Source organism: Candidatus Poribacteria bacterium (assembly GCA_026702755.1).
Lineage (GTDB): Bacteria > Poribacteria > WGA-4E > WGA-4E > WGA-3G > WGA-3G.
Genome location: JAPPBX010000124.1, coordinates 1 through 53,160 on the forward strand (window position 1 = coordinate 1; position 53,160 = coordinate 53,160).

Sequence of the window (53,160 nt, forward strand, 5' to 3'; positions counted from 1 at the left end):
GGAAAGCGTCCTCGTAGTTCACGCCGTAGAAAGGGATGCCGAGTTGTGTGGCGACGCGGCGCGCATCCTCAATGCCCTCAAGTGAGCAGCAGTTGGGACGCTCCGGGTCGACTTCAATCGTATCAGGCGCACCGAGGCGCATGGTGATGCCGGTGACATCATAGCCTGCGTCAACCATCATGGCAGCGGTGACCGAGCTGTCTACGCCACCGCTCATTGCGACGAGAATTTTCTTCATAGGACTACCCTGTTGAAAAGCATGGCACGTTTAAGTAGCGAGGTTGGAAATCTCGCCAGTGGTGTGTTTGCTAATCTTATTTAATTATAACGCAAGTTGCCACCTATTTATAGAAATAGCACTCCTACGGAGTGCGGTCGCTTAAATACACCGTTTCTATAGACATAGCACCCCTACGGGGTGGGGAAAGAGACGAAAACCCTTTCTGAAATGGGCAAAACCTGTTAGTAGCAACTTGGGTTAATTATACTACATAATAGGGGATTTGTCAGGCAAAATTTGGGGCACTTCAAATTCTTGTGTCGTTGTGGCATATTTTTCGGTGCATCGTTGAATAGGCAAGCGTTGGAGAATATTATAGAGCACGCACTTATCAAATGTCAGGGTGGAAGTACTGTAACCAAAGCTCGTTGACGAATAACAACACACCATAGGTGTCAATTTAGGGATATTTCGTTGTATTTTATAGGAACGTCCCTACAAATGCCGCCCCTACGGGGCTTGAGTTTTTTGGCCACACGCTGCTATAAATATGCCGTCCCTACGGGACTGAGGAGGGTTTCTGACGTGTCCAAAGTTTATGGCTAAAACCCAGCGCAGTTGGAATGCAGGTCGCATTTGGGGTTTTTGCTGGGGTGTTTCTTCGCGTACGCCGCAAAACAGCACTTACCGGTCCCTTAATTGGGGAAAAAATAAAAAATCAAGAGATCTGCCAATCTTCTTTTCCGGCGTATCGGTCATCGTAGACATCTTCATTGAGTTCCAGTCCGAGTCCAGGAGTATCCGGTACTGTGAACGTGCCACCGGTGAAGGTGTAGCCAGAGGTATCAATGACATCGCTGGTGAGGGTTGCGACTTCGCCGTAGAGGAAATGCGGAATCGTCTTTGCGAATTGGAGGCTGAGAAAGAAGCCGAGCAGGGAGCCCCAGTTATGAGGTGCGCATTGGACATCGTGTGCGGCAGCCATATCAGCAAGTCGTCGCCAGCCGGTAACGCCGAGTCCCTTCATATCGTGTTGGATGACATCAATGACACCCGCCTCAAAGAAGGGATCGTAGAATTCAAGTGGTTCGCGCGTTCGAGTTTCGCCATCGGCAATGAAGGTTTTTAAGCCCTTATCTTTGATGTAAGCCTTTAGGTTGCGATATAATTCAACATCTTCTTCAAACATCTCCTCTATCCAAAAGACATTGCAGTCACTCGTCTCGTTTAGGAAGGTGATGACCTCATCGTAGGTGTATGCGTTGTTTGCATCGACGAGAATATTGAACCCTTCTCCGGCAGTGCTGCGGGCAAGTTGGACAAGCTCTATGTCCCGTTGCAATCCCGCTTTCCGTTCCATGAGATGATTCCCGCGCCCGATCTTCATTTTGCATGCGGTAAACCCATTAGCGAGACTGCTTTTGACATCCTCTTCGATGCGTTTGAGCCCTTCGCCTTTCGTTTCATATAGGAGATCGTTGAAATAGATGGTGCTGTCGTAAGCAGGTAACCCGTTTGAAAAAACATCGCTACCGATGAACTGATAGGCGGGCTTACCGAGGATTTTGCCTATTGTGTCCCAAAGTGCGCTTTCAAGCCCCCGGAATTCTTCAACAACGCCATCCTCAGGATTTAAGAGGTCAAACGGGTTTTGATTGAGGACGCCCTCTGCGTTTTCAGCGGTTGCTGTTCCCCAACTGCCAGCCCCCCAACCGAGTGTGCCATTGCTTGTATAGATGCGGATAATGCGTTCGTTCCATTTACCGTTCGGATCAGGTTGTTTTATTTCCTTCGCGCCGGAGTTACAACCGATGGCAGGTTGGTCAATCTCAACTGTAACCTGCTCAACTTTAGTAATCTTGATACCGGTCGGATAGTTCTGCATACTCGTCAATCTCCTTCCACTCTCCGGTAGCGAAGTTTCAGCATTTCATTTAACTAACAACCTGCCGAAAGGTATAGGGTAACAAACGCAAACACCTACGGAAATCATCAACACTGTCCCACAATCTCCCTACTCAAGGACAAGGAGCAGTTCGTTGAGCGCGTCTTTCACCATATCGTTAGTTTCCTGCTCCCTGAAGAAAACGTCAAGCTTATGGGGCAGATTATCGTACTGGTCAGCCTCCTGAATCTGCTTTACTAAAGCAGGTTTCTTGAGAAGTTGAACGATACGGAGTCTATCTTCATGGTCAACGACTTCAGGGTTTGCTAACAAAACGATCAAACGTGCGGCTAATCCATCAGCGAGTCCGTTTTCGGCGTAATGGTTCAGCGTATCAATAGCGGCTTGTTTGGTATTGAGACTGGAGCCGTTTGTGAGGATTGCCACGAGCCCGTCCACAGCACCTGCGTCAGGATATTTCATCAAAGCTTTAGCAATGTCCAGACGCACGGTGTCATCGGAATCGTCAAGCGCATCAATCAACATATCTGTGGGGTGTTCTTTGAGGAACATCATAGATTTCGCGGCGGCTCGTCGGACAACGGCGTTACCATCGGTCAAACCTTCGACGATTTTTGCTTCGGAGGCTTCGTTTCCAAGTAGATAGAGTGCGGTGTTAATTTCCATTTTCAACCCTGCATCAGTGGTTGCATTTTGGAGTGCCTCTAACCCTTGGATGGCGGATGCGTCGCCTATATTTCCTACGATACGGACCAGCTGAATTTTAACATCAGGTGGAGTTTTGCTGTCGCCAGCTGCCTGTAGAATGTCGTTAATCGCTGGGGTGCCGATATCCTGCAAGATTTGAACAAAGTCGCCATGGACATTGCGGTACCGGTTTTTAACGAGGTCCTCCAACAGGAAAGGCACGGCTGGTGCGCCTTTGTCAACGAGGATCTGCATGCCATCCTTCTGTACCCTATGGCGTTCCCCGAGGATTTGCAGGATTTTCTTCATCTCATATTCGCCCAATTCACCAACGCGGCGGTCACGTTCGGTTTTGTATCTGGCTTCCACATCATGCGTCCTTGCCGCGCCTGTTGAAATGGCGTTACTATAAGCAAGGATCAGGAGTGCGCGGGGCTCAACTTTATTTTGTTCTTCCTGTTCAGCGCGCTCAAGATGCTGGACTGCCTCCAGTGAAAGCCCAGCGAACAACTTACCCCTCCCGACTTCAAGCTGGGTAATGACCTGTTCCTGCTGGCACCCGAAGCTCACCACTCCTATAAGTAGTAATATCGTCAAAACTTTTTTCATGTTCCGTTTACCTTTTCCTCCTGGAATCTCGATTAGACCTGCCCGTCTGTGTCGCTCATCGCGTGCATACTCCATGAAGATAGCGTACCATTTAACAGTGCGCAACTTGCACGCAGATAAAAAAGAACCAATTTAACATCTTCCCAGTATGATTTGGTAACGTCAATATAGAGCAAAACTGGTAGGTTTCTTATTATAACGAAAGACAGCTGAGGTCTTCGACATTTGCACACCTACCGAACAGGGGCTACCAATCCGGGCAAGTACTGATGTAATAAATATTATAAAATAAATACATTTTTCTGTCAACAATTTTAAGGTACAGTTTACAAACTTCCGCTCTTGGCAATAGAGAATTTTCAGGACTCAGACAAAAACCGCTTTTAAAACACGCGCCCGAAAATCACACCAGCGAAGAAACGTCGTCCACACAAGACCCTATTGGAGTGCATCAAGGAGTTGTTTAAGCGACGTTTTGACAAGCTCGCTCGACTCTTTTTCTTTGTGATATTCATAGAGCTTGAACTCAAGATTGTCGTATAACTCGGTTGCTCGAATTTGTTTCAGGAACGGTTCCCTCTTCAGAAGTTGAACAAGATGGAGCCGACTGTCCGCGTCGCTAACGGTTCCGCCAATCAGTAGCGTTGTGATCCGTTTTGCCAAGCCTCTGGTAAGTTTGTTTTGTCCGTAAATGTCAAGCGTATCAATAGCTGCCTGCTTCGGATCTTTGCTCAATTCACCCGTGAGAATGTTTACGAGTGGGTTAACAGCGGCGACATCCTTGTGTATTGCCAGTGCTTCTACAAGTGAGGCGACGACTTCAGAGTCGGTATCCTTTAACCCTGCAATGAGTGTTTGTGATGGGACATCACTGAGATTGACCATGGCTTTCGCAGCGGCACGGCGGACAGCAACATCGCTATGACTTAGCCCGGCGATGATGTCTCTTTGATACGATTTTTCACCGAGTTGATAGAGCGTTGTATTAATCTCCATCATCAATCCCGGTTCCATTGTTCCAGTTTGAAGGGATTTCAACGCGTCTACGGCTTTTTCATCGCCGATTTCAGCCAAGACTTGCACAAGCCTACTCTTGACAGCAGATGGTGTCGTTTCATCGGTGAGCTTGGCGAGAACGAGGTCAAGTCCCTGAGGACCCATCTGCACAAGCATCTGTGTAAAATTGGCGTGAAGGGTTGGATATCTACCTCTGGTGAGACTGTCAAGAATCAAGACAGCAGCCTCGGGTCCCTTATCCACAAGCACCTGTAAGCCGTCTTTCTGTATACGGGAAGGTTTACTGAGAATTTGCAAGATTTGCTTCATCTCAGCCTCATTGAGTTCTTTTATGCGCTGCTCTCGCTGATTTTTGAATTTGGCTTCCACACCGAGACTACTCGCACTTCCGGTAGAAAGCCCGTGTGAATAAGCGATAACGAGTAGGGCACGCGGTTCAAGTTTATTAACCTCTTCCTCTTCTGCTTTCTCGAGATGATCAACAGCCTCCAGCGCGTTGCCGCTGTCAATCAATTTACTTCTGCCCACGGATAGATTACTCGGGCCCTTCTGCTTTGTCTCACAACCGAAACTCGTGAGCAATAGGACAACCAGTGGAATAACGATGATTTTTTTCATTACCTTCTGTTTTCCTCCCTGAAAATTATTTCTTTGGGAATGACTGCCTGATGCAACCACACGCTACAATACGTTGCGATTTTGAAATACTCCGATTGTAACAATATCACAAAATTAGTAAAAAGTCAAGTGCAGATTTTGCCGAGCACTTTGGTTCTTGGTTATATCGTGATTATCGCTAAATTCAGAGATACCTTTTACAAGAAAACTAATGGCTTGACACGCGTACAGGTTTTGACTATACTTGTTGATATGTACCAAAGACAGAATTCACCAAGACTGGTGGGTCTATAATAGAAGCAGGACGAAAATTAAGCCATACGCGTCTATAGAAAAGGAATCTCCTATGAAAATTTTTGCCTCTTTTTACGCCACTTGTGCGTCCCCATTTTATCAACAAAAAACAGACTCACAGCAAAACAAGGCAACAATACTGCGATGCACATTCAGTGTGTTGTTAGTGTGCGCGATGTTAGTGCAAGGATCCGCAGACGCGCAGCTTATGTCCCCAGAAGAGGTTCTCGGATTTCAAGTGGGAGCAGATTATCAGGTAGCAGCATGGCAGACGGTCTCTGAGTATATGCGGCACGTAGCAGCGAACTCGGATCGGGTTCTGTTGGACGTACTTGGAAAAACAACAGAGGGCAACGATTTTGTAATGCTGCTAATTTCTGCCCCAGAAAACTTGGAAAATTTGGGACGCTATCAGCAAATCCAAAGACAACTTGCGCTGCCCAATAAGCCTACAACAGAGGACAGCAGCGCAGAATTGGACGCGCTTGCAGAAGAGGGGAAAGCGGTCGTACTGATTAACTGCAATCTACATTCCACGGAGATCGCCTCTTCACAGATGTCGATGGAGTTCGCATATCAATTCGCAACAGCCGAAACACCGGAAATTAAAGAGATTCTTGAAAATGTGATAATTCTGCTCGTCCCTTCTGCGAACCCCGACGGCTTAGACATCGTGGTGGACTGGTATAACCGAACTGTCGGCACCCCTTATGAAGGGTCTGAAATCCCGTGGTTGTATCATAAATACACAGGACACGATAACAATCGCGATTGGTTTATGTTGACGCAAATAGAGACGCAGCTTCTGACGCGAGTGCTTTACGAGGAATGGTTTCCTGAAGTCGTCTACGATGTACATGAGATGAGTTATCGCGGTCCTCGGTTTGTGATACCACCCTATTTCGAGCCGGTCAATCCGAATATTCCACCGCTCTTACAGCGGACGCTTTCGCTAATCGGGGCACAACTCGCTTTCGATTTGACGAGCGAAGGGTTTACAGGTGTGCTTTCAAGTGCTGTTTACGACACATGGTGGCACGGCGGATTTCGGACGGTGCCGTATCGTCACAACATGGTAGGCATTTTGACAGAAGCGGCACGCGTGGAAATCGCAACGCCAATTTTCCAACCGCATCACACTTTAAAAGGTTATCGGCGCGGGCTTGATAAATATACACTCCGCACGAACTTCCCGGAACCGTGGCCCGGCGGCTGGTGGCGATTGCGGGACATCGTAGACTATGAGAAGGCGGCTGCACTCTCAATCCTCGCCTTCGCCGCGGAGCATCGGGTAACACTGAAAACAAACTTTTACAAGATGGGACTCAACGCGATCGCAAAAGGGGAGGGTGAACCGCCTCGTGCGTTCCTGATTCCGACGCAACAGCGCGACATCCATACAACGCTCAAAATGCTGGATATTTTGAAACGCGGCGGCGTACAGATTCATCAGGCAAACGCGCCGTTTACTGCCGATGGTGTAGAATATCCGGCGGACACCTACGTCGTTTCGATGTCCCAACCCTTTCGGGCACATGCCAAGGACCTGCTTGAGGTTCAACACTATCCGGAACGCCGTCCGTCGCCTGAATCACCGCCTGAACGCCCTTACGATATTGCGGGCTGGACACTGCCGTTACAGATGGGTGTCAGAACAATCGCGGTTGTGCAGCCGTTTGCGGCAGATTTAAGGCAGCTACCCGTGCTACCACAGGTGCAAGGCGCGCTGGAGAGTATCCCTGAACCGACCAGCTACCTGTTTGAGAATCGGACGAACATGGAAGCGATTGTCCTGAATCGTCTGTTTAATGAGAAACTGCCGGATAACAGTCCGAAATATAATCTTTACTGGGCACGACGGGACGTAGAACTCGCCGGTAAAACATTATCACGCGGGACTATCCTCATAAAGACAGTGGAACCACCACTTCAACAGATTGAGGAGATGCGGACACTCGCCTCCGAATACGGTATTCACATCCACGCCGATGCATCTATTGATGAAAAAACGCTGAGTCGCACATTCTCAAAAGTGACTGACCCGCGCCTCGGTCTCTATAAACCTTGGACAGCGAACATGGACGAAGGATGGACACGCTGGGTTTTGGACACACACGAATTCAATTATAATAGCCTCACGAACGCGGAAATTCGCGCGGGGGATTTGGCAGCGCGTTACGACGCGATAATCTTGCCGGACTTTGGTGCTTCGGGTATTCTCAATGGACACGCCACAGGAAAATTGCCACCCGAATACGTCGGCGGGATCGGTACAGAGGGGTTGGCGAATTTACGAGCGTTTGTGGAGGATGGCGGCACACTTATCTGCTTAAATCGTGCTACAGAGCTTCCCTTGAAATATTTCGGACTTGGTGAAAAGGGGATTGTCAATGTGGTTGAGAAAGCAAATCAATCGGGGAAAGACGAGTTCTTCTGTCCCGGCTCATTATTACGGGTTCGGATAGATACAAGGCACCCCATCGGACGTGGACTCGATAAAGAGATGGCAATCCTTTTTAAATCGGGTCCTGTTTTTGAAGCCGGACGTGGTGGTGCCAAAGTTGTCGCGACATATCCGGAGTTTAATGCATTGATGAGCGGTTGGCTTGAAGGTGAAAAACGGATTCGACAAAAGGCGGCACTTTTGGAAACAAACTTAGGCGATGGACGCGTGATTCTGTTCGGTTTTAAACCCCAGCATCGAGGGCAATCCCATGGAACTTTTAAGTTGCTCTTCAATGCCATTCTTTACAGCACTGTCCCTTAGAAATAATCTAAGCCACCGGTTTGTGCACATAGCACTCCGCTGGAGTGCAAGAAGTTGTGCCCCCCGGTTTCTATAGATATATCACCCCGCTGGGGTGGGGAAAATACCTAAACCCCTCCTTGGAGCGTTCAGAATTTGTTAGTAGCAACTTGGGTTAGAAATAATATGAGTTATGGAAAGGTAGGTCCATTATGTTCACGACGACGGACAAGACGCTCGTCAGCTGGTTCTGCTTTGATGAGGAAGCCCCAAAGCACTGCAGCGTGATTACCGTGCAGGCGGCTGATAAGTATGACGCACTCGCTTTTGGACAGGATACGCCAGGTAAGTGGTCTACCGCCAGCGATGATAACACCCGCACACAAACTCCCGAACAACTCGCCCAAAATCCAGCGCAGGAAATTGTCCTCGGACAGTTCATGATGATGGCCGCTGTTTACAAGGACAACTCGGTCACGATTTACCGCGATGGGGAAGTGTACGCTCACTATACCATCGAAGAGCCGTTTGATTTTCTGAACAGCCCCTACCTACAACTCGTAATTGGCGCAGTCAATCTAAATCCTAACTACACCACATCGTTTAAGGGAAAAGTCAAGGACATCCGGATTTATGCACAGGCGTTGACGCAAGATCAGATTAAAGCGTTGAGACCGAATACACCTTCAGCAATTCAACCCTTCAGCTGGTACGATTTCTCGAAAGATGGTTGGTGGGTAGATCGTGCCGGTAAATTTCCTGAACTTAGAAACATTGCGGCGATAAAAGAGAACGATGAAGACGCGTATATTGTTTTCGATCGAGACGACAGACATATATTTACTATGGACAACGAAGCTGTCCGTATTGCCCGCGATTTTCGTCAACGGCTGATGCATGACCCGAGTCGCCCGACATATCATTTGGTTAATTCCGAAGGTGATAACGAAAGGAACTATTCGACCGATCCCAACTTCATGATTTACTGGAAAGGTCAGTATCATTTCGGCTATATGTGCAAAGGCGACGAGCACGCTTTTGGTCACTTCACGAGTACCGACCTTGTTCATTGGCGACGGCGCGGTGATTGTGCCTTGGGCAGCGGCGGTTGTGGTACGGGCGGTACGATTATAACCAAAGATGGCAAGAAAGTTATCTTCGTCGGCATATTTGGCGGTCGTCCGACTTATGTAGAGGCTTCGGATGAGCATCTGGAGGATTGGTCTAAACCGATTGAGATTGATGTACCTCAAGAGACACGGGATGCCGATTATTGGGTATTCTGGGATCCGACGGCTTGGGTTGAGGGAGATTACTATTACATATTCTCAGGGGACCATCCTATGGAGGATACACGACCAGGACTGGGGAATTGGTATAAACGAACGACACTGATGCGCTCCAAAGACTTTAAGAAGTGGGAATTTCTGGGTGAATTTATGACGAAAGAGTTGCCCGGACTTGAGAAACACGATCATTCCTGCACCGACTTCTTCAAACTCGGCAACAAGCACATGATGCTGCTTATCAGCCATAGTTGGGGTGCGCGGTACTATCTGGGTGAATGGAAGGATAACAAGTTCACGCCTGAGTTTCATACCAAGATGAGTTGGACCAACAATTATCGCGGCATACCCATCTATTGGGCACCCAAAACCTTCCTCACACCAGACGGACGCAGAGTTGTCATTACCAATATACAGGTTAACCTCGGCAACACTTTATGGAGCTGCATATTCTCATTGCCTTGGGAGTTGAGTCTACCTGACGATGGGATTGTGCGGATTAAGCCGGTTCGCGAACTTGAGTGTCTCCGCTACAACGAAACGGTTGAGAACAACATTACCGTCAAAAACGGCGAGGACTATAGGCTGACGGAAATCTCAGGCGATACGGTTGAATTGAACCTCACAATCAAGCCTACCGAAGCGAAGGATTATGGTGTAAAAGTGTTCTGTGACAAAGACAACCAGAACGGGATGGAGATCTTCTACTCAGCCGACGAGAAGACGATTTCGATAGGTGATGGCAATGAAGCGGTAAAACCGTACGGTAGTTCCCAACCTTATGGTGTCGCGCCGTTCGAGTTGAAAGCTGGAGAGGATTTGAATTTACGGATATTCATTGACAGGGCACTCGTGGAAGTCTTCATCAATGAACGTCAGGCAGTCGTACAGAGTCAACTGCATAAGTCGGAAGATGTTGGAATCTGCCTTTACAGCAGAGGTGGGGACATTAAGGCAGACGTAACGGGTTGGAAGATGGCGGCGGCGAACCAATGGTAAGTCCTGTTTCAGTCGATCTGTCTCGCGACGATGCACTATTATTTTTCGAGATGTGCTATATTCTTTGAAAATCACTTTTGGAGATACCCAATGAAACTTTTCACTTTTTCACTACTTATTATCGCTGTTGTTTTCACACTCGGTTGCGCTGAAAATAGATTAGATGTTGTTCTTAACCAGTTGGACCGACCCACCTACGAAGTTGTCGACGATGCTGCATTTTGTTACGATCATTTAGAGCAGGATATTGAGTTTTACTACCTCGCCCTGGATAAACTCTGTGTGGATTTGCTAATAACTGGAAAGACCCTTGACGAGCTGGCTGTTGATACGACTGTTACTGACATCTTGGCGGATACCGAGTCGTATCACGGTGAGTACGTAGAGCTTGAGGCTTTTGTAATTTTCAAAAACGATGCAGGTATAGTGATTGCAGATGTGAACAATGATCTCACCAATAATACCCTTGTTATCATTGAGAGTGGCACAGAATATATTGACAGTCTCACGCGGGGCAGTAAATATAAATTTCTGATTCAAGTTATCATCGCTGATACTGTCAACGGCGGTCAACTTTTGAGTGAACCGGTAGCAATTGAGGACGAGTGATTTCCGCCTATTTTCTTCTCAAGCGGATTTCACCGGCAGCGGCGCGCAATTTCAGTAACGGTCCGCCGCCGTTAATCGCTCCGTTTAACCGACTTTCGACATCTCTGTGAGGTTGAATGGAAAAGTCGCTTGAGATTTTCCCTTGCGTTTGGGCATCTACCTTAACTGCGATATCCGGATGGAGCGCGACATCTATCGCTCCACTTTCGGATGTGTGTAAAGTCCACGGATGTTGTGGTTGGGTTGCCATTTCCGCACGGATATTCCCCAAAGCGGCTGTCAGGTTAACGCTACTTTGGCACCCTTTGAGCGTAATGTCTCCATTCTTGCTGGTTTTTCCCCACACTTCGCCCTGGATCTCACCAAGATGTAAGTTGCCGTCTAAAACCTCGGCATTTACTGTTCCCATCAAGTTGTCAACGTGGATATCGCCGGAAGCGGCAGTTTTGAGCGTGACACTATACTGACGCGGTACTGTCACGTGAACATCAACTGTAAACCACTTCAACCCTTCTCGCCAATGCTCTCGTCCACGTTTGAACTTTCCCTCAATTTTAATATCTGATTGGGTCCCTGAGTCGCTATTTTTGGTTGTGATCTCAAAATCCCCGGGCAATTTACTAATCCATTTGGTAGACTTTGGTCGCAGTTCCCGCAGCTTTGCGTTCCATTCCTTTGTGCCAGCGATATTGATATGATCCTCATCTGTAGTTTCTATACGAATCGTACCAAACTCTGTATCAACCGTTAAGTGTCCGGTAGGATTAACGGGGAATTCTGATCGGTCCGTGCGTGAGTGTTCGACATCTCCTATAAACAGGACAAAGATAACCACTGATAGAAACAGGAGAGGAAGGACCAGAAAAGCGACTAACCGCTTAGACTTTGTCACTATGGACTCCTTTTGTTAGTGTTGGGATTCATCAATGGAGTAACCATAGCCGTCAATTTAAGAAAAAACTGTGTCATGGCATCGTAGGTTGGGTTGAACGGATTCCAGGAAAACCGTAAAATCATAGAAAAATGAACTTTTCTCCTGACACGCTACATCGACCAAAGACCGAGTGAAACCCAACGCTTTTGTTGTGAAGTGCCACAACTCTGACAGTATGAAGTTGGGTTTCACTATGTTTTTGAGTGTATAGGGCAGCCTCTTGGATTTGAGGTGTGTTTGAAACACCGACATCCGCCCTTTCAATGCCGTTCAACCCAACCTACGAAACTCGGTTCGGTTAGGAAACCGAACCTACCGGACTTGGTCCGGGACGGTTGTTTTTTCTAAAATTGACCCCTATGGAATCATTTTTTCACGTTACCTATTCTTGGTATGTTCCTACTAATGCTTCCTTCAAGACCTCCCGATAGAGACTTCCGCCTTTATAATAAAACGAGAAACCAGATTTTCCCATAAAATCGTTAAGAGGTAGGCTCATAAGCATTTCTAAGTCTTTTGAAATCACTTGACAATCCACCGGTGATCCCTTATTCCATCCGCTAATGATCGCCCGTTCCAATGGTGAAATATCCTCAACACCTTTAGCCTCACGATGCTGTCTGAGATCACGGTTTAAAACCCAGACATTCACAAAATTAGCGTTCAGATACCTAATTGTTTTCTTATCGGAGAGGACAACTGCCCTCAGAGATTTTCCACTGCCTCAGCACGACTCATCCATAAAGACACCCTCCGCTGACACGACGTGAATAGGACGGTTAAGCACTCTTGCTTTTTCTAATGCCGCATCTAAAGGCACCCATTCAATTTCCTGTGCCTTGTAAAACCGTCTTGCGAGGGCGAGTTGTGCTTCCTCGACAGGAAGTTCTGACGAGAAAGTGATCTCCTTGGTGCTATCTTCCCCAGCGGTCATTTCAATGCGACAGACACCATTACCAGTAACGGTATACCCATCCGGATGTTTTCTATTAACATCAAAGTTCAATGTGCTTTCTGGGACGGACATCTGAAAATAAATTAATTCTCGCGAGTGTCTGTCAAGTATGAGCCGTCCTGCAAATTGCGAGGGTGTAAAAAAGCCATCTTCCAAGACAAACTCGGCATGAATGCGGAACACAATTTCGGCGTAAGTCTCATTGTATGCTCGAAGCAATGCCCACAACCCATCTGTGTCCCTGCCTATCTCGAAAGTTTTACTACCGATATTGATTTTTATAGTACCAGGACTGATGCGCATTTTAAATTGCGGCTTCTCAGCAAGTTGCTTGAGCAATTGAAGTGCATCTTCACGATCAATTTTCCAGGTCTCGCCGACGGAAACGGGTTTTCTGGGGAGAAAGCCCTGAAATACTGACCTTGGATGATCTCTATGTCGTTCTACCTCTCTCAGGTTTGCGAGGGATTTCCATTTAAGATGGAAGTCGCCAGTAGAAGATGTAATTGGTGCGATAGATGCTTGAACCGGAATCTGTGTTGGACCTTTTAACGCAAGGCGGATCTTTTTGGTACCACCCATATAAGAAGATATAGCACACCCAGAAAAGAACAGTGCCAAGCATAAACAGAGTGAAATACTTTTGTAAACAACCAACTTCTTGTGCATTTTTGTCCCCTTCACAATTTATCTCATAAAGAAGTTGTATGGAAACCGAGCCAGAGAAAATGCAAAAGAGGTTTCGATTTACTCCTAAATCATAACCGAGACTCGGTCCCACGGCAAGTATTTATGAGATGGTGTATAAAAAATCAGAATTTTAATGAAAAGATTGGTGATTTTGTCTATTAGAGACACTTGAGATGAAAAAAGATAGTGGAAACTATACGAGGTAGAGAAAAGGGACTTTTTATTTGACACAATCAACGGATTATGCCACAGTAACATACCTTGTATTATATTTTGACGTGCGCGCTGTCAGGCGCGCTTCTTCTAAGGAAAGGAGATTCTAACAATGGCAGTTACGTTTCACCACGTCCATCTTCGGTGCGAGGACTTGGACGGTGCAGTCAGTTATTACGAAAAAATCTTTGACGGAAAAGTCTTAGAAACAGCCGATGTCGGTGGGTTAAAAGTCGTCCGTATGGAAATCGGCGGGGAACGGATATACCTCTCCTCTAAATTAGGGGATATGGAGGTAGAAGATACCAGCGGCAATCCACGCTGGGGGCTCTACCAACTTGCCTTCACTGTAGAAGACCTCGACGCGACCGTCGAAGAACTCCAAGCGAAAGGCGCAGAACTCGACTATCTGAGACCTGAGATCAAAAGGGCGTTCTTCAAGGGACCTGATAACGTTCAGATCGAACTCATTGAGATGTAATTGTTTTCAGAAACCGCACCCTCATCCTAACAAATCGTGTTGGGTGAGGTCGCGTTCCTCACCCTTCTCTATATCTATCTACAGTGTATTGGTAATTGAAAACTTACCATAACGTGAGTAAGGTTGAGGTTACCTCATTACACAAAAAAGTTCTTTTTATATCAAAAACTTTCAGGTTTCCGAACTCATATTAAAATTATGATAGAAAAAGAATTTAGAAATGAAGATCCGCCCGGTAAAATTATTGCTCTTGTATTGTCTACCGTTTCTCTCTTGGGCGGGAATTCGCTCGCTGTTAAGATCAGTTTGCAAGGCATTCCGCCGCTGAAAATGGCACTTCTTCGTTATATATTAGGGGTTCTTGCTGTTGGTGGTGTGGGCTTTTTCCAGGGAATGTCAATGCGGTTGCGTTTTGAGGAATTGCGCCGGTTGATCCTAATTGCGGTCTTGCATGCATTGCATACCGTTCTGCTGAACATCGGCACTGAGTTCACTATAGCTTCTCGCTCAACTATTTTCTTTACACTTTACCCAATTTTTACTGTCATATTCGGGCACTTTTGGCTTCCGGACGATCGGCTCTCCCTTAGGAAGATATTGGGGATTCTTTCTGCCTTTGGTGGTGTTGTTGCAGCCATCGCGCCGACCCTACGAGGCAGCGGCACTTTGGAATATCTCATGGGAGACCTGATTGTGACGCTGGCTGCCTGTTTCTTTGGACTCCGCATTACACTCACGAAGGTGTATGTTCAAGACATTTACCCGCATCGACTCCTCATTTGGTTGCTGAGTTTAAACATTCCATGTTTTCTGGCTTTGAGTTATTTCTTCGAGCGTGGGAAACCGATCGAATTGACATTGGCAAGCGGGGCAGGAATGCTTTATCAAGGCTGGATACTCACCGGTTTCTGTTTTCTGACGTTGACATGGGTGCTAAGAAAATACAAAGCGAGCAAATTGGTAGTTTTGTATTTCTTCATGCCTGTGTCGGGTGTATTGTTTAGCAACTTGTTTTTAGGGGATGAACTGTCGTTGAGTATATTAGCAGGAACTGTATTGATAGGCGTAGGAATTTATCTTGTAAATATGAGGGATTAAAGCAGGTCCCGACGTGTGGGAAAGGCACTGCATGGATTGAAGCACTTCCGAGAACAGGCTTGAATATCTTGTTGTACTGCCATCGGAAATTAGAGCCACTGTCTAAACCAAGATTGTGGTATTTGACGCATTTTAACACCTTCGCGCAGGACGTAGATCTCAGCGTTTTCACTCAATATGCAGATACTGGTTTTCTTTTACTAAAAACACAACTTGATTTGCAAAATCTTCACGCCCCATCAAGTCAGAAATTTTAACGGCTATTTGGTTAGCACGTCTTTCATGGTCAATACTGTTGACAAATTCCAAAATATCTTTACGAGCTTCTTCTGCTGCAATATCAAGTGCTTTGTCAGCACCAAACGCTTTTATCATTTCTAACAACTCTGAATCTGATTTGTCCACAAGTCCAGTATCATACTCATCCATAAAGCGCGCTGCTACGCGCCACGCAAGTGGTGACAAAGCTGTCTCTATTTTCTCCTTACGGATTCTTTCTTTTCTTTCTCGCCATGCCTGTTGACCTAACATAAATCCGTGCACTGTATAACCTCCTATTTCAATTAAAAGTGTGGCAAGTAATAAAAACAGTGGCAGTAAAGCACTCACGTTGGTCAAGGTAGATTGTAATGAGTTCTTTGGATCTACCCATAGCCAATATGGAACAACCATTAGTGCTACAATCCATATTGCAAATTGCATCCACTGGTTTATGATCGCTCGCACATTTGTGTTTTCTTCTTTACCCATTTGCTTAGGTGTTCACCTTTAACGGTTGCAACTCAGTGATGGATCTCCAAATTTCCACTCACGTATTACTATACCACAAAAAAGACTAAGACCTCAAGTCAAAATGCTCTCAAATGTTATTATGGAAAATCGCTTTTCCATAAAACTTCTCCACTTATTCTTGAGCATCTACATTGTTATTGACTTCCTGTCTGTAAGCGTCCAATTTGCGGTGTAGTGTTCGCACCCCGATGTCGAGAATTTTCGCTGCTTCCGTTTTATTGCCGCCCGCCTCGGCGAGGGTCTTTTGGATCGCTGCCCGCTCAATTTCTGCCATTGTCATACCGACCCTACCGATGACCTCTTCCGCATCAAGCACTGGTAGATATTCACCCTGTGAACCACCCTGCTGCCCCACCGGCGCAGCAATCGGGACTTTTGAAGATTGACTTCTTGCAAGTGTCGCCAAACTTGCCTCCTGTGCCCGATTCTCAAGCACCTTGGCTATCGTTGAAAGCACCTCCAACGCTTTTTTGAGGACACCCGCCGCATCATCCGTTTCACTAATTTGCATCCAACTGGTATCCTCATCTGGGATTAGAAACGGCATCTCCTCATTACTGGTGGCGGCAGCTGGTTCAAGCAGACGGATTGCAGAGAGGATAAGCCCCAGAATCGTTTTGTAAATGGCTATATTTTCTGTTGCGATTGCACTACTGGTCGTATCGACGACTTGTAAAGCTTCCCCGGTTACATCAAGAAGTTCGGTGTCATCGTCGGTTGTGTCAACGACCCGCGTAGGTGCGAGTTGTGTGCCAGGGGCTTCCACAGGGAGCAAGGAAACCTGTTCAGGTTCCGCATCCATCGGGAAATCTTTAAGCTGCAGCTCCTCGGTGGTGGTTAAAATAATAGCGGTTTCTATGGCGTTTTTAAGTTCGCGTACGTTGCCGTACCAAGTAGCATTCTGGAGATAATTGAGTGCTTCTGAGGTTATACCGGTAATGGGTTTACCATGTTCTGCGCTTAATTCAGAGATGAAGGCAGAAACAAAGAACGGAATATCCTCGCGACGATCGCGCAGCGGTGGAATCTGGATACGAAAGAGATTGAGGCGGTAATAGAGATCTTGTCTGAACTTTTTTTCCTTAACCGATGCCGCAAGATCAACATTTGTAGCGGCGATAATTCGGACATCAACCTTAATATTTCTTTCACCACCGAGCCGTGTGAATTCTTGTGTCTCAAGGACACGCAGAAACTTCACCTGGACTTCGGGTGACATTTCGGCGACTTCATCTAAAAAGAGCGTGCCACCATCTGCCTGTTCAAACACGCCACGCCGTTGGGTTGTCGCACCGGTAAAAGACCCTTTTTCATGCCCGAAGAGTTCACTCTGAAGGAGGTCCTTGTAGAACGCACCGCAGTTGACCGCTTTGAACGGTCTATCTTTACGTGGACTACTTTCGTGGATTGCTTGCGCGATGACATCTTTACCAACACCCGTTTCGCCTGTGATGAGGACAGTCGCTTTCGTAGGCGCGACCTGCGCGACTTGACGCAAAACGACCTGCATCGGTGCGGATTCACCGATAATGCGTCGTGAATTATTGCTGATAACGGGTTTTGGAAGATTCATCTTTTCTCATCCATTATCCTCACGGAACGAAGTTTCGACTATTGACCGTGGGCAATTTCAAGGAGTCGTTGGGGGTCTTTCTTGACTTGTTCAAACACGTGGAAGCCATCGCGACACGCAGCTTCACACAATCGTCTCAACACAACCCCTTTTAAAGCCCAATTTGTGGTGCGAAGGCTTTTTTGTAGAGCACTTCCAGTCTCAACAACGTGGAGGTTCGGTAAATCTTCATTAACGACATGCTTGTGACTTTTTGCAAGCAAGAAAATTAGCGTTGTCGCTCGCTCTACTTCAAAAACACGTTGCAGTGATAAAATGTCGTCCTGTCTCAACAACGAGAAAACGAGATCGTAACTTTCGATTAACGCAACCGTGCGTTCAGGGACACCACTCTCATCAAATTCTAAAACCTCCAGCTCGTGGAGTGGGGCAGTATCAAAGGGAACGATAATATCGCTCTCGCTAACAGGGTCGTCTTTTCCGTCAACACGACAAAAATACCACGGGAAATACAGATCAAGCGTTGTCTCACCGTATTGATCGTGTTCCCGAATTTGTTTTAAGCCTGCCCGCAATTGTGTATTCAAAGGTCCCGTAAACATTTCTCCGGCGGGTGCGGTGTAGTCCCTGCTTTCATGATACCAACCCTCAGTATTGTAACCACTCAATTCTTTTATGCGCGCCTCAAGGCGTTCAGGTGTACTGCAATCTTCACGTTGGAGCGGGTTATCAGGTTTCTGCTTTTGTCCGGTTGTGTAAGGACTCAAGACCAATATTTTCATACGTATTTACTTCACAGAGTTGGTTTGTTGGGTTTCGCTATATTCTATCGGCACAAACGTATCATTGAAAACCAGAAGGCTCTCTATAAACAAGAGCCTCCTCTACTTTTACCACTCAACCCAACCTACGTCTACACTGTTCACTGACAAAGATTAAGCTTCTTGCGGTGGTTGCCTTCGACTCCAGAGATACAGAATCGGACTCGCGATGAACACCGAAGAGTACGTGCCTACCATCACACCTACGATAAGTGCTAAAGCAAATGTGTTAATTTCTTCCCCCGCACCGGTGACGAGGAAAATAACCAGCACAACAAATAGCGTTGTTAAGGAGGTGATAACCGTCCGGCTGAGGGATTGATTGATGCTTCTGTTTAAAACCGTAACGTAGTCAGTCCCGCGTAAAGTTTGCGAGTTTTCCCGAATTCGGTCGAACACAACGATTGTGTCATTGAGCGAATATCCAATAATCGTGAGGAACGCTGCTACGGTAGGCAGGTTAATCTCCTTTGATAACACTGCAAAGAGACCTAAAGTGATAAGTACATCGTGAACGAGGGCAGCGATCGCACCGATGGCAAAACGGAATTCAAACCGCCAAGAGATATACAGCAATAAGATAGCGATTGCGCCAAGCACTGACCAAAGCGCTGCCCATTTGAGATCTTGTCCAACGCTCGGCCCGACTTCAGAGACATTGACCCCACCAGCGAGTGCTTGCCAGCCGTCTCCACCTTCAAGGAGGACATCTGTGAGAATTCTACCGACACTTGCTTGGACTTGGACAGTGGCGTTTCCGCTCAAGTCAATTCCGAAAGGTTTTGCGAACGTCAACTGAATCGTACCATCTTCGGCAGCATCATCACGTGCGACAATCTCGTTGCGTTGCTGCATACTACCATCAATGAGTTGAACGGTTTCACCGACCTCTAACAGGTGCGCTTTCTGGACAGTGCTGCTTACTTGAAGACTGGTAGCGGTTGCATCACCCGGATCCGCCATGATAGGCATATTAATCAACTGCTGCTGAAATTCAGGTTGATGCCCCATGGAAATGAACGCTTCGTTTTTGCTGGCATCTATTTGGATCTTGGTGCGTTCATAGCCGACTTCGGTGAGTTTAATTTGTAATTCGGCTTCAGTGACTGCTCTGTTGAACTTCGCTTGGATCTTAACACCACCACGGAAGTCGATCCCGAAATTCGGACCTTGATGAATTCCAAGGAAAACCAAACCGATAAGGATGATTATCGCTGAAATGACGAATCCGGTGCGATGTTTACTGATAAAATCAAAGTTTGTATTTTTAAGTAATTCCAAATTTTTTAATAGTTGTCAGAGTTACTGGAGGTCAGCCATCAGCCATCGGCTTTCAGCAAAGAGGTCCTTCGTTTAACCGAATCCACTCTACTGACTGCTGGTGGCTATTAAAACCTATTCATCCAACAACCATTCCTCCCTGTCAGAGTCATCAGTTATCAGTAGGCGTGTAGCAGTTGCAAACGTTTTGTTCGCCACAAGCGAGCGACTGACGACTGATAACTCTTAAATGCTAAGTTTTTGCACGTCCCTATTTCCGATTGTGAAGCCGTATATCTCGCGCGTGACGACAATCGCTGTGAACATACTCGCGAGGATACCAATACCCAGCGTTATTGCAAACCCTTTAATCGGACCTGTCCCGAAATGATAAAGGACAAGTGCCGTAAAGAATGTGGTAAGGTTGGCATCTAAAATCGTTATAAACGCCCGTTGATAGCCGTTCTCGATAGCCGACCAGACAGTTTTACCGGTTCGCAACTCCTCGCGAATACGCTCAAAAATTAGCACATTCGCGTCAACAGCCATGCCAATCGTCAGCACAAGCCCGGCGATACCCGGAAGCGTCAACGCTGCACCGAAACCCGCCAACGCACCGAGAATGATGAGCATATTAAAAACGAGCGCGATAATGGCAACTATTCCAGATAAACGGTAGTAAATCAACATGAAAACCAGAACGCCGCCCAAACCGATGAGCGCAGCGAGAATACCGTCTTCAATGGATTCTTGACCGAGGGTCGGACCGACAGTGCGCTCCTCAGCGATCTGGACCCCTACCGGAAAAGCACCGGCTTTCAGAATATTAGAAAGGTAACTCGCTTCCTCATACGTGAAGTTCCCCTGAATAATAGCGTTTCCGACAATTTGGTCCTGGATGACAGGAGCAGACTGGACTTTTTCATCAAGGAGAATCGCTAAGTGTTCACCGACATGATCCCCCGTAACTTGTGCAAACTTGCGTCTGCCAATGCTATCAAAGCTCATCGAAACGACGATATCAAAACTGGTTCTACCTGTAGAGGGCCCAGCATCGGTAATACGGTCACCGCTCAACAGAACAGGACTTTGTAACACATACCAGTTGCCGGTCTCATAGTGATAACGGATTTCAGTACCTTCAGGAATATTATCCGGTATAGGTGTATCGGAAGTCCCGCTCCAGAAATTTCCACCGGTAGGGGCCTTCTCAACAAGTTTAAACTCAAGCCTCCCCATCGTCTTAACGATTTGTAGCGGCTTTGAGGAATCCTTGGCACCGGGCAATTCAACAATAATTCTGGGACGATTTGCCTCTCGTCGGATAGAGGGTTCAGAAACGCCGAATGCGTCAACGCGGTTTCGCAAGACAATCAGCACCTGTTCAATCGCCTGCTCGCTATACCTCTGAATGCCGCGATCACTGAGTGTCAACTGGTATGTGGACTGCATCTCCGATTCGGCACTAACTTGGGCATCTTCAAAAAATTCGATCTCGTTGAGGAGACGTTGGGCTTTCTCCAGATACTCCGCCTTTTCACCCGAATCTGACCGGAGTCTCGAAGGGATGCCGACAAATACGTCCAACGCATCTTGCCCATCTATCTGTTTAACTTCTCGACACAAAACGTCCTCAGTGCGAAGCCGTTCGGGGATCGAGATGATATGTTCGCGGAGTAACTCTGTTTTGGATGTTTCTAAGTCTACCTCAAGAACGAGATGAACACCACCTTTGAGGTCCAACCCTAATTTCAATCGGTTATCGGGTATAAGCCGCCGGAGGACTGTGGGGAGGCTGCCATATAGGTTCAAATTGTCGAGTGTTGCGCGTGGGTTCTGACGCGCTTTCTCTGAGATCAGCCGGACATAAAATTCGCGTGCTTCAGTGGTATCAAATTCGTAATCAAGCGTCTCTTGAAGTTCAAGTTTCGTTAAATGGACTCGGAAGACATCTTGAAGTTCAAAGGTTGCATCCTGGAAGTTAACTCCTTCGGGGTATTCGACATCTGCAAGGTTCACCTTCAAAGCGTTGTCTTCGGTTACTTCAAAGAGTGGGAGTTTTTCCTGCATCCAAAGCGGTAGGTTTCCATACAATGGATTGTAAAAGCGATCCGGGGTTGGGATGAGGTATAGCACAGAAAACAGCAAAACCCCGACGATTAAAACAATTTTCCAGATACTAAATCTGTACATCAATCACTGTTCCTTTAAATCTACATATTTAGGGACAAATCTATAGACTTGAAATTCCTGTTTTATCTACCCTCGCCTCCAATTTGAGGTCTTACAGAGTATCTATCAGGCGTTTAAGTTCTCCGCCGAACCGACGGGGATGTCTGTTAATGTTTGTTAAATTGACAGCAGCATGACATCACGGTTTTCCACGAAACCACAACTTACACATAGTAACACTGCCTATCTATCAACGATAGTGTTCTTTTTTATGTCCATCGGATATTCGGACTGTAGTTCAGATGCTCAATATCTGCTTCACGTGTCCGAACCGAGGGTCAAAATTTCAAACGCGCCTGGGAGGAATCGAACCCCCGACACGAGGCTTAGGAAGCCCCTGCTCTATCCCCTGAGCTACAGGCGCAAGTGTTATAGTCTAATACTTAATGAGCGAAAAAATATTGTAGTCCGGAAGCTTCTCCCTCCCTTTGAGTTCCAGTAACTCAATTAAGACAGCAATACCAACGATGTGTCCTTCCAGTTTTTCAATGAGTTCAACTGATGCAGCAAGTGTCCCTCCAGTTGCTAAGAGATCATCACATAACAGAATCTTGCTGTGTTCCGGAAACGCGTCGCGATGAATTTCAAGCGTATCACTCCCGTACTCAAGACTATAAGTGGCTTCGTGCGTATCGTGAGGCAATTTGCCTTTCTTTCGGATAGGGACAAAACCGGCACCGAATCGATAGGCGAGTGCGGTACCGAAAATGAAACCACGCGCCTCAGTTCCAGCAACAACATCAATGGTCTCAGATTTATAACGGAGTGCGAACTCATCAAGCACCCTATGAAATGCATTTGCATTTCCTATAAGTGGGGTGATGTCTTTGAAGAGAATGTCCGGTTTCGGAAAATCGGGTACTTCTCGAATAAATCTCGAAAAATCGTGCATTACGTGCTTTTCTCCTCCTGATGTGGATGAATCATAATTTTCATCCCTTGTCGGGATTCCATTGCCTCAAACGCTTCGCCGATCTCAACAAGCGAAAAATGATGTGTAATAAGGGGTTTCACACGCACCAACCCCTTCTCAAGGAGCCGGACTGCCAATTCATGGTGTCGTGGCACACACCCGTGTGAACCTGTGACGAAACATTCTTTATAGTGGATAACATTGGAGAGAACACTCATAGGACGCATGGTCTTCGGTAATCCACCAAACAAGTTGACATACCCCCGATGTGCTACCATTTCAACGGCTTGCTCATGTGCTTCAACGGACGCACATGTGGTAACGACGATATCGGGTCCTTCGCCTCCGGTTTCTTCTTTGCACCTTTCAATCACGTCTTCCTCTTCGGAGGCGATGTAAGCATCCGCCTCATAGAACTTTGCGATCTCCATCCGGAGTTTGCTGCGTTGGACACCGATAACTTTCGTTGCCCCCATAATCCGTGCGAGGTCAATCATCATACATCCAATTGGTCCAAGCCCGATGATGACGACAGTTTTTCCGAGGGACATATTGACGAGTTCAAGACCATTGATAGCACAAGCGAGAGGCTCGGCGAGGGCAGCTTCATCAAAACTGAGTGTTGCATCAAATGGCGTAACCGGCCCCTCCTCCAAAACGAGGCGAGGCAGTTTCATATATTGCGCGAAAGCACCCGGAATTTGATAGCCGATGGCGTAATTGATGTCGCAGTTGTTTCCGAGTCCATCTCGACACCAATGACACTGCCCGCAAGGGACATCCGCACCGATCGACACTCGATCCCCCTCCTTGACGCGCGTTACATTTTTGCCTGTTTTAACGATGACACCGGAATTTTCATGCCCAATAATGGTGGGGGGTTTGACTCTTGGGTTACCGTGATGGAGAATACGGACATCAGAGCCACATATACTGACGGCTTCAATGCGCATTAAAGCGGCATCATCGTCAATTTCGGGTTCAGGTACTTCTTGCACGCTTAGATTGTCAAGACTTTCAAGTATAGCCGCTTTCATTTTTTTATAGTTATCAGTCGTCAATCCAGAGATGTTTGTGGCAGGAAAATAGAATGCAACCGCCGCAGAAGCTCACTGAAAACTGACTACCATTTCTCCGATGGATGAATTAAAACTTTTGCGTAAAATTCGGTTTTGTCTCGCATCTTATGTAACATGTCAGGACTATCTGCCAGTGGAACTTTATGCGTTATCAGCGGCATAAGTGTTAGTACACCCGCTGCCATCGCTTGAAGCACAGTCCGCCAATCATCGTCGTTGCCCGTTGCACTATAATCGGAATTCCACGTTCCGAAGATGGATACCTCCCGCCGCATTACTTGCGATATAAGCGCAGCGGGTAGCGTCACATCCGCAGCAGGATTGCCGAGCAAAACAACACTTCCGCCGCGTCCAACACTGCCGAGGGCATTGCGATAGGTAGCAGGCACCCCGGCCGCCTCAATACAGACATGCGCGCCTTTATCAGCAGTCTGCGCATTTATAACTTCAATCGGTTCCTCAGTCGCGCTATTAAAAAGGTTATCAAAGCCGAGGTGTCTCGCCAATTCCAATTTTTCTGCAACAATATCGAAGAGCAAAACCTCTGCCGCGCCCATTATTCTTGCCCACTGGGCTGCCATCAATCCGATCGGTCCGGCACCGAAGATAGCAACAGTCTTTCCAACAGGCGACGTTTGTGCTCGACGGAGCGCGTGCAGGGCGACCGCAGCAGGCTCAGTCATCGATGCCTCTTCCAGTGTCACGCCTTGCGGGACAGGTATCAAGTTTGCCGCCGGTGCGACGACATATTCCGCGAAGGCACCGTCGCTTCGCGAGCCGAGATAGTCATAATCGTGGCATTGAACATATTGTCCCTGTTCACACGCCGGACAGGTGCCACACCAGAGTAGCGGGAAAACAGCGACGGCATCACCCGGTGCAAAACCCTCAACGCCAGGACCGCACGCATCAACAATACCAGCAAATTCGTGCCCACAAACCGTTGGAAAACTATAAGTGCCGTTGACAAAAATCCTCGGAATATCAGAACCGCAGACACCACAGAACCCGATTCGGACGCGGACCTCTCCCTCAGAGAGATGCGGTACTGGAATCTGTTCCAATCGTAAATCTCCAACGCTATGAAGGACAAGTGCTTCCATTTTTTAGTAGTTTTAACCATCAACTCGCCTCCGTTATAAATGTTAAAGCACGAGTTGATGGTTAAAGTAATCAGTTGTCGGTTAAAGAGGGTTTTTGATGCGTCAGTGCCCTCTTTTAACTAATAACTATTGGTTTTTCTCTTTGCGAGTCCGAGTGTAATAGCCTGCTGCGTCCGTTGGACATTCTCAGCGCGTGAACCGGATTTTTGGAAAACGCTACTCGTGCCACCGACTAAAATATCCGCCCCAGCGGATACCATCTTCGGGATATTTTCAAAACTCACGTTACCATCAACTTCAATGGGTAGGCTAATACCGCGTTTGTCCAAAAAAGTACGACACTCCGCAATTTTCTGGAGGGTCGCTGGCACGACTTTCTGTCCTGCAAATCCGGGATTCACCGTCATAATGAGCACAAAATCAAGCCGCTCCAAGACATAATGTAACACAGAAAGAGGTGTTGCTGGATTGAGTGCCGCCCCTGCTTTAATGCCGTGTGCTTGAATAAGAGATAACGTTCTATCAAGATGTGTCGCCGATTCAACATGAACCGCCACCTGCTGAACCCCAACCTCTGCGACTGCGTCAACAAAGAAATCGTTATTTTCCACCATGAGGTGAATGTCAAAAGTGCAGTCCGTCTTTGAGCGCAATTGCTGGATAAGTGCAAGCCCAATCGGCATATTCGGAACGAAATGCGCGTCCATCAAATCAAAATGGAGCATATTAATGCCAGCGGCTTCTAATTCCCGAATATCGGTTTCTAAGTTGCATAAATCCGCGCACATCACCGATGGCGCGATATGGACGTACGGCTCTAAAGACACCGCATTTACAACAGACAAAATAACACTTCCCAGCGTCGAAATTTCTATATTTTTCCAAGACAGATTTACGTCATGAAACTCTTAATAGTATAGCATAAAACGAAGAATTTGTCAAATTTTTGGATGGTGTGCGCGGTTAGAACGCGACAAAACTTCGCGAAGTTGTGAATCAAGGTCTATGGGAGGATCAAAAGGGATATCAATCGGTTTGCAAGAGATCGTACTCGCATAGATACCCAAAATCGCGTTGAACTGATGCAACGCCAGTTTCAGATTTGTCCCAACTGGACGGTCATCGTCCTCAATCCAGTCGAACATGGCTTCTGTCAGACGCGCTTGCGCGAGGTCGTTGTTTTCACGCCATTCATCAGGAGTCGTTTGATGGTTTTCTATTTTTTGTTTGGAAAAGATTTCCCACCCACCGAATTCCTCAAAGAGAACATGACCATTTTCGCTGTATGCGGCAACACGACAGTGTTTGTAGATAGCTTCGTCGTCTATGATGCGAGGAGACGTAAAACCGGTGTTCCAGAACCCATAGACACCATTTTCAAACAGGACCTGGCACGAAGACGCATCCGGGGCTGGATAGGTACTGTCAAGCGACGCAACACCACTCACAGTTCCAAAGACTCTGACGATTGGCGAATCGTTATTCAGAGACATCGCCCAATCGATGATGTGCGTACCTTGGGCGGAGAGGTTCATCCCACACGAAAAATCTAAAAGGTGAATGTTTCCTAATTCACCACTCTGCACTATCTTTTGGCAACTGATAAGTCCGGGGTGCCAGCGGTATTGTTTTCCTACGCCAAATTTCGTAGTCGTTCGCTTTTCCAATTCGCACAACAAACGCCAATCTTCAACACCACAGGCGACCGGTTTTTCAACAATGCACGCCGGTACGCCAAGTTCCGATACCATCGGCATGAGTTCGCGCCACTGATCGGGCATCGTAACGAGATGAACCACATCAGGTTGCTCCGTGCGGAGCATCTGTTCGGCATCCGCATAGCCGGTGATACCGAAGGTCTCGGCGAATTTTTCGCGTCGGGCGACATCGGATCGGTTTGCGCACGCGACCAATTCACCTCGCGAAATCTGTTGATAGGCATTCGCGTGACCGTAGGCTCTACCGCCACAGCCAATGATCGCACTCCGATATTTCGACATTTTTCTAATTTTCCTTGCGGTCCGTTCAGGTGGGTTTGAGGTTATCGGTTGATATATTACGGAATTAAAATATACACCATCTTACCTTTAAGGTGCCGCAGATGTCAATACAAAAAATATGTGCAGCTTTGTACTAAATCTGATAAAATAACAATAACAAACAATTAAGGTAGGAGGTAAACGAAGATGAAAAGGCTAACTGTTTTGATGCTCCTCGTGAGCATTTTTTTCTGTTTTGGCGTTGCTGGCGAACTTCAAAACACAAATGCCGAAGCGATCGGCGTATGGCTCTTTGATAAAGGCAATGGCAACAAGGTTAAAGATGCGTCAGGTAATGGACACGACGGCGAAATTATCGGCGAAGTAGCATGGGTTGATGGAAAATTTGAGAAGGCACTCGAATTTGACGGTGGACATGTCCGTGTGCCACATGAAGATGTCATGAACCTCAGACAGTGGACGATGACGGCGTGGATAAAAGTGCCCAAGATTGTTGACCCATACCAAGTGATCGTCGGCAAAGAGACGTGGCCAAACCGAAATTATACGATGTGGATCCGTCCAGGTGTGATGACATTTGGATTCACACTCCCCGGCGGGGCACAAGATTTGCAAGTAGGTAGCAAAGAGGTAACGGACAATCAATGGCACTTTGTCGCAGGTGTATATGACGAGAAGAACCTCATCCCCTACGTCGATGGTGAACAATTCAATCCACGAGGTGCCGCTGGAAAGCCTGCAACGAGTGGCGCGCCTTTGATCATCGGCGCGCAAGGACCCAACGGAAGAAACGGCCCCTTGAAAGGTATCATTGATGAGGTCGCCGTTTATAACACGGCGTTAGATGAAGACGAAATCACCGAGGTAATGGAAGGACTCACAAAGCAATTTCAGGCAGTGGAAGCGGCAGGCAAATTAGCCATAACATGGGGATATATTAAAGAAAGTGGCGAATAGCCCCACGGTTGAAAAGCGCGCCACAATTTTATAAAAATTGTGGCGTTACAAAAATATATGTAAACACAAAGTCCTAATTTTTCGTTTTTACTCAAGATTGCGAATCATGCAATTTAGGCATCTATGAAAACGTCAAGATGGTATTGGGATCCACTTGTGCGCAATTCAACCCATAGGCATTGGAATTTGTAAAATATTCTTTTTATATCGAAATCATGTGGCAAAACTTATATTTACTTTAAAAATACTAAAAACAATCGAGAATACACGCTTTGAAAAACCCTTTGTCAAAATTTGCAGTTTGCCAAAACCTGCTTTTTAAAATTGGACTTATCCTCATCATTGTAATTTCTTTAACGTCTGACGTTGCCGTAAGTCGTATCGCTGAAGAAGAGACAGAAACCAAAGACGAAACGCAAAAAGACTCCACAACCTCTCCCCAACGCGCTATCGTGCCTCCCGATGAACTCGATACACCCTCGGAAAATCAGAACTCTACCGAGTTTGGATTGTTCAATCAAAATGTTTTCAACAGAGATAGCGAATCAAAGCATTTCATTTGGCAAGATGAACAGGAACAGAAGGAACAGGTCGAGGTCCCCGATGAGACCGAGACGGAAAAAAATCTCCTCATACAACCCTACTTAGATAGCCTGCGGAGATGGCGGAACCCTCCTGAATTAACCGACTTCAGTAAACTTTACAATTGGAAACCGAAGGCAAAACGCGATGAAAAAGGCATTGCCCTCCCGATGGATTCTAATCTTCGGATAACCGGCTTACAATCCGTAACGGTAGAGGCAAACAAAACACACTATTTTGGCGAAGGCGATCTGAATCGATACGGTGGGTATGGTTACGGCGGTGGTTACGGGGGCTATTCATCGGGACTTGATTTAGGGCTTACCTCATCTTACGGCTATGAGGATTTCGGTTATGGCGGCGGCTTCGGTGGCGGATACGGTTCGGGATACGGAAGCAGCTACGGTTCAAGCTACGGTTCGAGTTACGGTGGTTATAGCAGCTACGGCAGTGGTGGTGTCCCGCGCGCAACGGGTTTCAACCTACGCCAGATCCAGCAATTCGGTCTTCACGGACGTGTCGGACAACAGGTGCATATCGCAGTAGATTATAGTGCTGGTGGCAGTAGCTTCGGCAGCGGCGGATTTGGCGGTGGATACGGCGGCTACGGTGGTGGCTATGGCGGCGGCTATGGTCTCGGCGGTACGAAGGAACAGAAAATTAAAATCTGGTATGAAGGTAAACCGGGGCAAATCATAAAAACCCTCTCCTTCGGTGACATCACACTCAGCTTGCCGAACACCCGTTTTTTAAATATCAACCGAAATCTGTTCGGACTTGAAGGGGTCTTTGAATGGAAGAACGCGCGTTTTACTTCCTTCCTATCTCGAAGTAAGGGAATACGTGAGGTGCGCACCTTCCGCGGGCAGTCTCGGCGTGCTGGCGGCTACGGTTATGGACCGCGTGGGAATCAGATACCAGATGCCAACTACATCAAAAATCGGTACTACCTCATTCACAAAGGTGAAAATGGCTTACTACAGAAAGCATTACTCCCCATCAAACCGAGAAGTGAGCAAATCTACATTGACGATGGTGTCGTAGGAAACAACCAAGGGGGTCAACGAACGAGTCAAGGATATTTCAATCTGCAATTTGCTGGTCAGGACTACAATATCGACTACGAGACCGGTGAAATAGAATTCCTTTCCCCGATCTCCGCAAATTATACGATTGTCGTTGCGTATGAATATTTAGGGGGTGATGGTGGCACCGTCGGCAATCCGGAGGAAGTCTTCGTCGATGAAAACCAAGACGGAACAATTGACGAGGAAGGTGAGGAGATCGGCTACATCGTGCTAAAAGAGAAGGGGTTTCGTGGCACGGAGGCAACGCACGTCTACTTTCTCGGCAATCGCAATATCAACCCTCGCGATTTCCAACTCTCACTTCTTAGAGAAGGACAAAGCGAAACTTTCCAGACGAACACTGGTTCCGTCCCCTACATCGAAATCTTCGGTTTGGATCAAAACGGCGATGGCAACGTCGATGCACAGTTTATAGACTACGACAGAGGTTTACTCCGTTTCCCGACAACACACGGGAGACATCCATTTCAGATCACAGAGGAAAGCCATCCATATTACGCTTACCGTGACGCGATCAACAACAATGCTCTCTATCTTGAAGGCGGTACACGGACGGATGCCCAAATCTATACGATTATAGCCGACTACGCATATCAATCGGAGACGTACAATGTAGGTTTGTTTGTAATTCCAAACAGTGAAGAGGTCAGATTGAACGGTCAACTCCTGACGCGCGATACCGACTATATGATGCTTTATGAGGTCGGTACCATCCGCTTCTTCAGGCAACTTGACGAGTTTGATGAGATTGTCGTGGAATTTGAAAAGAGCCCTTTCGGCGGTTCATCGCAACAAGCGATCGCCGGGGTCTGGCTGGAATATACACATAAACCGAAACCTAAATCAGAGAGAGAACAGAGCCTTGAGGATAGATTCGATCGGCTCGGTGGCATCCAAGGGATGGAATCCGATCTGCTCGGTGAAGGGAGAGACGCTTTCGGCGGAGGACTGTCGGGTGGGCTGCAAGGAAGGAGAGGTGGTTTGGGGGGTTTCGGGAGAAGTTCTGGATTTGGCAGGGGTTCCAGCGGCGGATTTGGCGGTGGTGGGTTTGGCAGCAGCTACGGCGGTTATGGTAGTCTCGGTGGTAGATCACGGAGTTACTACGGCGGTTACGGGGGCGGGATGAACTATTTCAACCCGGTCTTTCAAAAGGGATTTATGATTTCAACGGGTTATATTTTGAATACTGGGCAGAAACCGGCAGAGATACCAGACGTAAACGGGGTTCCAAACCGTTTGCAAGCCGTCAATATGAACACGAGTTTTGGTAGGGAATTTAACGTTGCCGGCATCTTAAACCTGTTGCCCTTTGTTAACATGAGGAATCTTCCTCTCTCACTTGACTTCAGTGGAGAAGCAGCGTATTCACACAACAACCCAAATAGCATCGGCGTTGCCCTCATTGACAGCATGGAAGGAGCAAAGGAAGCAACGACGGTACCGACATTAAAATACAACTGGAAACCCAGCAGCGTGCCATATCTACAGGAAAATAGCAACGCAATCACCGAAGGGGACGCTTACCGTATTATACCGACCGACGAAAATAGAGCGATCTTTAAGGTTCTACTGAAAGATAAAGAGGAATCGGAAGCACGGGGAAATTACATGCGGAACCGAGATGTTCCTGCCTCGTCAATTCAACCGCTTTCCCTCTCAACTGAAGAACGCCTCATTATGGAACTCGGCTATAATTTCACAGATATCGTCGCAGAATGGGGTGGCTTTTCAAACGGCATATCAGCCTCTGGAGCAGACTATTCGGAACGCAGCTTCCTTGAAATCTGGATGCGTGTACAAGGTGACGATGATGTGACGTTACATCTGAATCTCGGTATCGTAAATGAAGACGTAGATAACGACCAGCGATTGGACAGCGAAGACCTCCCAAACACTTTAGTAGATACAAATGGCGACGGAAGCGTTGATGCCCTGGATTTGGACTTGGAGAACCTTTCAGACACCGATCGCTATCGTGGGAACGGTGCCCTTGATACAGGCGAGGACGTAGGATGGAGTTATGACGGTCCGCTTGAAAGAACACCTATCGGTACGAATAACCAGATTCTGGATAGCGAAGATCTCAACGGGGACGGTGTCCTTGACCGCATAGATGCATATTTTGAGGTTTCAATACCACTGAATGAAATTCCGAACGAATGGGTTAAAAGCAAAAACGCAAACGGTTGGATGTTTCTTAGTATTCCGCTCTCTAAACTTACACCAGCAGGTTCTCGCCCACCAAGTCTCGTTTTTGTACAACACTTCCGGTTTTGGCTAAGCAAAAACGCACCCGGTAACGTAGACGGTACGTTGCAGTGGGCATCCATTGAAATTGTTGGAAACAAATGGCAACAGGGGATTATAACTCGTACAGGTCCCGAATTAACGCCAGATATCGAGTCCATAATTAGCAACCCCGAATTCGCTGCGACTGGAGAAACCTTGTCAACAAGCACAATTGTGGAAGACACACTCGAAAGGTTCGTCGTCGGCACAAGGGACAACTTCAGTTATGACGCTTATCAAAGCGCGTATTTAGATATTGAAGATAATGAACTCTTCAAAAAATTACACCCATTCACAGCCACCTCACTGGGTTTTCAAACACAACAGCAACGCGAACAAACGCTTAGCCTCGAATACTACCTTTTTCCCGGTTCCTACGGTGTCACCTCTAAGCAGCTGAAAGGTTTAACACAAAGCGAAGGGCAGGACTTCAGCAAACACGACACCTTGCGATTCTGGCTTTACGGCGACAAAAGCGATACAACCTTCGTTTTACAACTCGCACCGACTGTCCGTACCGGCTATCGCAGTTCCTTTTACAGTTCAGATCCGTTCATCAATCAGACTGAGGAAGAAAAGGTCAATGTTTTCGAGAATCTAACGGATTACTATGAATATACGGTGCCGATCGATTTTGAGGGGTGGAAGTTGATTGAAATTGATTTACGTGACCAGCGTAGAAACGCGTATCCAGATGTAGATGCCAGCAATCAGCCTTCGGCAGTCAGTCAAGAGCAGTTTGTAGAAACCGAAAGTGATACGCAACCCGCGGACCCCGACAACCAACAACTGACAACTGACGACTCTAACGCTCCAGATGGACAACCCGACGGCTTCATAGTCAGAGGTAGAAATAGTACTCGACTCTCCATTAAAAACATCGGTGGCATCCTATTAGGTATCCGTAACGACACGGGACGCGAGATCAGTGGTGAGATATGGGTCAATGAGATCCATCTCGGTGATCCGCTCGTTCGCGCTGGCTGGGCACGCCGTGGAGATCTATCCCTGTCTCTTGGTCGTATCGCTAAATTACGCGGTGGTTACGCGAGTCAAGACAAAGACTTTGAAAGCGGTGCGGGCGAAGTCGGTAGGCAACGGCTCTCTTCACGGGGGTACAGCACCACAAACGATGACTTCAATATTGATGCAGACGTCACCTTGTTCCCGTGGCTGCCGATTCGATACGGCATTCGGCGGCAGAACACCGAAACCGAAAGTCAGCGCGGGAGTTACAGCAGTTTCCAGAGCGGGAAAAGTGAAATCCGCACCCGAGATTTCTCCGTCCAATTTAACCAAAACCCCTATCCCAACCTCGGCTTTGCGTACAACTACCAAGACTTTTGGAACGAACGGCAAGGGACACAAATTAGCCATCTCTATACCGGCAGCTTCCGATACGAACTCGGTTCAAAACTCGGTGTCAACGCTCAGTATCGGCACGAAGACTTGCTCGCAAAGCCCGAAACTGCAACAGATACATCTTCGACTTCGACCTCCTATTATGGTTACGGCTACGGCAGAAATCGGGACGAAAAAACGGATAGTGGCACAATAACATTCAATATCAACCCAACGAATATCTTCAGTCTGAGTCCGAGTTATGATATCCGTCGGACACTTGAAAGACGGGAAGAGCAAAATCAGCGCACAAGTTTTGTAAGCAACGTAGCGACAGAACCCGAAACTCCCGAAGAAGAATCTGCCGAAGAGATCAAATGGTCAATCGCCGAGCGAGAACACCGCCTGTCTCTGACACCACGCTTGAATCGGGACCTACTTGGTATGCGCCCTACTGTAACAAGCCGTATGAGTTTCCGTGAAAATTGGTTCAGGGAGCAAAAAAATGCCTATCTCAACGGAAACGTCAGTGTCGGTGTGAATCTCCGTATCCAAAAATGGTTCGAGTGGCTCTTTAAAAAAGAAACGCCGGAAACCGAAAGCCAATCAAACGGATCTCAAGATGGAACATCACCACCTCGTAGGGGCGAGGTAACCTCGCCCTCAGAACCCTTGGAAGATGACCCAGATACGGAAACAATTGAGCAATTGCGAGCGAACGGTATCGACGAGACACAAATCCAAGAATTAGAGGAAAACCGCGGTGATTGGATTGAACGCGATAAAATAGCAGTCAGCAGTCAGCAGTCAGCAGTCAGCAATCAGGAAAAAGAAGGTTATGATGAATCAAGAACCCCTTCCGTAATGGGTGATAGCGGAGAGCCGACGGTTTCCGACAGCCAATACAAGGAGGGGATTCTACATCGAATCGTGAAAAGCTTTACCGTTAGCACTAACGCAAATTTCACTGCTACTGAATCCTATCGCGATCTCGCATCTGGGCTGTCAGCGTTAGAAATTTGGTCGCTTGAACAAGACGCGCAGGAACGAACAAACTCCCGACGCAGCAATCGCTACACACTACGCAGTTCAGTAGATCCATGGAGTTGGGCATCTCTCGGTACGAATTTCAGTACTTCTGATAACTTTCGGAAAAGTTCAGGGACGACCTACACACAACACGCCGAATCGTATGAAACCGACCTAAAACTGAAAATTCAGGAAACCTCCAGTCTTCAACTCCGCTATAGTTTTACAAAGCGAGACAACACGACGTTGGATGCCACCCTCAGCGACAGTAAGGCACACATTCCGTCCCTGAGTTGGATACAGACATGGGGTAAAGAGACTCGGACAGCCTTGGGGATACGGACAACACTCCGAGATCAGCAGCGAAGCGGCATTCGGGCGAATGCGCTGATTATCACACCGAATCTGAGCATTGACTATCGCTACCGTACAGAGAACGGTATACGGGTGCCATTTTTCGGTAGAATCCCTCTGAAACACGATTTAGAACTGACAAATACCCTTTCCTGGGCCATCCGCAGAGAGCACTTTGGTGCAAACCGTGAGGAGCGTTCCGAGCGTTACGAGACGACTTTACGTGTCGGTTACAAAATCAGCACGCATATCACAGCAAATTTCCACCTCGGCCTGAGCTACAACCACGACAGGGTTGAAGAAGGCAGAGACTTCCTTTCCATCGCAAGCGCGCTGACCGTCCGCGGCGAGATTCAGTAACTCTTGACCCTTGCGCCATCTTCTGATATACTAACCTAAGTTGCCACCTATTTGTGCACATAGCACTCCGCTGGAGTGCAAGAAGTTGTAGACCGCATTTTCTATTCTCACTGCGAAGCAATATCACCCCGCTGGGGCGAGGAAAGTGCGTGAAAAATCTCCTTGAACCTTCAAAACCTGTTAGTAGCAACTTGGGTTATACTAAAGAAACGAACGCTTGAACAAGGAGGAGAAAACCATGAGAACTTTCGGAACACAAGGGCCTGTCAATCCTCACGATAACTACATCGTCACGCGTTCTACGGAAACCGCTGATTTCATCGCACGCGTCAAAAGTGGAAAATACATCGTCATCTTCGCGCCCCGACAGACCGGAAAAACGACATTTTTTCAACGCGCGTTGGATACCCTTACAACCCAAGAACAACACTATTTTCCTATTCAACTTAATTTTGAAGAGGCTGAAGACGATACTGCCATCGATTTTTACAGAGGTCTCTACGAAGATATCCTTGAACAGATAGAGAATGTTTTTGAGCAACGCTGCGAGGTGCCTTCTGTGCAATTAGCAGACTTTTTGGAGAATAACAACGGCATTACCGATCACCGTTCCATGCGCAGGTTCTTTCGACAGTTTGCAAAACTTCTGTCGCGCGATACACGGAACCCAACACAACCACCGTCCCTGACCCAGCGGGTAGTGCTTCTCATTGATGAATTTGATGGCATTCCGCGTAATGTGCTTAAAGGGTTTCTTCACTCGCTGCGCCACATTTACGTTGCCGGTAAGCCGCGCAGCCCTCACAGCGTCGGCATCGTCGGCGTTAAGAATATCAGGCAACTCAACTATGATACCTCCGTTTCTCCATTCAATATCCAAGACGAGTTCGTCGTGCCAAACTTTACTCTCGAACAGGTCAGTGAACTCCTTGCCCAATACACGGATGAAGTCGGACAACCCTTCGCTCCAGAGGTCATCCAGATGCTCCACAAAGAAACTGCTGGACAACCTTTCCTTGTCAACCGCGCAGCACAAATTCTTACTGAAGAGCTAGACATTCCAAAAACTGAGATTATCACGAGGCATCACTTCACAGTAGCACATAAGAGCCTTCTTCTCGAAAAGAACACCAACATTGAGCACCTAACGACCAATATCCGAAAAAGTCGGCAGTTTGAAAGGCTCCTGATGAGAATCATGACTTATGAAGAAGGCATTCGCTTCAATCCGCACGACGACATTATCAGTGAGCTGACAACTTATGGAGTCATACAGAATGGTGCTGATGGAAGGTGTCAGATTGTCAACCCTATCTATCTACATCACATTATGCAAGCATTCACCCCCACAGTGAATGGATTGGAGCGGGACTATTTTGCAGAGAACACAACCGGCGAATTTCAAAATTACCTCACGCCGAAAGGACATCTTGAGATAGCACGGCTCCTGGATAACTTCCGGGATTTCATTACACGTGTAGGTTTCAAGATTCTCCAGGTACCCGAAACGCCGCGAGAGTATGTCGGCAGGCATCTCCTTCTTACCTATCTGGACTCGTTTGTCAAAGCAGTAGGCGGAGTCATGTCCTTTGAAGTACCAACAGGAGCAGGCAAAATGGATCTGTGTATCACGCATAACCAGCGGAAATATATTGTTGAAACAAAGATTTGGCGCGGAGATGTCCGCTACCAGATAGGTAAGCAGCAACTTGCAGTATATCTTAAATCAGAAGGTGTGACAGAAGGATATTATGTCGTGTTCGATCACCGCCAAAAACCAGAACCTCGTGTAGAAACGGAAACCATGGCTGGCGTGAGCATTCGGAGTTATATCATTCCTGTCATACAAACAGCCCCTTCAAATGCCAATTGATGCCCCACAGCACATCAGCACGCATATCATAGCAAATTTCCACCTCGGCCTGAGCTACAACCACGACAGGGTTGAAGAAGGCAGAGACTTCCTTTCCATCGCAAGCGCGCTGACCGTCCGCGGCGAGATTCAATAATTTTCGACCATGCTTTGCTGTGGTGAAGATTCCATCGAAAACGGATGTCAACGGCGGCGCAACCTCCACTTTTCAGGATTTTTCAGGCGTGCGTCTCCGATAAGGATCGGGTGCCCCTCCGGGGTCTGCCATTCTGAAAAATGTGCAAAACTTGTTAGTAGCAACTTGGGTGAGGTATAGGTTTTTATTCAAGCGTGTCCAATGGAGTTCGACAGACTCCGATTAAGTCTAAACCTGTGTAGAGTTGTACCTCGGTGACCTGAAAATCGGCAGTAGTGATGCCGTGCGTCAAGTCGTCATACGTGGCACTTATGAACGATTTTAATAACGTCCCCCCGACATCAAAACTCAGTCGTAAGAGTGGCTTGGGGAGCCAGTGCCGCATTTTTAGGATATCATAGTTGAAAATCTTTTGGATGCGCTGTGCCCGGAGCTCTTGAAATTGCTGTACTTTTGAACTCCCTTGGAGTGTATAAAGCGTCACATCTTTAAAATGCATTGAAAGAAGATTTCGGAACTCGCTGGCGTTGTATTCGCATTCGTGATAGGGCGATTGGAGACTTGTAGACTCCCGAAGTGGAGAATATCGATTCGGTGTTGAAATGAGAAGCACTGCTGCGGGGTGGACCAAGCGTTTGGCGACTTCCTCCAAGAAATACTCGGGAGTTCTTAGGTATTCAATGAGATGAAAACAGCAGACGACATCAAACGTATAAGGAAAATATTTGTGAAGTTGTGAGACATCTTGGATGTAGAAATCGAGATTGGGGAGATCGTATTTTTGCTTTGCTTGTTGTATGGTCTTTTTGTCTTTGTCAACGGCGACGACCTCTTTTGCGTGTTGTGCCAATAGGTGGGCACCGTATCCCTCGCCGCATCCGAGGTCCAATACGCGCTGCCCCTGTGTGAATTGTGTTGCGTATTCATAGACGGCGCGATACTGACAGTAAAATGGATGATTCTCTTTTTGTGTTGGATCTGTTCTTTCTGCCATGAGAAAAGGTCTCCTGATGTGTAAAACCTACAATTCTGCATCGGGACAAGTAGTCGATTGACACAGTAGGGGTTGTATTCGAGGGTGGCAGATTTCGGGGGTCGGACGACAGGGGGACTGTGCCGCAGCGGCGATATACCGTGCGAAACTTATTGTCGCCACGAATAAGAAAAGCTCGATGGGGACCCACCGCAAGAGGCGTGTTTTCATGTTAGGCACTCCTTTTTTTGGGGGCTGGCCCCTATAAATAACACACAACGGAAACCCGTTATTTGCTATAATAGAAACCAGCGTTGCTATACTATGACTATGGCAGTGCTACGCGTGGCAGGTGTTATCACCACCTGCTGCGCACCCCGAAAACGGGGGAGCTGCCCCTGACGCGATCCAGGCGATGTTAGCAGATGTGCTTCAGCATGAAATCAGCGTCACATAAAGTTTACTATAAAATGCAAAAATTGTCAAATTTTTTAAATAGGACTTACTATAACCGTTACCGCGCGGCTGACGAAACACCTTCCAAATCCTGCCCAATTTTACCACTTTTTCAGGGGTCCCTAATGAAGTTTGCGAAAGCAAATCAGTCCTGCAGTGAACCCCAACGCTTTTCTGAGTGCTTTCTTGAGATGTAACAGATGACGTGGATTCATTGATAACCGATAACTAAAGGCGTGTACAAAGTTTATGGCTCAAACCCGGCGCAGTTGGAATGCAGGTCGCATTTGGGGTTTTTGCTGGGGTGTTTCTTCGCGTACGCCGCAAAACAGTGCTTACCGGATCTGGGGCTACAAGGGTTATTGATGAATTACGCCACTACAAACGCGTTTGCTGTTCAATCGGACTTGCAAGGTTTCCTTTCCACAAGGGGACTTCGCGACAATTGAATGGCTCTGGCAGACGGACAGAAAAAAATTGATAAGAAAAGAAATTTATGATATAGTAGTTTTCCGTTCGCCTGCTACGCAGGTTTACTGAAAACTATAAAAAAAAGGAAAAAAATGAGAGGGAACAATACAGACACACCGCGCCCAGAATATCCGCGCCCAGACTTCCAACGCGGGACATCAGAAGGCATCGACTGGCTCTGCCTCAACGGGACATGGGAATTCGCATTCGACCCCGACGATATTGGTGAACAGAACCAATGGTTCGCAACTGTACCGACTGCCGACTCTCCGTGGACATCGCAAATACAGGTGCCTTACCCTTGGGAAAGCCTCGCAGCATGGGGCGAAGAAGAACAAGCAAGCAATGAAAATTACTTGAGCAAAAATGCTTATCTCAACCCCGAAGAGGTTACCTGTGGCGGCTTGGACCGCGAAGGCAATTACCGAGACGAACCGAGGCATACAATCGGCTGGTATCGTAGAATAGTCTCTATCCCCGAAAATTGGGGAGACAGACGCGTTATCTTGAAGTTCGGTGCCGTTGACTGGGAAACGACAGTCTGGGTAAACGGAAACCAAATCGGCACATACGAAAATGGGTACTTACCCTTTGAATTTGACATCACAGACGCTCTCACGTCAGGAGAACCTACAACCATCGTTGTGCGTGCAGAGGACGCACAGGACCACAGCGAACAACTCGCTGGTAAACAGATAGGTTGGTATGTCCGCACCAGTGGTATCTGGCAAACTGTCTACCTTGAACCGAGAAGTGCGACACACATTGCGCAGTGTCACATCACACCTGACATCGATAACGCCTCTGCTACGTTCACTGTCAAAATAGATGGAGACATAGAAAATACAGGGTTAACCCTATGTTGGAATTGCGGTGAACTCAGTGGCTCCACTCAGGTGTCCAACAATGAAACACAATTCACAGTGAGTATCCCTCCTGAACAACTCCGTCTGTGGGATGTAGACACGCCAAATCTCTACGACGTTAAACTTGAATTGGTAGCAGAAGATAGCATTATTGACAGGATCTTTACCTACTTTGGAATGCGGAAGGTTTCTATCGAAAAAGCCCCCGGCGGAGACTATCAATATATCTACCTTAACAACCGACCGGTCTATCTGCTCGGTGCGCTTAATCAGTCATTTAACCCTGAAAGCGTGTATACGTTTTTGACAGACGAAGCCATCCGCAGGGATGTTGAACGCGCAAAGGAATTCGGCTTCAATTTCCTCCGCCTCCATATTAAAGTAGATGAACCTCGCCTTTACTACTGGGCTGACAAATTAGGGTTGCTCTTCATGTGCGACATCCCGAACTTCGGCAACTACACCGAAAAAGCGAAAGCCCGATTTGAGGAAACACTTCGCGGGAACATTGATCGTGATTATAACCATCCGTCTATCATCTCCTGGTGCAATTTCAACGAAACTTGGGGACTTGGTGGTAGGGAATACAGTGAGATGCAGGAACGGCAAGAATGGGTGCGCGAGATGTATCACCTCGCGAAATCTCTCGATACTACCCGTCTCATTGAGGATAACTCACCCTGTCTGTATGACCATGTGGAAACGGACATTAATTCGTGGCATTTCTATATCAATGATTACGAACACGCGAAAGAACATATCGCGAACGTCGTAGAAGAGACATACCCTGGCTCAGCATTCAATTATGTCGGTGGTAATGTGCAAACCGATGCTCCCCTAATTAATAGTGAATACGGTGGTATTTCGGCAGGGGCAGGGGATAAGGATGTCTCATGGTGTTTCAAATACCTGACGAATGAACTCCGTCTTCACCCGAAAATCTGCGGTTACATCTACACCGAGTTGCAGGACATTGAGTGGGAACACAACGGTTTCATGAACTACGACCGGTCAATAAAATCATTTGGATACGATTATCTCGACATTAATACGTTAGACTTTATCGCGATTGATTATCCACCCGGTACAACGGTCGCCCCTGGAGATCGGATACAAGCTGATATCTATGCGAGCCACTTCTCACACAAAACTATTACAGGCGCGACACTTCACTGGCAATTGGATACGATGTCAGCGACTGGCGACATCACACGTGGACAGGTCTCTGGAAGCGTTGATATTCCATTTCCACAGTATCAAGTACAAAAGGTTCATAAACTTGGACTTACCATGCCTGACGTTCACCCCGCTGTTGGCACACTCCACGTCTGGGTAACAGATCACACCGGTACCGTTGCTGCCCGTAACTTCATCAATTTCGAGCATTTCGTTAAGGCAATACCGGCAATTGAATCGGATGATTCAGGAACCGTTCGCCTCAACTATACACCCGGAAACACGTCCGAATCCTCTTGGGATGAACCCACAACCAGCGAGCAACTCTTCTCTGCAGTAGAAAGTGGCTATGTTGAATATGAGATTTCCTTACCAGAAGAGCTCGGTGGGGCAGATGTTGCAGAGATGGAACTTATTTTTGAAGCATCCAGTTTTTATGGTGGGGCACGTCAAACGGAGCCGGAGAAATATCCATCCGATGTGACGATTTCAGTTAACGGCACTGAAATTGAAACGGTTCGCATTCCAGATTGTCCGGCGGATGCGCGCGGTGTGCTCTCTTATATCCATGAGCAACCCGGCATCTACGGCTATTTGTACAACGTGAAAGTTGATCCATCACTCGTTCTGAATGGCAAGGCAGATACATTAACAGTGCGGTATGAAGTGAAAGCGGATGCCGAAGCAAAAGGCGGTTTCGCACTTTATGGAGCACGCATGGGCAGATATCCGACTGGACCATATCTGCTTATTCATCGGAAATAGTTATCGGTTATCGGTTTTCAGTTTTCGGTTAAAAAGGAAAATTAAAAAAATGGCAAGTCCTGAATTTGTATTTACACGTCATCCTAACTTGGAAGTTTCTTGGCCCTTCGTACACGAACAGATGGTGAGTCGGTTAGAGGAACTCGGCGTAACGCTCGTTCTCAATACCAGCAGCCGAGATCCGATTCATGAACAGGTTGACTTAAGCGAAACCATCGGCATATCCCACTTCGGTGGAAATCTGACTGAAGCATGCATTGACAACGCCCCGAAACTTAAAGTGTTCGGAGCAATGACAGATAATTCTGGCCACGGTATCCCATACCAAGCCCTTCAGGCACGTGGTATCCCGGTCATTGAATCGACACGGGCATGGTCGCAATCTGTGGCTGAGTGTGCCTTCGGTCTTGCTTTGTCTTCGCTGCGTCGGACAGCACAGTGGCACCTGAGAATGGCAAACCGTGAAAAACTATGGGATTGGGAGAACCCAATATGGGGTGATAAACTCCCCGTTGCGCACCAATTCTGTGACGATCCAGACTTCGTCAACGGTGACCTTGGCACCAAACAAATAGGTGTTATCGGTCTCGGTCAGATTGGAGGGAAAATTGCAAAATGGTGCCGAGTTTTCGGGGCAACAGTGATGGGATTTGATCCTTACGTCCCAGACGAACTCCTTCAAGAATGGGACGTGCAACGTGCTGATATGGATACGCTCGCCGATAGTTCTGATATTGTCTTTGTAGCAGTTCCACCAACTCCTTCAGCGCGGCATCTGTTGAATAGAGAGCGTATCTACCACTTGCGGAAGGGCAGTTTGGTTGTCGTGATTACGCGCGCCCATGCGGTTGATATGGAAGCATTGCGCGAACGGATTGTCAAAGACGAACTCGCAGGCGCATTTGATGTTTACGATCACGAACCAGTACCCATCGACGATGAACTGCGGAATCGAGATAACGTTGTTCATACCCCACATATCGCGGGCAGAACGGAAGATTCCAACTTACGCGTGGCAGATATGACCGTGGATGATTTCGTGCGGGTGCTGAAGGGTGAAGCACCAATAGGTGCTTTAACACCAAAGGCAGTTGAAGTGAGAACTTCACCGAACCCAAGCCAACAATAGTAAATAGTCGTCAGTTAAGAGGGGACCCTACAACAATTGCCTCTCCTGGCGTACTTTAGAAAACGGTTGATTGTTATAGGAAAACCTCTTCACTGATAACTGATGACTGATGACTAAAAACTATAAAAACCTCATCCGTTCAGACATCGCAGACATGGCACCCTATACTCCCATCGTGCCGTTTGATGTGCTTAGCCAACGCCTCGGCATCCCAGTTGAGGACATCATTAAACTTGATGCGAATGAGAACCCCTACGGTCCCTCGCCTCGCATATACAGCGCGTTAGCGGATGAAACCTATTATCATATATATCCGGATCCAGACAGTACAGCACTTCGTGAGGCGTTGAGCCAGTACATAGGCATCGATTCAACGCATATAGTCGCTGGACAGGGCGCAGACGAACTGATCGATCTTGTAATTCGACTGTTCGTCACCCCCGGAGATGCTGTCATCAACTGCCCTCCAACATTCGGCATGTACCGTTTCGACACAGAACTTAATGGCGGAAAGATAATTGATGTCGAACGGAAAGCGGATTTTTCGTTAGACACTGAAGAAGCTACTAAAAGCATTACCAACAACGAAAACACAAAAATCCTCTTTATTACAAGTCCAAACAATCCTGACGGGAGTATCCTTAGCGATGCATGTCTTCGGCAATTGCTTCAATTGCCGCTAATTGTTGTATTAGATGAAGCATATATCGAATTTGCTGGGAATAGCCGCGTAGACTGGGTTTTAGAACACGAAAATTTAATCGTGCTTCGGACATTCAGCAAGTGGGCAGGACTCGCAGGATTGCGAGTAGGCTACGGAGTCTTCCCCCACTGGATAATCTCGCATCTGTTGAAGATTAAACAACCGTACAATGTAAACGTTGCAGGGGGGGTTGCTGCGTTGGCTTCGTTATCGGATGTAGGTCAACTGCGGGAAAACGTACGGAAAATTGTGGCAGAACGTGAAAGACTCTACTCCGCCCTGCGAGATTTCGATTTTTTGGAGCCTTATCCGAGTGAGGCGAATTTCATTCTGTCAAGGGTTGTTGGAAGGGACGCGGCGGGGCTGAAAACTGCGTTGTCTGAGCGGGGCATTTTTATCCGATACTTTAATACATCACGCTTACGAGATCACGTCCGGATTAGTGTCGGTAAACCGGCGCATACATCGGCTCTCCTAAATGCCCTTGCAACGCTGGAATAGTTCTTGGAAGGATATCGCTGTTTTTGGGTTGTCAGCGAGCAGACCGTTGCTAACTAACAACTAAGGGGTGAGAATTAGGTGTTGTAGGGTTCCAAGACTTCTTCTATAGAGCGGGTATTTGGAAACCATCCGACGATTTTTTGCAATACCTCGTCAAGCAACACATCGGGGCAAGAAGCACCGGCAGTCAGCACGATGTCGGTGGGGATATTTCGCGCCGAACCAGTTTCCTCAAAAAGCCAATTCTCCGTAGTCTTCACCTGTTTTGTCTCCAATTCGAGATGGCGAATCCGTTTAGCACTGAGCAGCTCGTCTGCATCTCGAATAAAATAGGTAGGAAGATGTTGCTGACAGAGTTCCACAAGATGGCTGGTATTGGATGAATTATAACCACCGACGACGACTGCGACATCGCCACCGTCGGCAATGAGCGCAAGAGTTGCATCTTGATTTTCCTTGGTGGCATAACAGAGGGTATCTTTTGTATCGGCGAAATGTGTTGACATCTCAGTCTCTCCGTAAGCGTTCCTGATTGCCTCTCGCAGTAAATCAGCGATCGCCTCCGTTTCAGTAGCAAGCATCGTTGTTTGGTTGACAACACCGATGCGTCTGAGATGAATAGTAGGATCAAAGCCGTGAGAGAAACGGTCGGCAAACCTTTCAAAGAAGAACGTGGCATCCTCCACCCCAGATATCACCTTTGCTAGATCCTGTGCTTCTTTGAGGTCGCGAACAACTACAACAGGTGCACCCGCTTGTGCATGGGAAAAAGTTGCCCGCGTTTCTTCATGGTAACGTTTTCCGTGGATAACGACGGTGTAATCCTGTCTACCAATTTCCTCACTTCGCCGCCAAACTTTCTCAACGAAGGGGCATGTTGTGTTATAAGCAGTGAGCGTAACACCGCGCGCCTTAAGTGCTTGTTCCACTTCAAGTGTAGTACCGAAGGCAGGAACAATGACGACATCCTCAGGCATTAAAATATCAAAAGGGAGGAGTTGTGTGCCAGCGGTATCCATTAGGAATTGGACACCGCGCTGTCTTAAGTTTTCGTTGACACGTGGATTGTGAATAATTTCAGATAACAGGAAGATACGTTTATCCGGGTTTTCTGCCAATGCTTGATAGGCGATTTCAATGGCGTTTTCAACACCATAGCAGAAACCGAAATGGCGGGCGATTTTAAATCGAACGGGACCGAAGTTTAACAGTGTAGGCGAAAGATCTCGCTTTCGCGCATCAGTTTCTCGACGCGCGTGTTTAACTACAGAAATCACCGGACTATGGTAGAAGTGAGGTAGTTTAAAAGTTCGGGGCATTCGCGTTTTGCGTCCTTGGATAAGGTAAGGGAATGAACTTTTCCTCGTTGTAAATTAGGTTCCTTCCAGAGATTAAAATCTGTAGATTGGCGTTTAACAAGGCTCTTTAGGCACTCAGAACTTTTCGTCCTTTCGCACGGCGGCGGGCAATAGTTTGTCTTCCATGCCGCGTAGACATCCGTTTACGGAAGCCTAACTTATTTTTTCTTTTCCGACGATGTGGTTGATATGTGCGCTTCATTAACATCACCTCTTTTCTGTCTCGGCTCTGTTTTAATACCTAAAATTGAATTTGCATTCCGCATTGGCGGTTGTATTTTTCGCTTTAAAATAATACGCTATTTTTGGACGTTTGTCAAATTTTTCGCTACTTTTCCCTTGATCAAATCTCAATTTTAGTCCAAAATTTTGTCTATGGAACTTAAGATATGAATTCGGAAATTTAAAATTTTTTACAAAAAATGTTGACATCCCTGCAATAAAATGATATGATATTTTTACGTAAGTTCGATTTAAGAGTTGGTTGGGTTAGACAGAAAAAAATTATAATATTGAATTTATACATTATAGACAGATCACTATTTTTTACTCATATTATTACTACTATATTTCGGACAATTTTTCATAGGTTTTCGTATGATAGATTTCTATACAGATACCACCCCTACGGGGCTGCAGCTCTTGGAAACCGATGAGATGCTTTTTTACGAGTGATACTCGCGTGAAAACTCATAGAAAAATATCAAAAGGTTTGAACATTACGCGTCAAACAAACTTACGGTAAAGTTCACACTTATTTGGCGATTACAGGAAGGCGAGGATATTAGAAACAACACCCCAGCAAAACTTCCTCGCCAGCGGTCATAAGCGTTGCTTTCCTGAAAACCTGTCTACATGTTTCGATCCTTACTATAAATTGTCCAAACTTTAGTATTATTATTAAACGCGAAATTTAGGAATATGCTCATGCGGCACACCCCCAACGAAGTCTGGCTGGAAATATTAGAGAGGCTCAGTGACACAGCACAACAGGATGTTTACCTTCACCAAGCCGTCCCCCTTTCAATTACAGCGGAGGCATTGAACATAGCCGTCCCTTCTGCTTACACGCGTGCGCGAATTGAAGAACGATTTCGTACCGATATCCAACGGGTGTTAGCGACACTTATCGGTGCACAGTGTGCCCTAATTCTCACTGTAGATGAATCCACGTCCGAGGACAGCACCGATCTTGAAGAAACTCAGCCCGAGGGAAGTTTTAACCAATTACACGATTCAGAAAAGACTTCAGATAGAGGTGAACCCGCGTCATTGACACAAAGTGAGACGGGGTTGAATCCTAACTATCGATTTGATAGATTTATTGTCGGTTCAAGCAATATGATTTGTCACGCCACAGCCTTGGCGGTTTCTGAAAATCCTGGACGCGACTACAATCCGCTCTTTATCTATGGTGGTGTTGGATTGGGAAAAACCCATCTGTTACATGCAATTGGCAATCGGCTTTTAGCGAACCAACCTGATAAGAAGGTCCTCTACGTCACATCAGAAACCTTCATGAATGAATATGTTGAGTCCATTGTCAATCGAGGATCGGCGCAAGGATTCCGGACAAAATACCGAACAGCAGATATGCTCTTGATTGATGACATACAGTTCTTACAACGTAAGGAGGGAACACAAGAGGAATTCTTCAATACATTTAATGCCCTCCACATGAACTCAAATCAAATAGTCATGAGCAGTGACCGGACACCAGATAACCTCGAAAATCTCGAAGAACGCCTCCAATCCCGGTTCCAGTCAGGTATGGTAGCCGAAATTAACATGCCGCAATACGAAATACGGATCGCTATCCTGCGCCAAAAATGCCGAGATCAAGGATGGGGGAGTGTCCCCGATGAAGTACTCAGTTACATCGCTGAGGTTGTCACAACCAACATCCGAGAATTAGAAGGTACTCTTTTGCGCCTAATCGCTCAAGCTACGATACTCAAAGAAGATTTGACCTTAGAATTCGCACGGCAAGTACTGAACGATGTCGGTACCCCTTCACCGATTCGACTCCGAAAAACTGCTACATCCAAAGGAATACAGACAGCAGTCGCCGATCACTTTGGAATTGAAATAGAGGACCTCGTGTCTCAGAAACGGACAAGGGAATTGGCGAGAGCGCGTCAGATCGCTATGTACATGTGTAGAGAACTCACACAGATGTCATATTCAAATATTGCCCAAGCTTTTAATAGGGAAGATCATACCACTATCCTCTATGCCTGCAGACAAATAGAAAAAATGATTGCGGAAAATGACGAAGAGCAAGAAATGATTACTCTATTACTCAATCAATTCCGCTAACGAAATCCGCTGGTGTTGGCATCCGAAGTTGCCACTTTTCAGTTTTACGGTGCTTTTTAAACCTGTGGATAACCTGTGGATAACCTGTGGATAACTTTGTAATTCTTTGTGGATAGATTGTGGATAACTTGTGGATAGATTACAGGGTTTCTGCGTTTGTGGATAACCTGTGGATAAGTCAAAAAGTTATCCACAGGTTATCCACAGGGTACTTGTCAATGGTGACAAGGGTTTAAGCGAGTTATCCACTTATCCACAGCCCCTACTACTACTACTAAATTTAATACTATAATATATATATAGAAATTAGTACAAATATTAGGGGTGTGGACAAGTATCAAAAATCATCGAAAAATTATCAAATAGTACACAATGGCGAAGGAAAATTTTTACGTTTACAAACAGATGTTATTAAGCCATATCGTTCTACGCAATTTCCGTAACTATATTGATTGCGAAGTTAACTTTCCTAAGCCTGTCAATTTAATTATTGGTGGGAACGCGCAGGGCAAAACAAGTTTGCTTGAAGCAATCTATTTCCTTTGTACCGCTGAATCACATCGTGCGACTCGCGATGGTGAACTGATTCGGCATAATGAAACGGGATTCTATTTGAAGGGAACGTTAGAAAATAGTAGTGACGATGTGATGTCTCTTGAAGCAACAAAGCGCGCACGAGGTGAGTTTAAATTGAAAAAGAACGGTGTGCTTCAAACAAAGCGTTCCGAATGGATCGGTCAGTTTAATGCTGTACTCTTCTCGCCGGAATCGCTCATATTGGTGAAAGGGGGACCGTCAGAACGGCGAAGGTTTTTAGATCTGCTTATCTCACAGATTGACAACAACTACCTAAAAAACTTACAGCAGTACAGACTTGTTCTCAAGCAGCGAAATGAACTATTGAAGCAAATTCGCATGGCGTTAGCGAATACAGTTCAATTAGATGTTTGGGACAAACTTTTAATTGCACACGGTACCGCAATTATTGTAAAGAGATCAGAAATTTTTCACCAATTGAAAGCCTACGCCACGCGAAATCACCAGAGACTCACAGGAGATCAAGAAAACCTCTTATTGACGTATCGTTCTGCACTGGTGCGGAACGATACGTCAGTAAGAGATGTAGAGGATGAGACTACGGAAAATTTGATAAACGAAGCGGAGGATGAATTAGAGGTCGGCTCCGTTGAGTCCGAGAGCGAAATCAAGGTAGCAAAGCACTTCGGTGAGGCACTGAGTGCCTCGCGGCGTGCAGATTTACAGAGAGGAACGACTCTTGTCGGACCGCACCGCGACGATTTTTTAATCGAATTGGAGAATACATTTGCAACGCACGACCTCAATTCTCAAGGCGAGAATTCTGCTAAGGTTTTAGAACTTCCAGAGATTGAGACAGAAGACCAAAAAGACACAGCGTCTGAGCCACCCCTTCCTACGCTACCAGAAGCAGCGACACTCCAAACAAGTGAAATATTCCGGGAGGGAGCACGGGCTTATGGGTCACAGGGTCAACAGCGGACGATTGCATTAGCACTTAAATTAGCAGAGTTAGAGTTAATACGCGCTATAACAGGTCGGGATCCAATAGTACTTCTGGATGATGTCACTTCAGAACTGGATTATAAACGGACCGGGTACCTGTTAAAGGTCCTACAGAATCTGAGCGCGCAAACTTTCATCACCGCGACACATACCGAGCCTCTCGTCCACCACCTCAATCAACCGAACGTCCTAACAGTAGAGAATGCCCAGATAAGCTGCATCTCCGAAACCAGTGAGAAATCCTAAGCGTAACAGTTCTACTCAAGAATCCTTAAAGAAATTAAAAAATGTCCAAAACCCAAGACTTACAGCAAATCCTTAAGGAACTCAATCAAAGGCTTCAGCTTGAGCCTAAGATGCTTGAACAAAAAGTGTTTACTCTCTGGCGAGAGTATCTTGGGACACCACTCGGTACAAAAACAGTCCCAGTATCGTTGTCAGACGGGACATTGAAGATTTACACAGAATATCCTCCATATAGAACAGAACTCCTATTTTACAAACAGAAGATTTTGGACGACCTGAACGCGGAATTAGGACAATTGATCATCACAGAACTTCGAATAGAACTACATCAAGTCCACGCCGCTCACGAGGAAAAAAGTGTCCCTTCAAGGAAAAAAAAGTCAAAGGCAAACTCAAGGAATTCCAAGACCATAAACCATCAGGTAAAATCCGAAAAGCTAGAGAGAATAGAGCAATCACTCGCCACTTTAACAGACACAGAAGTAAAAAAATCTTTGCGACGCCTGTTCACCACACAAAGCGAGGATGAGCCTTGACAAAATAGTTGAAACATGTTATCCTATTTAAGACGTTAAGGTACGTATAGCGAAACGATACGCGTCCTATTCCATTCATTGAAAACCACTCACCTATCTAAAGGAGGCACATAAGGAATCGCCTGACAATCCAGCGCGTAATTCGTCATTATAGCAAGAACAAATCATATTGGTTAGTGGCGGCACCAACTCGGTAAAAAATAATCGCTCCCGCTGGAACGATTATTGTAAAGCACACAGCCAAAAAACAAGGCGAGGGATTACAATCAAAAATGTCAAAAGAAATCCAAACATATACAGCAAGTGATATACAAATCCTTGAAGGGCTTGAGGCTGTTAGAAAACGTCCAAGCATGTACATCGGTAGCACAGGTCCTGCTGGATTACACCACCTCGTTACAGAATTAGTGGACAACTGCATAGATGAAATCGGTGCGGGTTACGGTACACAAGTTGAAGTTAAGCTTCATCGCGATGGCAGTGTGACCGTTAGCGACGACGGGCGTGGTATTCCTGTTGACACACACGCAACGGGGGTTTCCGCCCTTGAGGTCGTTATGACCACATTACACGCTGGCGGCAAATTCGATGGTCGCGAGCAAGTCGGTTACCAAACTGCCGGTGGGTTACACGGTGTCGGTGCTTCCTGCGTCAACGCTCTTTCCGAATGGTTGCATGTCCAAGTCAAGCAAAACGGCTCGATTTACGAACAACGCTACGAGCGCGGCATTCCACAAACATCTGTAGAGAAAATTGGAACCAGCAAAAAAACCGGTACTCAGACTACATTCATGCCGGATTCCGAAATATTTGACACCCTCGACTTCTCACACGATACGCTCCGCGACCGGCTCAGAGAACTCGCCTTCCTGAACAAAGGTGTCCTTATCAAATTTCAGGATGAACGCGATGAGGAAAATTCGGAACCAATTAGTTTTCAATATGATGGCGGTCTTGCTTCCTTTGTTACTTATTATAACGAAAATAAAGAGGTACTCCATCCGCAACCTATCTACATAGAAGGTGTTCATTCAGAAGTTTCGATAGAGATCGCATTTCAGTTCAACACCACTTACACCGAAAACATTAGTTCCTATGCTAACAATATCCGTACGGCTGAAGGCGGCTTCCACGAAAGCGGTTTTAAGAGTGCTCTCACGAGAGCCTTCAAAACCTACGCTACTGCCAACGATCTCTTGCGGAGTGCAAAAATAGACCTTACTGGCGAAGATATCCGTGAAGGAATGACTGCAGTCATCAGCGTCAAAGTTCCGGATCCACAATTTGAGGGACAAACGAAGTCCAAACTTGGGAACACGGAGGTTGAGGGTATCGTCCAGAGTTTCGTCGGTGCCCAACTTAAAACGCTTCTGGAAGAAAATCCTTCTGTCTCCAAACGCATTATTCAAAAATCGATTGATGCTGCGCGAGCACGTGAGGCCGCCCGCAGTGCCCGAGAAGTGGTTCGCCGCAAAGGTGTCCTTGACTCCGCTTCAATGCCAGGAAAACTCGCCGACTGCTCTGAACGCGACTCATCCCGAACAGAGCTTTTTCTTGTGGAAGGAGATTCCGCCGGTGGTACCGCCAAACAGGGACGGGATCGGCAGAATCAAGCTGTCCTTCCTCTTAAAGGTAAAGGCATTAACGTAGATAAAGCGAGGCTTGACAAAATACTCAAAAACGCTCAAGTCATTGACATCATCACGGCATTGGGAACAGGCATTGGTGCCGAGGAATTCAACCTCGAAAAACTCCGCTACGCGAAAATTATCATCATGGCAGATGCAGATGTTGATGGTGCACACATCCGAACGCTTCTTCTAACTTTCTTCTTTCGTCAGATGCCTGACCTCATTGCCGGTGGACATCTTTATATTGCCCAACCGCCGCTCTATCAAGTCAAAAAGGGGAGAAATTCACAATATCTACAAGACGATGAGGAAATGGAGGACTACCTCCTTACCTTAGCACTTGATACCGTCCAGATAACAAATGCTCGAAGGGATACCCCGTATACAGTTTCAGAGTATCGGACGATCGCCAGTTCTGTTCGCAAAATTCGCAACCTCCTCGACCAAATCAATCGAAGTGGCATACCACTCTCAAACTTGGCGGGCGAGACCACAAACTCAACAGACGCGTCCGATAAGGTAGATAAATTGCTTGCTACGCTTGAGATGCCTTCTCAGGAGATTGTCCCCTTAACTACAACATCCGAGGAGACATCTGAGGAATCAACGTCCACTACCAGCATGCAACCTACACTTTTCGGTGATGCTGGACGCAGTGCAGTCGACGAAAGGACCGGTAGACAGAATATTGGGGACTCTACTCCACGGACACGGACCTGGCATCACGAATTACGTCGGGAACTTGAGAAACTTGCTGAGTTCGACATTCAAGACACAGACTTCCTATCGCCGGAAGATGCGGATGCCTCAGATACATTGAAAAGTGAAAAATTGTTTAGCGTTCAGTCCGAAAGCGGAGAGATGTATCATGCGGAAGACATCTCTTCACTCGTGAAATACCTTTTTGAAATTGAACACCGAGGTCTTACTATTACCCGATACAAAGGCTTAGCTGAAATGAACGCCGAACAATTACGCGACACCACTATGCGTCCAGATGAACGCATCCTCCTTAGAGTGACGCTTGAAGACGCTGTCGAAGCCGACCGCATCTTTACACTTCTCATGGGAGATACCGTCGAGCCCCGACGCGAATTCATAGAGCGTTACGGGACTCAGGTAAATCTCGACTTGTACGGTGCTTAGTTTTTTATTCTTGTCCCGGCAGCCACCCATTTTAGGGATCGACAAACTATCTATACTTTTAAGTATCCCGATCAGAAGGTTGTTCTTACAGTTGTTTGAACAACGGCTTCTGTAGATTATCCATATAGAAAGGAATAATTAAATGAGGGTGTTTCATAAATAATAGTTGCCAAAAGTCAGGATACTGGGTATCCTTCA

The 53,160-nt window shown here is 46.8% G+C and carries 37 protein-coding genes and 1 tRNA gene; 16 read left to right on the forward strand and 22 right to left on the reverse strand.

Annotation, left to right across the window (positions count from 1 at the left end; genetic code table 11):
- The 4 genes from OXH39_24445 to OXH39_24460 form a co-directional block, all read right to left on the reverse strand.
- Positions 1–217, reverse strand: a 217-nt coding sequence (locus OXH39_24445; protein ID MCY3553617.1) for a tRNA 2-thiouridine(34) synthase MnmA, incomplete at its 3' end; no start/stop codon positions are given.
- Between the two features lie 721 nt (positions 218–938).
- Entirely contained in the window at positions 939–2,105 is a 1,167-nt protein-coding gene (locus OXH39_24450) for a mandelate racemase/muconate lactonizing enzyme family protein (protein MCY3553618.1), read from the reverse strand.
- Positions 2,106–2,234: 129 nt separating this feature from the next.
- A complete protein-coding gene (locus OXH39_24455; protein MCY3553619.1) occupies positions 2,235–3,422 on the reverse strand; it encodes a hypothetical protein in 1,188 nt (395 codons plus the stop codon).
- A gap of 438 nt (positions 3,423–3,860) precedes the next feature.
- Positions 3,861–5,057 (reverse strand): hypothetical protein, encoded by a 1,197-nt coding sequence (locus tag OXH39_24460; GenBank protein MCY3553620.1) that lies wholly within the window; start codon positions 5,055–5,057, stop codon positions 3,861–3,863.
- Positions 5,058–5,403: 346 nt separating this feature from the next.
- On the opposite strand from OXH39_24460, the gene OXH39_24465 reads away from it, so the two are divergent.
- The 3 genes from OXH39_24465 to OXH39_24475 all read left to right on the forward strand — a co-directional run bounded on the left by OXH39_24465 (position 5,404) and on the right by OXH39_24475 (position 10,991).
- Complete coding sequence (locus OXH39_24465; GenBank protein ID MCY3553621.1) at positions 5,404–8,118, forward strand: M14 family metallopeptidase; 2,715 nt, start codon at positions 5,404–5,406, stop codon at positions 8,116–8,118.
- A 191-nt stretch (positions 8,119–8,309) separates the two neighbouring features.
- Complete coding sequence (locus OXH39_24470) at positions 8,310–10,382, forward strand: GH32 C-terminal domain-containing protein (protein MCY3553622.1); 2,073 nt, start codon at positions 8,310–8,312, stop codon at positions 10,380–10,382.
- Between the two features lie 90 nt (positions 10,383–10,472).
- Positions 10,473–10,991: a hypothetical protein gene (locus tag OXH39_24475; protein MCY3553623.1), complete on the forward strand. Its 519-nt coding sequence runs from the start codon at positions 10,473–10,475 to the stop codon at positions 10,989–10,991.
- 7 nt (positions 10,992–10,998) lie between these two features.
- On the opposite strand, the gene OXH39_24480 is transcribed toward OXH39_24475, so the two are convergent.
- The 3 genes from OXH39_24480 to OXH39_24490 all read right to left on the reverse strand — a co-directional run bounded on the left by OXH39_24480 (position 10,999) and on the right by OXH39_24490 (position 13,549).
- Positions 10,999–11,883: a hypothetical protein gene (locus OXH39_24480; protein ID MCY3553624.1), complete on the reverse strand. Its 885-nt coding sequence runs from the start codon at positions 11,881–11,883 to the stop codon at positions 10,999–11,001.
- Between the two features lie 424 nt (positions 11,884–12,307).
- Positions 12,308–12,577, reverse strand: coding sequence for a hypothetical protein (locus OXH39_24485; protein MCY3553625.1), 270 nt, complete (start codon positions 12,575–12,577; stop codon positions 12,308–12,310).
- A gap of 72 nt (positions 12,578–12,649) precedes the next feature.
- A complete protein-coding gene (locus OXH39_24490; GenBank protein MCY3553626.1) occupies positions 12,650–13,549 on the reverse strand; it encodes a hypothetical protein in 900 nt (299 codons plus the stop codon).
- A 346-nt stretch (positions 13,550–13,895) separates the two neighbouring features.
- On the opposite strand from OXH39_24490, the gene OXH39_24495 reads away from it, so the two are divergent.
- Both OXH39_24495 and OXH39_24500 read left to right on the forward strand, forming a co-directional pair.
- Entirely contained in the window at positions 13,896–14,264 is a 369-nt protein-coding gene (locus tag OXH39_24495; GenBank protein MCY3553627.1) for a VOC family protein, read from the forward strand.
- A gap of 198 nt (positions 14,265–14,462) precedes the next feature.
- A complete protein-coding gene (locus tag OXH39_24500; protein MCY3553628.1) occupies positions 14,463–15,362 on the forward strand; it encodes a DMT family transporter in 900 nt (299 codons plus the stop codon).
- Positions 15,363–15,530: 168 nt separating this feature from the next.
- Here OXH39_24500 and OXH39_24505 read toward each other — a convergent pair whose 3' ends face one another.
- The 11 genes from OXH39_24505 to OXH39_24555 form a co-directional block, all read right to left on the reverse strand.
- Positions 15,531–16,112: a hypothetical protein gene (locus OXH39_24505; GenBank protein ID MCY3553629.1), complete on the reverse strand. Its 582-nt coding sequence runs from the start codon at positions 16,110–16,112 to the stop codon at positions 15,531–15,533.
- A 154-nt stretch (positions 16,113–16,266) separates the two neighbouring features.
- Positions 16,267–17,727, reverse strand: coding sequence for a sigma 54-interacting transcriptional regulator (locus tag OXH39_24510; protein ID MCY3553630.1), 1,461 nt, complete (start codon positions 17,725–17,727; stop codon positions 16,267–16,269).
- Between the two features lie 38 nt (positions 17,728–17,765).
- Entirely contained in the window at positions 17,766–18,509 is a 744-nt protein-coding gene (locus tag OXH39_24515; GenBank protein ID MCY3553631.1) for a hypothetical protein, read from the reverse strand.
- Positions 18,510–18,662: 153 nt separating this feature from the next.
- Positions 18,663–19,829 (reverse strand): protein translocase subunit SecF, encoded by a 1,167-nt coding sequence (gene secF / locus OXH39_24520; protein MCY3553632.1) that lies wholly within the window; start codon positions 19,827–19,829, stop codon positions 18,663–18,665.
- A gap of 225 nt (positions 19,830–20,054) precedes the next feature.
- Entirely contained in the window at positions 20,055–22,001 is a 1,947-nt protein-coding gene (gene secD, locus OXH39_24525) for a protein translocase subunit SecD (GenBank protein ID MCY3553633.1), read from the reverse strand.
- A gap of 330 nt (positions 22,002–22,331) precedes the next feature.
- Positions 22,332–22,404, reverse strand: a tRNA-Arg gene (locus OXH39_24530).
- A gap of 12 nt (positions 22,405–22,416) precedes the next feature.
- On the reverse strand, positions 22,417–22,932 hold the full coding sequence (locus OXH39_24535; GenBank protein MCY3553634.1) for an adenine phosphoribosyltransferase: 516 nt from the start codon (positions 22,930–22,932) through the stop codon (positions 22,417–22,419).
- Positions 22,932–23,990, reverse strand: coding sequence for an alcohol dehydrogenase catalytic domain-containing protein (locus OXH39_24540; GenBank protein ID MCY3553635.1), 1,059 nt, complete (start codon positions 23,988–23,990; stop codon positions 22,932–22,934). The genes OXH39_24535 and OXH39_24540 overlap by 1 nt, the downstream gene beginning before the upstream one ends.
- A gap of 86 nt (positions 23,991–24,076) precedes the next feature.
- Entirely contained in the window at positions 24,077–25,135 is a 1,059-nt protein-coding gene (locus OXH39_24545) for a galactitol-1-phosphate 5-dehydrogenase (GenBank protein ID MCY3553636.1), read from the reverse strand.
- A gap of 119 nt (positions 25,136–25,254) precedes the next feature.
- Positions 25,255–25,980 (reverse strand): ribulose-phosphate 3-epimerase, encoded by a 726-nt coding sequence (rpe, locus tag OXH39_24550; protein MCY3553637.1) that lies wholly within the window; start codon positions 25,978–25,980, stop codon positions 25,255–25,257.
- A gap of 93 nt (positions 25,981–26,073) precedes the next feature.
- Positions 26,074–27,135 (reverse strand): Gfo/Idh/MocA family oxidoreductase, encoded by a 1,062-nt coding sequence (locus OXH39_24555; GenBank protein MCY3553638.1) that lies wholly within the window; start codon positions 27,133–27,135, stop codon positions 26,074–26,076.
- Between the two features lie 186 nt (positions 27,136–27,321).
- Here OXH39_24555 and OXH39_24560 point away from each other — a divergent pair, with 186 nt between their 5' ends.
- The 4 genes from OXH39_24560 (at position 27,322) to OXH39_24575 (ending at position 37,144) form a co-directional block, all read left to right on the forward strand.
- Positions 27,322–28,092 carry a LamG domain-containing protein gene (locus tag OXH39_24560; GenBank protein MCY3553639.1) on the forward strand — a complete coding sequence of 257 codons (771 nt, stop codon included), beginning with the start codon at positions 27,322–27,324 and terminating at the stop codon, positions 28,090–28,092.
- A 284-nt stretch (positions 28,093–28,376) separates the two neighbouring features.
- On the forward strand, positions 28,377–35,135 hold the full coding sequence (locus OXH39_24565; protein MCY3553640.1) for a hypothetical protein: 6,759 nt from the start codon (positions 28,377–28,379) through the stop codon (positions 35,133–35,135).
- A gap of 238 nt (positions 35,136–35,373) precedes the next feature.
- Positions 35,374–37,008 carry an AAA-like domain-containing protein gene (locus tag OXH39_24570; protein ID MCY3553641.1) on the forward strand — a complete coding sequence of 545 codons (1,635 nt, stop codon included), beginning with the start codon at positions 35,374–35,376 and terminating at the stop codon, positions 37,006–37,008.
- Complete coding sequence (locus OXH39_24575) at positions 36,998–37,144, forward strand: hypothetical protein (GenBank protein MCY3553642.1); 147 nt, start codon at positions 36,998–37,000, stop codon at positions 37,142–37,144. The genes OXH39_24570 and OXH39_24575 overlap by 11 nt, the downstream gene beginning before the upstream one ends.
- A gap of 184 nt (positions 37,145–37,328) precedes the next feature.
- On the opposite strand, the gene OXH39_24580 is transcribed toward OXH39_24575, so the two are convergent.
- Together OXH39_24580 and OXH39_24585 are read right to left on the reverse strand one after the other, a co-directional pair.
- On the reverse strand, positions 37,329–38,138 hold the full coding sequence (locus OXH39_24580) for a class I SAM-dependent methyltransferase (protein MCY3553643.1): 810 nt from the start codon (positions 38,136–38,138) through the stop codon (positions 37,329–37,331).
- A gap of 27 nt (positions 38,139–38,165) precedes the next feature.
- Positions 38,166–38,348 carry a hypothetical protein gene (locus tag OXH39_24585; protein MCY3553644.1) on the reverse strand — a complete coding sequence of 61 codons (183 nt, stop codon included), beginning with the start codon at positions 38,346–38,348 and terminating at the stop codon, positions 38,166–38,168.
- A gap of 788 nt (positions 38,349–39,136) precedes the next feature.
- On the opposite strand from OXH39_24585, the gene OXH39_24590 reads away from it, so the two are divergent.
- The 3 genes from OXH39_24590 (at position 39,137) to hisC (ending at position 44,184) form a co-directional block, all read left to right on the forward strand.
- Entirely contained in the window at positions 39,137–41,851 is a 2,715-nt protein-coding gene (locus OXH39_24590) for a glycoside hydrolase family 2 (GenBank protein MCY3553645.1), read from the forward strand.
- A 49-nt stretch (positions 41,852–41,900) separates the two neighbouring features.
- Positions 41,901–42,980 carry an NAD(P)-binding domain-containing protein gene (locus OXH39_24595; protein MCY3553646.1) on the forward strand — a complete coding sequence of 360 codons (1,080 nt, stop codon included), beginning with the start codon at positions 41,901–41,903 and terminating at the stop codon, positions 42,978–42,980.
- Positions 42,981–43,089: 109 nt separating this feature from the next.
- Positions 43,090–44,184 (forward strand): histidinol-phosphate transaminase, encoded by a 1,095-nt coding sequence (hisC, locus tag OXH39_24600; protein MCY3553647.1) that lies wholly within the window; start codon positions 43,090–43,092, stop codon positions 44,182–44,184.
- A 74-nt stretch (positions 44,185–44,258) separates the two neighbouring features.
- Here hisC and OXH39_24605 read toward each other — a convergent pair whose 3' ends face one another.
- Both OXH39_24605 and rpmH read right to left on the reverse strand, forming a co-directional pair.
- The gene (locus OXH39_24605; GenBank protein MCY3553648.1) at positions 44,259–45,524 is read right to left on the reverse strand and encodes a 4-hydroxy-3-methylbut-2-enyl diphosphate reductase; all 1,266 of its coding nucleotides are present in this window, start codon (positions 45,522–45,524) and stop codon (positions 44,259–44,261) included.
- Between the two features lie 85 nt (positions 45,525–45,609).
- On the reverse strand, positions 45,610–45,744 hold the full coding sequence (rpmH, locus tag OXH39_24610) for a 50S ribosomal protein L34 (protein MCY3553649.1): 135 nt from the start codon (positions 45,742–45,744) through the stop codon (positions 45,610–45,612).
- Between the two features lie 725 nt (positions 45,745–46,469).
- Here rpmH and dnaA point away from each other — a divergent pair.
- From dnaA to gyrB, 4 genes are all read left to right on the forward strand, one after another.
- Positions 46,470–47,861, forward strand: a complete 1,392-nt coding sequence (dnaA, locus tag OXH39_24615) for a chromosomal replication initiator protein DnaA (GenBank protein ID MCY3553650.1) — start codon at positions 46,470–46,472, stop codon at positions 47,859–47,861.
- Between the two features lie 372 nt (positions 47,862–48,233).
- Entirely contained in the window at positions 48,234–49,649 is a 1,416-nt protein-coding gene (locus OXH39_24620) for a DNA replication/repair protein RecF (protein MCY3553651.1), read from the forward strand.
- Between the two features lie 41 nt (positions 49,650–49,690).
- Positions 49,691–50,185, forward strand: a complete 495-nt coding sequence (locus OXH39_24625) for a DUF721 domain-containing protein (GenBank protein MCY3553652.1) — start codon at positions 49,691–49,693, stop codon at positions 50,183–50,185.
- A gap of 272 nt (positions 50,186–50,457) precedes the next feature.
- Positions 50,458–52,962 (forward strand): DNA topoisomerase (ATP-hydrolyzing) subunit B, encoded by a 2,505-nt coding sequence (gyrB, locus tag OXH39_24630; GenBank protein ID MCY3553653.1) that lies wholly within the window; start codon positions 50,458–50,460, stop codon positions 52,960–52,962.
- The last annotated feature ends 198 nt before the right edge of the window (positions 52,963–53,160 follow it).

Excerpts from the sequence above, each read along its gene's own strand:
- OXH39_24515 (MCY3553631.1), bottom strand. The coding sequence starts at position 18,509 with ATGAAAATATTGGTCTTGAGTCCTTACACAACCGGACAAAAGCAGAAA.
- hisC (MCY3553647.1), top strand. The coding sequence starts at position 43,090 with ATGACTAAAAACTATAAAAACCTCATCCGTTCAGACATCGCAGACATG.
- OXH39_24450 (MCY3553618.1), bottom strand. The coding sequence starts at position 2,105 with ATGCAGAACTATCCGACCGGTATCAAGATTACTAAAGTTGAGCAGGTT.
- OXH39_24540 (MCY3553635.1), bottom strand. The coding sequence starts at position 23,990 with ATGAAAGCGGCTATACTTGAAAGTCTTGACAATCTAAGCGTGCAAGAA.
- OXH39_24570 (MCY3553641.1), top strand. The coding sequence starts at position 35,374 with ATGAGAACTTTCGGAACACAAGGGCCTGTCAATCCTCACGATAACTAC.
- OXH39_24620 (MCY3553651.1), top strand. The coding sequence starts at position 48,234 with ATGGCGAAGGAAAATTTTTACGTTTACAAACAGATGTTATTAAGCCAT.
- OXH39_24560 (MCY3553639.1), top strand. The coding sequence starts at position 27,322 with ATGAAAAGGCTAACTGTTTTGATGCTCCTCGTGAGCATTTTTTTCTGT.
- OXH39_24470 (MCY3553622.1), top strand. The coding sequence starts at position 8,310 with ATGTTCACGACGACGGACAAGACGCTCGTCAGCTGGTTCTGCTTTGAT.
- dnaA (MCY3553650.1), top strand. The coding sequence starts at position 46,470 with ATGCGGCACACCCCCAACGAAGTCTGGCTGGAAATATTAGAGAGGCTC.
- OXH39_24555 (MCY3553638.1), bottom strand. The coding sequence starts at position 27,135 with ATGTCGAAATATCGGAGTGCGATCATTGGCTGTGGCGGTAGAGCCTAC.
- OXH39_24585 (MCY3553644.1), bottom strand. The coding sequence starts at position 38,348 with ATGAAAACACGCCTCTTGCGGTGGGTCCCCATCGAGCTTTTCTTATTC.
- OXH39_24510 (MCY3553630.1), bottom strand. The coding sequence starts at position 17,727 with ATGAATCTTCCAAAACCCGTTATCAGCAATAATTCACGACGCATTATC.
- OXH39_24475 (MCY3553623.1), top strand. The coding sequence starts at position 10,473 with ATGAAACTTTTCACTTTTTCACTACTTATTATCGCTGTTGTTTTCACA.
- OXH39_24575 (MCY3553642.1), top strand. The coding sequence starts at position 36,998 with ATGCCAATTGATGCCCCACAGCACATCAGCACGCATATCATAGCAAAT.
- rpmH (MCY3553649.1), bottom strand. The coding sequence starts at position 45,744 with ATGAAGCGCACATATCAACCACATCGTCGGAAAAGAAAAAATAAGTTA.
- OXH39_24545 (MCY3553636.1), bottom strand. The coding sequence starts at position 25,135 with ATGGAAGCACTTGTCCTTCATAGCGTTGGAGATTTACGATTGGAACAG.
- OXH39_24625 (MCY3553652.1), top strand. The coding sequence starts at position 49,691 with ATGTCCAAAACCCAAGACTTACAGCAAATCCTTAAGGAACTCAATCAA.
- OXH39_24580 (MCY3553643.1), bottom strand. The coding sequence starts at position 38,138 with ATGGCAGAAAGAACAGATCCAACACAAAAAGAGAATCATCCATTTTAC.
- OXH39_24535 (MCY3553634.1), bottom strand. The coding sequence starts at position 22,932 with ATGCACGATTTTTCGAGATTTATTCGAGAAGTACCCGATTTTCCGAAA.
- OXH39_24465 (MCY3553621.1), top strand. The coding sequence starts at position 5,404 with ATGAAAATTTTTGCCTCTTTTTACGCCACTTGTGCGTCCCCATTTTAT.
- OXH39_24595 (MCY3553646.1), top strand. The coding sequence starts at position 41,901 with ATGGCAAGTCCTGAATTTGTATTTACACGTCATCCTAACTTGGAAGTT.
- secD (MCY3553633.1), bottom strand. The coding sequence starts at position 22,001 with ATGTACAGATTTAGTATCTGGAAAATTGTTTTAATCGTCGGGGTTTTG.
- OXH39_24455 (MCY3553619.1), bottom strand. The coding sequence starts at position 3,422 with ATGAAAAAAGTTTTGACGATATTACTACTTATAGGAGTGGTGAGCTTC.
- OXH39_24460 (MCY3553620.1), bottom strand. The coding sequence starts at position 5,057 with ATGAAAAAAATCATCGTTATTCCACTGGTTGTCCTATTGCTCACGAGT.
- OXH39_24500 (MCY3553628.1), top strand. The coding sequence starts at position 14,463 with ATGATAGAAAAAGAATTTAGAAATGAAGATCCGCCCGGTAAAATTATT.
- OXH39_24505 (MCY3553629.1), bottom strand. The coding sequence starts at position 16,112 with ATGGGTAAAGAAGAAAACACAAATGTGCGAGCGATCATAAACCAGTGG.
- OXH39_24490 (MCY3553626.1), bottom strand. The coding sequence starts at position 13,549 with ATGCACAAGAAGTTGGTTGTTTACAAAAGTATTTCACTCTGTTTATGC.
- gyrB (MCY3553653.1), top strand. The coding sequence starts at position 50,458 with ATGTCAAAAGAAATCCAAACATATACAGCAAGTGATATACAAATCCTT.
- OXH39_24495 (MCY3553627.1), top strand. The coding sequence starts at position 13,896 with ATGGCAGTTACGTTTCACCACGTCCATCTTCGGTGCGAGGACTTGGAC.
- OXH39_24590 (MCY3553645.1), top strand. The coding sequence starts at position 39,137 with ATGAGAGGGAACAATACAGACACACCGCGCCCAGAATATCCGCGCCCA.